The sequence below is a fragment of the Evtepia sp. genome, from assembly GCF_056797215.1.
Map to the genome: position 1 here is coordinate 56,347 of NZ_JBQILM010000001.1, position 48,118 is coordinate 104,464.

A 48,118-nucleotide genomic window follows, 5' to 3' on the forward strand; every position below is an offset into this window, starting at 1 on the left:
AACACCAGCGTGGATTACCTGTTAGGGATTACGGATGTAAAAACCCCGTACCCCCGGAAAAAGACATAGAAACAGCGCAGGCGGCATGGGAGGAGAATGCCGCCTGCGCTGAGGGACGTATTTAGGATGCTACGGTATCCTCCGCGTCCCAAAACCCCAAATCCCCCAAGGTGACGCCGCTTTCCCGGAAAAGCATCTCCACCGCCGCCGGCAGGGTCTGGATGGCCTGCATATCCCGAGGGCTATAGGCTTCGGAGAGCTGCCGCTGAGGGAACACGCATTGGCGGTCCTGCCACTGTGTCACAGGCAGATCCACGCTGCGGTTCTGGGCGTAGTTGCACAGGAACAGGGAGGCGTTGCCCTGGAAAAAGGTGGGGGCGCCCAGGCGTTGGAGCCCCAGGAAGCTGGTCTCGGCATAGCTGCTGTTCTCCTCTAGGGTGATGGAGTAGACCCAGCTCCCCAAGGCCTCCGAGGCCCTGCCGCAACCCAAGACTAACCGGCCCCCCTGGTCCAGGGCGGCATAGCGGGTGATGCTTCCGGCCTGGGTGAGGGCGCTGTTGTAGGTGATCACGGCGCCGCCGTCATCCATGGGGGTGTAGGGGGCGCCGTGGCTGGCGATGTAGGACCGCAGGGCGGCAAAGGCACAGTGGCGGCGCTGAAGGGCGGCGTCCCGGTAGTGCCCCAGGCTCCGGAACAGGGGCAGGGCAGAGGCGGGGAAGCCTGCCTCCAAACGGGCCACGGCCATTTGATAGCGCTGTTCTTGGCTGGCTTCCAGGCTGGGCTGTGCGCAGGCGGTGAGGATAAGGGCCAGGGCGGCGATGAGGCATAGGGATCGTTTCATAGTCAGTCCTCCTACTTCGTAAAGCTTTGGGGAAAACGCCGGGCCCACGGCCCCACCGTTGCTTTTCCCGCCAAACCTTGTTACAATAGAGCTCAGAAAAGAATGGGAACCATTCAGGATATGAAAGCAATGAGGAAGTGAGACTATGAAGCTGCTGGTGATTGATGGGAATTCCATTGTTAACCGGGCCTTTTTTGGCATCCGCCCCCTGAGCAACAAGGAGGGCTTCCCTACCCAGGCCATCTTTGGCTTCTTGAACATTTTGCGCCGCATGGTGGACGAGGTGGACCCCGACGGCTTGTGCATCACCTTTGACCGGAAGGAGCCCACCTTCCGCCACCTGGCCTATGAGGGGTACAAAGCCCAGCGGAAGAAGATGCCCGAGGAATTGGCGGTACAGATCCCCATGCTCAAGCAGGTGTTGGATGCAATGAACATCCCTTGTTATGAGATGGCGGGGTGGGAGGCCGACGACTTGATCGGCACCATCTCCCGCAAGTGCGAGGCAGCGGGCTGGGACTGCCGCATCGCCACCGGGGACAAGGATTCCCTTCAGCTCATCACCCCCCACACCTATGTGGAGCTGGTGACCACCCGCAGCGGCAAGACCACCACCCGGGAGATGGACCCGGATACCTTCCGGGAGGAATACGGCTTCGACCCCATACACATCATTGACCTGAAAGCTTTGATGGGGGACGCCTCCGACAACATTCCCGGGGTGAAGGGGGTGGGGGAAAAGACGGCCATGGGTCTGGTGCAGATGTACGGCTCCATCGACCACCTCTATGACCAGCTTCCCGACGTGGTCACTGCCCCAGATACCCCCGCTAAGCCTGCCATGGTAAAAAAGCTCACCGAGGGGCGGGAGAGTGCCTTCCAGTCCTATGAGTTATGTACCATCCGCTGCGACGCGCCCTTGGAGTTCGCGCCGGAGGATACCCTGCGCAAGCCGGTGAACGCTGGCCCTCTGCGGGCGCTGTTGGAGAAGTTGGAGCTGTTCAAGCTCATCACCCAACTGGGTTTGGATACCGTCCACGCCCCGGCGACCCAGGAGGCCGCCCCCGCCACCACAGCCCAGCTGTGCCCTCTGGCCACGGCAGAGGATTTGGCCCAGGCCTTGCTCCGCTGGGAGGCGGCGGAACATGTGACCGTGCTGGCCCAACCGGGCCTCACAGGGGTGGCGGTGTACCTGGGGCAAGAGGGGGAGATGCTCTGGACGGCGGAGGAGGCGAGTTACCAGGGGGACTACCCGGCGCTGCTCTCGGCGCTGTTCTCCGGGAAGGTCAAAAAGGTGGCCCACGGGGTCAAGGAGCTGTGCCGGGCCCTGGCGGAGCGGGACCAGCCCTATGAGGGCTTTGTTTTTGACACGGAGCTGGCGGCCTACCTCTTGGACCCCACGGCGGGGAGCTATGAACTGCGCAAGCTGGCGCAGTCCTACTTTACTGAGGATCTAGCAGAGCCTACCACCAGTGGAACTTGGTATGGGGATGCCGTCTGGGTGGAGGCCCTTTGGGGGGTTCTCCGACCCAAACTGGAGGAATTGGGCCTGATGGGGGTGTTGGAGCAGATCGAGCTGCCCTTGTGCCCTGTGCTGGCGGAGATGGAGAAGCAGGGGATGCTGGTGGACCGGGCGGCTTTGGAACAGTTTGGCGAAACATTGCGGGAGGAGATCGCCGCCTTGGAGAAGGAGATATTTGCCCAGGCCGGGGAGCAGTTCAACCTGAACTCCACCCAGCAGTTGGGAAAAATCCTCTTTGAAAAGCTGGGCCTGTCCCCCATCAAAAAGACCAAGACGGGCTACTCCACCAGCGCCGAAGTGTTGGAGAAGCTCCGTCCCGCCCACCCTATGATTGACAAGCTCTTAGAGTACCGGCAGCTTACCAAGCTGAACTCCACCTATGTGGAGGGCCTGGCCCGTGGGATCGGCCCAGACGGGCGCATCCACACATCCTTCCAGAATACCGTCACCGCCACCGGGCGCTTGTCCTCCACGGAGCCAAATTTGCAGAATATCCCTGTGCGCACCCCTCTGGGGGCTCAGCTGCGGACCATGTTCATCGCCCCCCAGGACTGGGTGCTGGTGGATGCGGACTACTCCCAGATCGAGCTGCGATTGCTGGCCTGCATCTCTGGGGATGAGCGGATGATCCAGAGCTTCCTCTCCGGGGAGGATGTCCACACCCATACCGCCGCCCAGGTGTTCGGCCTGCCGCCGGAGGAGGTGAGCCAGGAGCTGCGCCGCCGGGCTAAGGCGGTGAACTTCGGCATCGTCTACGGCATTTCTGGCTTTTCCTTGGCCCAGGATATCGGGGTCAGCCAGAAAGAGGCCAAGGAGTACATGAATAGGTATTTGGAGACCTTCGCGGGGGTCCGGGCCTATATGTATGAGATCAAGGAGCAGGCCAAGAAGGACGGCTACGTGGCCACCCTCATGGGCCGCCGCCGCTGGCTGCCGGAGCTGCGCTCTGCCAACTTTAACCTCCGCTCTTTCGGCGAGCGGGTGGCCTTGAACATGCCCATCCAGGGTACGGCAGCGGACGTAATGAAGCTGGCCATGATCCGGGTGGCCCAGGCTTTGAAGGAGCAGGGGTTGGAGGCCCGGCTGGTGCTGCAGGTCCACGACGAACTCATCGTGGAGTGTCCCCAGGGGGAGGCTGACAAGGTAAAAGCTTTACTGGAGGAAGAGATGGAGAAAGTAGTGGAACTGGCAGTGCCCCTCACTGCTGACGCCGGTGTGGGCCAGAGCTGGGGGGAGGCCAAGGCATGAACTATACGTTGGTACCCATGGATCGCTCCCACCTGGCTGGGGTGGCGGAGCTGGAACGCCTGTGCTTTGCCACCCCTTGGAGCGAGGCTATGCTGGCAGAGGAGTTGTACAACGATACCGCATCCTTCATTGTGGCTGAGGGGGAGGACGGGAGTGTGCTGGGTTACGCAGGCCTCCATGTGATTTTAGATGAGGGCTATATTGATAATGTGGCGGTCCGCCCGGACTGCCGCCGCCAGGGCATTGCGGACCGGCTGCTGGATGTGTTCTGCCGTTTCGGGGAAGAAAAGCTGGCGTTCCTAACCTTGGAAGTCCGTCCATCCAATGAGGCTGCGGTGGCCCTGTACCGGAAGCACGGCTTCCAGGAGGCCGGCCGGCGGCGGGACTATTATGAAGCCCCCAAAGAGGATGCCCTCCTGTTGACCCGGCAGTTTGGGAGAAAGGAAGAAAGCCTATGATAATACTTGCGGTAGAATCCTCCTGTGATGAGACGGCGGTAGCCTTGGTGAAAGACGGGCGGGAGGTGTTGGCGGACTGCATCGCCTCTTCTGTAGAAATGCACAAGCTTTACGGCGGTGTGGTGCCGGAGATCGCCTCCCGGAAGCACATTGAGGTGATTGCAGACCTGGCAGATGCGGCCTTGGAGAAAGCGGGGGTCACCCGGGGGGAGATCGACGCCGTGGCAGTGACCTACGCCCCTGGGCTCATCGGCGCGGTGCTGGTGGGGGTGAACTTTGCCAAGTCTGTGGCCTATGCCCTGGGGGTGCCGCTGATCCCGGTCCACCATGTCCGGGGGCACATCGCCGCCAACTATATCGCACATCGGGAGCTAGAGCCGCCCTTCGTTTGCCTGTGTGTCTCGGGGGGGACCTCCCTGATTGTGGACGTGCGGAGGTATACGGAGATGGAGATTTTAGGGGCCACCCGGGACGATGCGGCGGGGGAGTGCTTTGACAAGATTGCTCGCGTGATGGGCCTAGGTTATCCCGGCGGTGGGCCGTTGGATCGTGCCGCCCGGGGAGGGGATGACAAGGCTTTTTCCTTGCCAGCTGTTCACGTCCAGGATGCCCCCCTGGATATGTCCTTTTCCGGCCTGAAAACTGCCATGCTGAACCAGATCCACAAAATCCAACAGAAAGGGGAGGCGCTGCCGGTGGCAGACTTGGCGGCCTCTTTCTCCGCCGCTGTGAGCCGGGAGTTGGTGCCCCGGACCATGGAGACGGCTGAGATGTTGGGCTATGGGAAGGTGGCCGTAGTGGGGGGCGTGGCGGCCAATTCCCGGATTCGTAGAGAGCTGGAAGCTGCCTGCCAAGAGAGGGGGATTTCCCTTTACCTACCGCCGTTAAAGCTCTGTGGAGACAACGGTGCGATGATCGGCAGCCAGGGATATTATGAGTATTTGGCAGGGAATCGAGGGGGTACGGATTTGAACGCCTATGCCAACCGGGAGATTTCTTTGGGGTAACACTGTGGACAAAGTTGGGGAGAATGGGGAAAACTATAAACAGTTGTGCACAAGTTTTCCACAGGGGTGTGGAAAACCCGGTGGAAAGTGTGGATAACTTTTTGTAGAATCCAGAGGCAAAAAGTTGATGATTTTCTAGGGCAGCCCGGAAATGTAAGGCTTCCCTATACGAATTGTATTAGAAGAATTTTATCCTTGACGAATCCTGCCCCCCGTGGTATAATAGTCCCCGCTGATTCCCCCTTGCTACTGTGGCTCAGTTGGTAGAGCAGCTGATTCGTAATCAGCAGGTCGCCGGTTCAAGTCCGGCCAGTAGCTCCATGGAAGCCCTTGAACTGCAACGGTTTGAGGGCTTTTCGCTTTTTCGGAGGATGTACATTTTCGCGTTTTGGTGCCCGTTTGGTGCCCAAAGCCGTAAAAAGTACCGCAGAATACGAGAAGAAAAGCAGCGGGAGAGGTTCAATCTCCCGCTGCCTTTTTGCTTTTTTCTTTTGGTGGATCGGCCTCGCCTACCAGGTCAGAGAACCGGTCAAAGGTCTCCATGGCTTTCGCCTGGGCGGAGGCAATAGCGTGTGCATAAATGTTTGCGGTGGTGCTGGTCTGGGCGTGGCTCAGCTGCTTAGAGACTACCACCAAAGGTGCGCCGTCGGCAATCATCAAGGTGGCATAGGTGTGCCGGAGGGAATGGACGGTTACTTTCGGCAGCCCGGCCCGGGCAACGAATTTTCCGAACCACTGGGTTACGCTGTCGGGGAAAAGAGGGGCGCCAAGTTCTGTGGTAAATACCCGCCCGTCCTGATCGGCCCAGGCGTCGCCCAGCTTTTCCCGCTGCGCGTCCTGCCAGCGCTGGTACTCCAGCAACATCAAGACGGCTGGGGTCGAAAGGAGCAATGGGCGGATGGATGTTTCATTTTTCGGGGTGTCTGTATACACACCTCGTTCTGGGATGTAATTGGAGGTCTGGCGGATGGTGATGGTGTGGGCATCCAGATTGACGTCCTGCCATCGCAGCCCCAGCAGTTCCCCGCGGCGCAGCCCGGAGAACAGGTCAAAGGTGATGATGATCCGCCAGCGAATGGGCTCGTCTTGCAGCAGCTCCAGGAGCCGCCGAGCGTCGGCTTCTTCCAGGTAGGCAGCCTCTCTGCGGCCCAGCGCGGGCTTCTCTGCGTTGTCTGCGGGGTTGCTAGACAGATAGCCCCACTTGACTGCACGGGATAGAATCGTGGATACTGTGTGGTGATATGACAGCACGGTAGCCGGTGCCAAAGGCTCGACGTGAGAGGCCAGGGTAAAGAGTTTCCCGGGGGTGGTGTTCAGAGCCAGGGCAATGGCCGCTGCGGTCGATTGACTGACCGGCTTTCCTTCCACGGCCTGCTTCAGCGTGGACCGGCTTATACCGGCACGTTCCGCAAAGGCTGTCATGGCCCCGCGCTGGGTGCCGACCTGTGCTTTTAGGTTCACCTTGCAGATTGCGATGGACCGGTTGCGCACCCCCTCTTCCTGGAGATTCCGGTAAAGGCTGTTGATGTGGGCTGTGCGCAGGCTGGAAAGTTTGATGTGGCCGATGGCCTGGTTGATCCGCTTCAAGTTTTCCCGGTAACCGTGGACCGTTTTCGCCTTTAGATAGAGCTCCGCATACTCCTTCATAAACTTCTCTGCGAAGTCCGCAAAACGGATGCTGGAATCGACGGCGGCCCCGCTCAAAACTTTTTCCTCGAATAGTACCGCCTGCCGCTCCAGCTCCTTTTTGATCTGCCGCTCCGTCATGCCGGGATCGGGTGTCCACGTCAGGTGCTGGCGGAGACGGTTCCCTTTATGGTCGTATCCCTGGGAGACGGTGATCTTATAGCTTTTCCCTCGCTTAGCGATGGTCGCCATTTTTCCTCCTTCCACGCTTGCGCCCCTGCCCTCCGATGTGGTATACTAAAGGGCGCAATGGGGCCTTAGTTTATCGACTTCGTTTCATTGTGTTTTGCCGTAGTATGCTGGTAACATCTGCGGCGCTCCCGCCCTCGGTGCTGGTAACGCCGGGGGCGGTTTTTTGCTTTTAATAATCTCGGATGTTCCTTAGATGTTCTTTTCCCCTTTCAGTAATGGAAAAATACGGATCATTGCGCCAACGGATCAATTCACGGTTGTGTCCGTCCCTTGCGGTATTGGGGGGAACATTGTGTTGAATGATACAGCCTGTATGAATAAGGGTATCTAAAAAATCTTGCATTTCTGGTTCAGATATACAACCGTAGCTACGCCATTTTCGTTTTGAAAGTGTTCCTTGTTCTGCATCCTTTAAGATATTGATTAGGATAACGTTATCTCTGTCCATGAGTTTCCGATTCCTTTCTGTTTAGATTAAATAGTTGTTTAGAGTCTCACCCAATCACAGAATTCCATTCAAGGGCATAAGCGGAACGGGTCTGATGTGGTTGACAGCATTTCAGGGTGAAAGCACTGTCATAATTTTGAGTGGAAAAATCAAAAAAAGCACTAATGGTTTGCGTGGAATAGGGATTTAACTGTTCTGCTTTTGTAATATTCTCTAAGCCAAAAAGCTGGATCATCGTTTGGTAGTGATGGTCGGTTATGTGATAACGGTCTAACTCGCGTTTATCAAGAACAACCTCCGCTGCTGGAGGTGATACCGCATAGAGATTGCAGCAGTTATCAACATCTTGAAGATTAAAATGATCTGTAATTGGAACAGGGCAGAGGAGGTTTCTGGCAAAGCAATTCGCTTCTCTGTCACTGACGCTGGTTTCTGCCGTGTGGTCCAGCAAGTAGTGCCCCAGTTCATGGGCAAGCGTAAAGCGAATGATTTCAAAGCCGATGGTGTCATTATAGAAAATAATGGCGTTTTCTCCTTTTCGGCAAATGTATCCCCTTTCGCTGACATTCAGCGCCATGTATTCATCCCATTTTAGGCCAAAACGGGCGCACGCTTCTGTGTAGGGGATGACCCGCAAATGCGGGCAGTACCCGATGATGCTGAGGGTGCTGATCGGCAGCGAAGATATATGCAAAGAAGCGAGAACAGCGTAAGCCATATTGGTGGCTTTATGGTAGTCAGGCGTGTTCGTCATTAAAGTCAAATTCCTCCTCAAACATTAACTTTGCCATGTTTAACAGCCGCTGAAGTTGTTCTGGAGTCATGTTTTTTGCGGCACGATTCAAAATAACCATTTCTTCTGGGAGTGACTCTGGCAGCTCAGAGTTACTTTCTGGCCAGCCCATCAAGTAGGCGGGGGTCACTTGCAATACTTCGGCCAGCTTCGCGATTTTGTCACGCCGGATATTTTCGATATCGCCCTTTTCCCAGCGGGACACAGTTGCTCCGCTCACGCCGACATAACGCCCGATTTCATCAAGAGTAAGGTCGAGCTCTGCACGTCGATTTTTGAGTATGTCTTTGAAATCCATGAAATCCCCCCTTTCTCGTAAAAGAGTATAAACCAAAACTTGCAAAAATGCAATACTCAAACGCAAAAAAAATCAAATAATTTGCGTTTAGGTATTGACTTTGCGCGAATGTGCTGGTATAGTGTCCTTACGGAAACGTAAGAACGGAGGTGAGACGCGATGTTTGATGAAAAGCGATTCAAGGCAAAGGTGGTGCTATCTGGACTTACCCTTCGTCAGGTTGCAGCATCTCTAGGCATAGATGAAGCAACATTATACCGAAAAATGAACGGAAAAAGTGATTTCTATCGAAAGGAAATTCAGAAACTTTGTGAAATCCTCAGCATTGAAGACCCGACTGCGATTTTTTTTGCCAGGGATATTACGTAAACGCAAAAGCTGGGCTGGATAGGTTGAAACTAGAGTTACCAGATGCCAACCGCGAAGAAAGGAATCAAGTATGAACGACCTAGTAACGTACCAAAGCAGTGACCTCCCCGCTCAGCCCGATGATCTAGCAAAGTTCATGATTGTGGCGCAAGAGAAGGTAAAGGCAGTCAAGGCGGAGATTCGGGCCATTCAGAAGCTGAACCTGGCGCAGGAAGTCTATATGCAGAAGATGGAGGAACAGCGGCGCCTCCAAGAGGTCATCCTGCTGGCTTATCAGAGAATGGGGGAGATTACGCGGGAGATGCCGAAGGGAAGCGGGAATCAATATTCAAGTGCTTTTTCCCGTAAGAGGGAAGAAGCAAAACCTAAAGCTCAAGCAATAAAAGACCTGGGTTTTTCTACCTCACAAGTAGGCCGCATGGAGCAAATGGCGTCCCACCCGGACATTGTGGAGGAAGTTATAGCCGAGTCCCAGGCTGGGCAGACAGAAGCCACCCAGGGCGAAGTGCTTCGGCGTATCAAGGAGCGCAGGGACGGTGTAATCGACTTGGATGTTTACCGTGAGGGCAAATGCCAGTCTGACATGGCACAGATTGACGAGGACTACAAAATCATCAAGGAATTCCACACAGCAATTTACAGCCCACTGAAGCTCCCAGAATCCAATGAGGAGGTGGTTTCCGCGCTTACGCGGGCAACGCACGACTTGAAAGATCTGTTCTCTCACGACTTGGACACATTGGAAGAGGCGATTGAGAAGCTGCAGGGGCTTCAAAGGTTACTTAGAAAAGAGGCACACCGATATGGCAAGAAATGAAATCATCAGCAGAGAGGCTAGAGCGGCCATCAAACAGCAGCTCCATGACCAGGGTGAGTGGACTAAGTCTGAACTTCTTGACCTGATTCGCCCCCACTGTTCCTTTGACCCGCTGGCGTTGCAAGAGCAGGCTCTTAACCGGATTGCGGGAAGTATTATCCGCAGTATGCGGGACGAATCCGGGGTCAGGACGGCATTTCTGATCCAAAGCCGTGACATCATTGTGAACATCGAAACTTGCAAGTCTTATCCCAAGGTTGCTGCGGTGGAGAGCCAGCTTTCCAGGCAGATTGACGGACTGACCCGTTCTCAGCGCAAAGCCCTACACCGGAAGCAAGAACTGGCCGGTCAGCTCAGCGTGTTTGAGATGATGCAATAGCGAAAACCGCCCCAGGAGGGGCGGTAGGAAAGGAGGAATAAATTTGTTATTCAGTAAACCACAAAAGCCCAATACATATCCTGTTGAACTTGAGACTCAGGAAATTATGGACCTGCTGAAAGAGGTAAAACAGGAAATCAGGAAAATTCAGATAGAGCTTACAGATGTGAGCGCAAAAGCCTCCATCAGTCACAGTCTGCTTGTTGTCAGAAAGGTTGCAGAGGACAAGCTGGATAACTTGAATTCTTTGCTGGATTAACTTGGGATACGGACAAAATCGCCAACATGAATTTTTTTACTCATACCCTCAAAACCTCCAGAAATATCCTTTGCATCGACATTGAGAGGAAGGACCTTTTCAAATTGAAATGAAAACGCTTTAAGCGGGTTGACTACTTCAGTTTCCTGATTTGCACAGATGCACATTTTGGGAAATACATCTCGAACATATAGCTTTGCCTTGACGTAATCCAGAACTCCAAGACTTTCGTTTGTTTCGGGATCTATAATTTCCTTCCCAGGGGTATATACCTCTAGGGCTTGCCCCTCGCAAATGGAATCATTAGAACCGGCATTCACCACAACTTTATATTCGCTGATAATTTTCACAATCCTATAAGGCTTGCTCATAACTATATACCTCCATCATCATTTATTTGATTTTGTGCAGATTGAACGATTTCGAATATGGTCTTCACTTTAGCTGCTTCCGTATCTTGGCACGCAAGGAGTACACAGAGATTTATATTATAAAATGCACGTCTATATCGGAGAATTAAATCTTTCTTCGCATCGAATTGAGCAGCTAGTGCATTTCGATTTTGCTCTAATGCACCATGTTTTTTTCGCAAGCTTCTCAATTTCAATGCAAGACTTATACAGTATATTACACAGGAAACGAAAGCTACAGCTAATGTAAAGATGATTTTTTCGCTTAGCCCCCATGCGGGGAAAAGCCATGGAAAAACTGCCAATGCAAAGGTCAATACTGTTTGTAGGACCGCCATTACGCCATCCCCTTGTTCATGTATCTCTATAAATTATAAGAGATTTTATTCACCAAGTCAACCAAGTTTATTGTTTTGACATACCCAACAAACCAAAAGCGCCCCGCCAGGTGAGGGACAATCACCTGACGAGGCTAGCAGACCTATTGAAGCGACCAACAGGCCCGCATGAGGACAGTATACCATCCTCCTGCAGGCTGCGCAAGGAGGAAATCAACTATGACCGTAAAAGAACGCAAGCAGCTTTATCAAACTAAGCTGACTCCGGAGGCTAAACTGTGTACCAACTGCAAGCGCTACCACCAGCACTACAACGCGAAGGACGACAAGGTCCAGTGCGGCCACTGCACCTACCCCCGGCTCAAGACCCGGATGCCCTACGACACCTGCGAATATTTCAAAGGGAAAGAGGTGATGGACGATGACTGAACGCGCCAGCAGGCCCATACCCCGTATGCGTACCGCCGCCAAGATTGTGGCGGAGCTCCGGGCCCTGGACCCGGAAACCGACGTCTCGGAATACTGGGTACGGCAGCGCATCAAATCTGGAGATTTCCCCGTGGTCTGGGCCGGGAACAAAGCCCTGGTCAACCTGGATGATGTGTTGGAGCTGCTGCACATGGGGACCCGTAAGCAAGAGCCGGAACCCTGCACTGTAGGTGGTATCCGGCGTATCGACCCATAAGGAGACACTCAATGAAAAAAGTATTCACGTTTGAGGATTACCGCGAGGCGCTGGAGGGCGTCGGCCCCAAAACCCGCGAACACATCCTCTCGCGCGCAGAGCAGGACGAGAACATTGACTTCCCGGAGTTTGTCCAGCTGTGTAAGCTGGCTTACCCGGAGCTGCCGTAGTCCATGGCACGCGCAGTACGCTTTCTCAAAGAAAGCCAGACTGAATTTTCTAAGCTGTTCTCCAAGCTATGCAACACGCACAGCAGTTGGCAAGTCTGGGCCGACTTTGTACTGATGTCCGCGACCGTCATTTCCAACGCCTTAGACCAAGATAGTTCCACCCATGAGGCACGGGAGCGCCAATACCTTCAGACCATCAAGCAATACAAAGAGACAGAGCAAAAGGTATTCCCGGAACTGTTCGCATTGATGATAGAGGCCCTGGAAGCAAACCCGGAGCAAGACTTTTTGGGGGAAATATTTATGGGCCTGAATCTCGGCAACCACTGGAAAGGGCAATTCTTCACCCCTTACAACGTCTGCAAAATGATGGCTGAAATCACGGTCACAGACTTGGAGGCCCGCATCGAGAAAAAGGGGTGGGTTGGTATCCATGACCCGTGTTGCGGTGCGGGAGCGTTGCTGATTGCTGCCCGGAACACGATGGTCCGCCAGAAACTTGGCCCCCGGACCGCGCTCTATGTGGCCCAGGACGTTGACCGAACGGCAGCCCTGATGTGCTACATACAGCTGTCACTTTTGGGATGTGCTGGGTACGTGGTTGTAGGCGATTCTCTTTTGAATCCAGTGGCAGGGCCGGTGGGATCGCCCCTACTAATCTCTCCTATGTCAGGGCAGGAAGTATGGCCTATGCCAGCACTTTACGATGAAGTGTGGGCTGGACGTATCCAATGGGAGCGAATGCGGTTGGCGTTGGGGCGCTTAGGAATTATGGAATCCCCGCCGGAACCGGAGCAACCCGAGCCGGAGGTCACCCCCACACCGTTAAAATCCGCGCAAGTTCCCAAGCCGGACCCCCTACCGTTGAATGAAGGGGTCGGGGGACAACTAACGCTATTTTGAAAGGAGTTGCCCAAATGAACCCCATCGAGAAACGCAAGCAAGACCTAGATCAGGAACTCTATGTCAACCTGGTCCACCAGTGGAAGACCCAGCGTCCCCGCCGCATCCAGAACAACGTGGTATCATTCCCCGTCCCCACCCAGCCGCCGGAAGGGGCACCCACGCCCGACGGCCTTACCACTGGCAGCGCCTGTGTCATACTGCTGGCCTTTCTGGCCTTGACCGCGGTGCTGATTGCCCTGGGGATAGCAAGATGAGCGGCCCGGTTTACCGCATCTGCCGCAAGTGCCGTCTGACCTGGAATGTCAGTGTTCTGGACCCCAACGGAAAAATCTACATTTGCCCCCAGTGCGAGACAAAAGAAAAGGCCCCATCCGCAGCCAACCGACCAAAGCGCCTGCGGATGAAGCCAAAACCAATCCCAAAGGGACAAGCCTATTGTAACACGTCCCCGCCGGGAGCACAAGAGAAAGGATGACACACCATGTCCGTCAAAATCACCCAATTTGAGGCCGAGAACGTCAAGCGCATCAAGGCCCTCCACCTCACCCCCGCCCAAAACGGCCTCACCATCATCGGCGGGAACAACAACCAGGGCAAGACCTCTGGCCTGGATGCCATCATGTGGGCCCTAGGCGGGGAACACTATCGACCTGCCGCTGCCCAGCGGGACGGTTCCGTCCTGCCGCCCCGGATGCGCTTGGAATTGTCCAACGGTATCATCGTGGAGCGCACCGGGAAAAACAGCACCCTAAAAGTAACCGATGCCTCCGGGAAAAAGGCGGGACAGGCCCTGCTGGACTCCTTCGTGGAACAGCTGGCCCTGGATATGCCAAAGTTCATGCAGGCGTCTAGTAAGGAAAAAGCCTCCACCCTCCTGCGCGTCATCGGCCTGGAGGCGGACGTGACAACCCTGGAACGCACAGAGAAGGACCTATATAACCAGCGTCGAGCCATCGGCCAGATCGCGGACCAGAAGGAAAAATACGCCAAGGAGCTGCCAGACTATCCCGGCCTCCCTTCGGAGCTGATCTCCGCCTATGACCTCATCCAGGCGCAGCAGGACATCCTGGCCCGGAACGGGGAGAACCAGCGCAAGCGAGAGAAGGCGGCCCTGCTGAATGCCCAGCGGGACCGTCTTGGGAAAGAGCTGGCCTTGCTGGAGGAGCAGTATAAGACCGTCTGCCAGGATTGCGACATCGCCCAAAAATCCGCCTTGGACCTGGTGGACGAGTCCACGGAAGAGCTGGAAGCCAGTATCCGGGAGATCGACGAGCAAAACGCCAAAATCCGCGTCAATCTGGATAAGGCCCGAGCGGAGCAGGAAGCCAAAGACTACCGGGACCAATACGACGGTCTCACCGCCCTGCTGGAAGCGGCACGCAAGGAAAAGTCGGATCTGCTGGGCGCCGCCCAGCTTCCCCTTCCCGGCCTCTCAGTGGAGGAGGGAGAGCTGACCTACCAGGGCAAGCCCTGGGACTGTATGAGCGGCAGTGACCAACTAAAAGTTTCCACGGCCATCGTCCGGGCGCTGAAGCCAGAGTGCGGCTTTGTCCTCTTGGATAAGTTGGAGCAGATGGACCTGGACACCCTCCGGGACTTCGGGGCCTGGATGGAGGCGGAGGGTCTGCAAGGCATCGCCACCCGCGTCTCTACCGGCGGGGAATGCTCCATCATCATTGAGGACGGCCACATCAAGGGGGAGGCGGCTCCGCCAGCGGACCCCGCCCCCACAACATGGAAAGCAGGTGAATTTTAATGAAGATTACGCGCGGGAAAATCCCGGGGGCGAAAAAGTGTGTCCTCTATGGGCCGGAAGGGATTGGAAAGAGCACCCTTGCCGCCCAATTCCCCGCCCCGCTGTTTATCGACACGGAGAACGGCACAAAGGAATTGGATGTCGCCCGTTTCGATAAGCCTACCTCCTGGGAAATGCTTTTGCAGGAAGTGCGATATGTGCTTAACAGCCCGGATATCTGCAAAACGCTGGTGGTCGATACTGCCGACTGGGCAGAAAAGCTCTGTATCAAGGCGATTTGCGACCAACACCAGAAAAGGGGCATCGAGTCATTCGATTACGGGAAAGGGTATACGTTCGTTTATGAGGGCTTTGGGGAGCTGCTGAATCTATTGGCAGATGTTACGGAGCGCGGCATTCATGTGGTACTTACCGCCCATGCCGCAACCAAGCGGCGGGAGCAGCCGGATGAGTTTGGCACCTATGACTGTTGGGGGCTGAAGCTGATCGACAGCCCGAAGTGCAGCATTGCCAACATGGTGAAGGAATGGGCGGACGTTCTGCTCTTTGCCAACTACAAGACGCTGGTGGTAGCGGTAGACGACAAAGGGAAAAAGCATAAGGCCCAGGGCGGAAGCCGAGTGATGTATACCTCCCATCACCCCTGCTGGGACGCCAAGAACCGCCTGGGGATGCCGGAGGAGCTGCCTTTGGAATGGGAAGCCCTGGCAAGGTACATCGAAGCCCCAAACGCCCCCAACCCGCCGCCTCCCGCACCGACACCTCCTGCCCCGCCTACGCCCCCGCCTGCCTCTGTGCCGACAGATGTACCTACTGCGGCTCCCAGCTCTACGGCAGCGGCTGATCCGCAGCCGTCTGCACCGCAGCCTCCGGCCCAGGAATCTCCCGCCCCGTCTCCGGCTCAGCCCCCGGAGCGGCCGGACAATCAAGCTGCCTTGGCAGCACTCCGGGACCTGATGAAGGCCAACGGTGTTGAGGACTTCCAGGTCCAAGCCGCCTTCGCTGCCCGTGGCTACTTTCCCGAAGAGACCCCGCTGGAAAACCTGCCGGCCGACTTTATCAATGGGGTCCTGGTCGGCGCGTGGAAGCAGGTCTACGGTTGGATTCAGGCCAATCAGCCCTTACCGTTTTAAGCTAGAAAGGAGCGTGCATCTATGAGTGAATATACCACCGAACGTGAATTTGGTTGGGACGACGAGATACAAAATGACGGCAATCCGTTTCAAGTCCTCCCGGAGGGTGACTATACCTTCTATGTGGAAAAGTTCGAGCGGGCGCGGCAGAACGCTACGGATAAAATGCCCGCCTGCAACAAGGCAGTGCTGACCCTCAGTCTGTCCAACGCCGAGGCCAAAGGGACCCTCAAAACGAACCTGTTCCTTCACAGCAGATATGAGTGGAAGCTGTGCCAATTCTTCAAGGCCATCGGCCAGCGTCAGCATGGCGAAGCCATGCGGATGAATTGGAATGCCGTCCCCGGCGCCAGCGGCACCTGCCGGGTGGAAACGCGCCCGTGGAAGGATCGCAGTGGCAAAGAGCGGGAAGGCAACGAGATCGCAGAATTTTACGACCCCCAGGAGCGTCCGGTGCAGCCGCCGGAGCCCCCCACGCCTGGGGCATCCAGCGCACCGGGGGGCTACACCCCCGGCCAGTTCTGAATGGAGCTGCGGCCCTATCAGCAGGAGGCCCGCGCCGCCGTGAAAAGCGACTGGGCCTCCGGTTTTCTCAAAACATTGTTGGTTTTGCCTACCGGCTGCGGCAAAACCATCGTGTTCAGCAAAATTATAGAGGACATGGTTCGCACAGGCAGCCGCTGCCTGATCCTGGCCCACCGGGGGGAGCTGTTGGACCAGGCGGCGGACAAGCTCCTGCAAGCTACCGGCCTGCGCTGTGCCACGGAAAAGGCAGAGCAGACTTGTCTGGGGAGCTGGTATCGAGTGACAGTAGGCTCCGTCCAGACCCTGATGCGGGAGAAGCGGCTGTCCCAATTCGCCCCGGACTACTTTGACGTGATCGTGGTGGACGAGGCCCATCATGTCCTTTCCGACGGGTACCAGCGGGTCCTAGACCACTTCGGAGGCGCCCAGGTCCTGGGGGTCACGGCCACCCCGGACCGGGGAGATATGCGCAACCTGGGCCAATACTTCGACCATCTAGCCTACGAGTATACCCTGCCCAGGGCCATCAAGGACGGCTACCTCTGCCCCATCAAGGCCGTTACCATCCCCTTGAAACTGGACCTTTCCGGCGTGGGGGTTCAGGCGGGGGATTTCAAAAATTCGGACATCGACACCGCCCTGGACCCCTACCTCCACCAGATCGCGGCGGAGATGCAGGGCTATTGCCAGGATCGCAAGACGGTGGTGTTCCTGCCTTTGGTGCGGACCTCGCAAAAGTTCCGGGACATCCTCAACGCCCAGGGCTTTCAGGCGGCGGAGGTCAACGGTGGCAGCCAGGACCGGGCCGAAGTGCTCCGGGACTTCGACCAGGGCAGATACAACGTCCTGTGCAACTCCATGCTGCTCACGGAAGGCTGGGACTGCCCATCAGTGGACTGCGTGGTGGTCCTTCGGCCAACCAAAGTGCGCAGTCTCTACAGCCAGATGGTGGGGCGGGGGACCCGCCTCTCCCCGGAGACAGGCAAGGAGGATCTGTTGCTGCTGGACTTCCTCTGGCACACAGAGCGCCATGAGCTTTGCCATCCCGCCAACCTGATCTGCGAGAGCGACGAGGTGGCCCGGAAAATGACCGCGAATATCGAAGAGGCAGGCTGCCCCGTGGACATTCAAGAGGCGGAGCAGAAGGCCAGCGAGGAAGTGGTGGCCCAGCGGGAGGAATCCCTGGCGAAGCAGTTGGCGGAAATGCGTTCCCGGAGGCGAAAGCTGGTGGACCCCCTGCAATTCGAGATGAGCATCCAGGCCCAGGACCTGTCCGGCTATGTTCCCTCCTTCGGCTGGGAGATGGGGCCGCCCAGCGAGAAGCAGCGGCAGAGTTTGGAGCGCTTCGGCATCCTGCCGGATGAGATCGAGAACGCCGGAAAGGCGACCCTGCTGCTGGATCGCCTGGCGAAGCGGCGGGTAGAGGGCCTAACTACCCCGAAGCAGATTCGTTTCCTGGAGAATAAAGGCTTCCTCCATGTGGGCCAGTGGTCCTTCCAGGAGGCCAAACACATGATTGACCGCATCGCCGCCAACAAGTGGCGCATCCCCCAGGGTGTGGTCCCCACCGAGTATAGGGGAGAGGTGCGATGAAAGAAAACGGTCTGGACCTGCTGGAAGCGATAGAACACATCGACCCGGCGGCTCTTACATATCAGGAATGGCTCAGCGTCGGTATGGGTCTGAAGGAGGCGGGGTATCCCGCCTCCGCCTGGGAGCGTTGGAGCCGCCGGGACGGACGAAGGTATCACGAGGGCGAGTGCCTGCGCAAGTGGGAATCCTTCTCCGGGCTCACCCAGGACCTGATCACCGGCGGCACGGTGGTCAAACTGGCCATGGACATGGGCTGGCGGCCTGCCCCCTCCCAGGGCCATGAACTGGGCTGGGATGACGAGATCAAGCCCAGAGAGGATGAGGTGGTGGTGGACAAGGCATGGCTGGAAGCCAAGGAAATCCAAGAGCCCCCGGATGATGCCTGGCACCCCGCCCAAGAGCTGGTCCAATACCTGAATACCCTCTTTTCCCCGGAGGATTATGTGGGCTATGTGACGGAGACTTTCGAGGCAGAGGACGGGGAGCGCAAGCCCACCAAGGGGAACTATGACCGCACAGCGGGCCAACTGATTGAAGCGCTGCAAAGGTGCGGGGACGACCTGGGGGCGGTGCTGGGGGACTATGATCCCGGCACAGGGGCCTGGATACGCTTCAATCCCCTGGACGGCAAGGGCGTGAAAAATGACAACGTTACCGCCTTCCACTTTGCGCTGATCGAATCCGACAGTATGGACCTGGGAGAACAGAATGCCATCATCCGGGAGTTGGAGCTGCCGGTGGCCTGTCTGGTCTACTCCGGGGGGAAGAGCTTGCACGCTATCGTCCGCATCGACGCCGCCTCTTATGAGGAGTACCGTACACGGGTGGACTATCTCTACAACGTCTGCGAGAAGAACGGCTTGGCGGTGGATAAACAGAACCGCAATCCCTCCCGGCTCTCCCGCCTGCCAGGGGCCAAGCGGAAGGGGCGCAAGCAATTTTTAGTGGATACCAACCTGGGAAAGGAATCCTGGGCGGCGTGGCGGGAGTGGATCGAGAGCGTCAGTGATGATCTGCCGGACCCGGAGAACATGGCCGACGCCTGGGACAACCTGCCCCAGCTGGCCCCGCCGCTGATCGAGGGCGTCCTGCGCCAGGGACACAAGATGCTCCTGGCAGGGCCGTCGAAGGCGGGCAAATCCTTTTCCCTCATTGAGCTATGCTGTTCCATCGCCGAGGGACGCCCCTGGTTAGGATTTTCCTGCGCCCAGGGGCGGGTGCTGTACGTCAACTTGGAGCTGGACCGGGCCTCCTGCCTGCACCGCTTCCGGGACGTATACGAGGCCCTGGGGTGGGAAGCACAGCGTCTGGGGAACATAGACATCTGGAACCTCCGGGGCCGTTCCATCCCCATGGACAAGCTGGCGCCCAAGCTGATTCGCCGGGCGGCGAAGAAGAACTACATCGCTATTGTGATTGACCCCATCTATAAAGTTATCACCGGCGACGAGAACAGCGCCGACCAGATGGCAAAGTTCTGCAACCAATTTGATAAAGTCTGTACGGAGCTGGGCTGTGCGGTGATCTACTGTCACCATCATTCCAAGGGCAGCCAGGGGGGCAAGCGGTCCATGGACCGGGCCTCCGGTTCCGGGGTGTTCGCCCGGGACCCGGACGCGCTGCTGGACCTCATCGAACTGCCAGTCAGCGAGGATTTGCGCCGCCAGGAGGTCAACAATGCTATAGGCCGCGCCTGCGCCGCTGTGCTGGAAAAGGCCGGGAAGCTGGCCGAGGTCAGCCAGGACGACCTATGCAGCGAGAACGCCGCCCTGGCGGCCTGTGAGGCGGTGCTGGGAGCGCAGGGGTATCAGGCCCTGCTCCCTGCCGCAGAGGAGGCCAGGCGGGCGGCAGAGGGCCGGACCGCGTGGCGCATCGACGGCACCCTGCGAGAGTTCCCCAAATTCCCGCCGGTGAATCTCTGGTTTGACTTCCCGGTCCACCGGGGGGATGAGAGCGGCGTACTGGCGGATATCGACCCGGAGGGGGAGGCCTCCCCCTGGCAGAAGGCGATGAAGAGCCGGAAGCCCAAGGAAGTCAAGGCGAAGGAACGGAAGGCGTCTATTGAGACGGCCTTTGAGGCGTGCAGCTTTGGCGAGAAGGTGACGGTGGCCGCGATGGCAGAGTACATGGGCGTGACGGACAAGACTGTTCGCAACCGCTTGAAAGAGCACGGCGGCTTCTGGATCGACGGCGGAGATGTGGGGCGGAAGTGAGGGAAAATAACGAGAAATTTCCCTTGCCCTCCCGGGGAAAAATACAGGGTTTTCCTTCTCTTCCGCAGGGAAAATAACGCAATTTTCCTTCCCTCCCCAAGGGAGAAAAAAACATAAAAACACGTTATTTTCCCGAGGGAAGAAAAAGTACCCCCTAAAGGGGGTAAAAGATTCCTTTCCCTGCGGTCAACGGGGGGAAGTAGTCGTGCGAAAGCTACGCACGACGACTCCTTCCCCCTGACCGTTGACAAAAATGATTTCGAGCATGAAAGACTTTAGTGAGGTGAAGAACATGAAGACGATGAAAATGGCACCCAAAGATATGGCGAAGAAAATGCCGCCCTTGAAACTTGAAAAAGCCAGGCGTTGGCTGGCAAGAAGGGAAGTGATTGAGAAAATGGTTTTCAATTCAGCAGTGGACAACGGCCTTATCGTTTACGACGAAAAGACCCGTACATGGAGAGGCGTCGATTATGAAGATTGAATTTTTCCTTCCGATGATCCCGCCCACAGCCACCCACCAGGAGAAGAAGGCGGCGGTGGTGAAAGGGAAGCCGGTGCTCTATGATCCGGCAGAGGTGAAGGCGGCCCGGGCCAAGCTGACCGCCCACTTGGGCCAGCATCAGCCCAGCCGCCGTCTACGGGGACCGGTGCAGCTGATTGTGAAATGGTGCTTCCCCATCCAGGGGGACCACCAGGACGGTGAATACAAGACCTCCAAGCCCGACACGGACAACCTCATCAAGCTCCTGAAGGACTGCATGACGAAGGTGGGCTTCTGGAAGGACGACGCCCAGGTGGCGTCAGAGATCAACGAGAAGTTTTGGGCGGCGGTTCCTGGCATCTATATCCGGGTCGTGGAGCTGGAAGCCAAGGATTGCGGGAACTGCGGCTGGTATGAATCGTTTCAAGGGCTATGCTTCAACGGGGACAGTGAGCACAGGGCAGATTTTGTGGACCCAGAGGGCAGCTGTCCGCACTGGGGAAGGGGGCCGGGATGCTGATCCTGATATTTCGCGTGGAGGCCCCAGAAGGCGCGCTGCCGGGCGTGAAGGAGGCTCTGGCAATGCTGCTGGAGCAGTGGGGCGATGTGCGCTTGGTGGAGGCTCGGGAGAGCGCGCCGGAGCAGATGCGGATTGGAGGCTGCTCATGACGGAATTTGAGAAATCTGTCTACACCGACATGAAGTCCGGGGATCGGGTGCTCCTGTGGGCGGTTAAGGCCATTGAGCTGATGGAGCTTTCCGATCTGCTGACAAAGGAGGATATACTACTCGTTCGTGATTTGGTGAGGATGGAGAAGAAGAAAAAGAAGAAGGGAGGCAAGCGAAATGAAAACATACCCCAAAATGAATGAAACGGTCAAAGACCTGCTGCGGCGCAGTAACGAGCCCATGAGCCTATACATTCTGACCTGGTTGGAGGAATTGGAAAATCGGGTGCAGGAGCTTACATCGCCCAATGACCCGCTGACCTTAGACGAGCTGCGGGAGATGGAAGGGGAACCGGTATACGTCACGAATGGTGAAGGACCGGCAGGGTATGACGGCTGGCAAGCATACCGCCGCAAGCCGGAGGAGGGGGAGACATGAGCCTGAAAATTTGCCCAATGACCTTGAAGGAGGCGAACGCCTTTGTTGAGCAAAACCACCGGCACCACGGGCCAACGGTGGGGCACAAGTTTTCGATCGGACTTTCGGACGGGGAGAAGATTGTGGGCGTCGCCATTGTTGGGCGTCCGGTTTCCAGACACTTGGACGACGGGTGGACGCTAGAGGTCAACAGACTTTGCACAGACGGAAGCCAAAACGCTTGTTCAATGTTGTATGCTGCTGCGTGGAGGGCGGCTCGCGCTATGGGCTATAAGCGACTTGTAACCTACATATTGGACACGGAACCGGGAACAAGCCTAAAAGCGGCGGGCTGGAAGTGCGTAGGGAAAGCTGGTGGACTGAGGTGGACGGGAAAGCGCCGCCCAGAGGTTGATCTGTATCCAGCGCAGTTTAAAATCCGATTTGAGAAGTTGGAGGAGGGGGAGACGTAAATGAACTGGAAACGTGAAGCAGCGGACAAGCTGCGCAACTACACCGCCCACCGGGAAGCCCTGAACAGCATCCCCCAGGAGATCAAGCGCCTGGAATCGGCATACGCCGGTATCCGCAGCGCCACCAGCGACAGCACCCCGGTCAGCGGAGGCGGCAGTACAAGGGAGGATGCGCTGCTGTCCAACATCGTCCATCGGGAAGAGCTGTCCCGGAGGCTGGAGGAATCCCGGCTATGGGTGGAGATGGTCAATCGGGCTTTCGGGGTGCTGACCGATGAGGAGCGGCTAGTCTTGGATCGCTTGTACATCCATCGGACCCAGAGTGGTGTTGCTGGCTTATGCGAAGAGCTGCACCTAGAGAGAAGCACAGTCTATGATCGCCGCGACAAAGCGCTTCGTCATTTTACCCTGGCTTTATACGGGGCTACAGAGACGGAGTAAGGAGTAAAAAGTCCGGAAAAAAACCGGACACTTTTTCCGAAAATCTGTGATATAATACTATCATCTAAAATTCTAACGAGCCAGGCGGCCCTCATGCCAGAGGGTCGCCATTTTCATGGGAAGGAGGCTTCGGCCCTGCGTTTCTCCTTTGCGCGGGGCATGGTCCGGGCTGGCGGCGGTCGCCAACGACGCTGGCTGCGGATACACCACAAAAGGAGCAGTGTGCAATGGAATTGCAGTTAGTGACGAGGAAGCTGTCGGACATCCACCCCTATGAGCGGAACCCAAGGCGCAACGACCCGGCGGTAGATGCTGTGGTGGAGAGTATCCGGCAGTGCAGCTATATCGCGCCCATCGTCGTGGACGAGGACGGCGTGATCCTGGCCGGGCATACCCGGTATAAGGCCCTGAAGAAGCTGAAGCGGAAAGAGGCCGAGGTCATCATAAAGACCGGCCTTTCCGAGGAGCAGCGGCGGAAATACCGGCTGCTGGATAACAAAACAGGGGAGCTTTCCGGCTGGGACCTGGACCTTCTGGCGGACGAGCTGGAGGGCCTGGACTTTGGGGATTTGTCCCTGGATTGGGGGATCGGCGGTGACGAGGAGCCGCAGGATGGCGGAGAACCGGCCGGAAACTTCTCGCAATCTGAGTTCAACTATACCCAGCAGTACGGCGTGACAGTCATCCTGGAAAGCGAGGCCGAGCAGGAGGCTTGCTACAACAAGCTGAAAGGCATGGGCTACGATTGCCGGGTGGTGACGGTATGACGAGGCTGGAAGTACACAACCGCGTCAGTGATTTTGACAGCTACCGGGCCGCACGGGTCAAGAGCCTGTTCAATGCGGAAAACGGCTGCAACTTTGATTTGGAGCTGGATGTGGATCTGTCAGGAGACTGGAGCATCGGGGTTGTGGTGGGGCCATCCGGGTCGGGCAAGACTTCCATCGGCCGGACCATTTTCGGAACGGACCGGATTTATGACTACACCCAGGATTGGGAAGCAGACCGCCCGGTGATCGACTGCATCGCCCCCGACGGAGACTTCAACGAGGTCACAGGCGCATTAGCCAGTGTGGGCCTGGGTACGGTCCCGGCCTGGCTGCGGCCGTTTCGGGTGCTGTCCAACGGCGAACAGTTCCGGGCAGGGCTGGCCCGTATCATCTGCGAAAAGCCCAAGGAAATCGTCGTGGACGAGTTCACGTCGGTGGTAGACCGGCAAATCGCGCGGATCGGTTCGCAGGCGTTCCAAAAAGCATGGCGGCGGGGAAACCCAGGCGGAAAGGTGGTGTTGCTTACGCCCCACTATGACATTCTGGACTGGCTTCAGCCGGACTGGATCATCGACACGAAAACCAGGACCTTTGAACGTGGGGTTCCCCGGCAGCGGCCAGAAATCCAGCTTGAACTATGGAAGGTCGACCAGAGTTACTGGAACTATTTTAAGCCGCATTACTATTTAGACCTCCCCATGCCGGTGGCTGGGGAGTATTTTGTTGGGACCGTAGACGGGGAGCTGGCCTGTCACATGGCCGTGGCCCCACGGTTTGAGGTGCGCGGTTATCGCGGCACCCGGCTTGTGACTATGCCGGAGTGGCAGGGGGCGGGGGTCGGATTGCGTTTCTTGAATTGGGTGGCGGAGTACCACAAGCAAGGCCAGGGCCGGGGAGGACGGAGGTATCCTCTGTATTTTCACACCAGTCACCCTCAGATGTGTGCGGCCCTGCGCCGCAGTCCGAAGTGGACCCAATGTTCCGCAGTACTTTACGGCGGGAATAAGGCCAAATCAATAAAGTCAATCAAAACAGCGGGGGTGCGGAAAAGAGGAAAGACCTTGGGTACCGGATACGGCGGCCACTTCCGGGCGGTGCAGGGATTCAAGTACATCGGGGAGGTATCGGCATGAAGATATTCCTATGCGGTCAAAAGTCCTTTGGGAAAGCGGTTTGCAAAGCCTTCCTGGAAGCCGGACACGAGATCGTGGGTGTGGCCCCGGCACCGCCAGGGAAGCACCGGGACAAACTCTACGGCTACGCAGCTGTAAAAGGGCTGCCGCTGGTGTCGGACTGCGAGCAGTTGACCTCCGACCGTATTCCAGAGGGAACGGAGTTGATCGTGTCGGCGCACTCCCACTGGCTGATCTCGGAGCGGTGCCTGGCAAAAGTGAAGTATGGCGGCATTGGCTTCCATCCGTCCCTGCTGCCCCGACACCGGGGCCGAGATGCTGTTCGGTGGACGATTCACATGAAGGACTATGTTTCCGGCGGTACCGTTTACCGGCTCACGGACCAGACAGACGGCGGGGCGATCCTGCGTCAGGCGTTGGTGTGGGTCCGGCCGGAATGGGACTATCACGACCTATGGCGGGCTATTTTCCCGGTAGGCGTTCAGCTTCTGCTGGGGGCTGTGGGAGATATCCAGCGCGGTATTTTCTGTGAGACGGAGCAGGACGAAAGCGGTGCCACCTGGGAACCGTCCTGGGACAGGGCCAGATTAGCGCGTCGGGAACTGCCTGCCCTTGGCGGTCCCGCCGCGGCAGAGAGGCGGCCCTCTGTTTGTTTCGGCTGTGTCCAGGACTGTACCTGGTGTACCTACAACATAGCGGACCCGGAGCTTTATCACAGGAGGTGAGCGCATGGCAAGGCCGCGGAAAGAAATCGACCAGAAGCAGTTTGAAAACCTCTGCGGCCTGCAATGCACCAAGGAGGAAATCTGCGGCTTTTTAGAGGTCAGCGAAAAGACCCTGAACGCTTGGTGCAGGCGTACCTACAAGCAGAGTTTTTCCCTAGTTTTTCAACAAAAGCGGGGGAAGGGGAAAATATCGCTGCGCCGGTCGCAGTTCCGTCTGGCGGAAGAGAACGCCGCCATGGCGATCTGGCTGGGAAAGCAGTATCTGAACCAACGGGAGCCGGGGAACAAGACGGATGACGGCGAGGTGAAAACGGAAAATACCCTGTTGAAGGCTATTATGGATATCGGGGAGGTGGACACCGATGATTTACCAGAGGTTGAGTAAGCGCCAGGAGCTGGCCATGCTGTGGTGGCAGCAGCCGAGATTCAAAGACCGGGACGCCCTGATCTGCGACGGCTCCATCCGCAGCGGAAAAACCGTGTGCATGACCGTGGGCTTCATCCTCTGGAGCATGGTCGCCTTCCAGGGCCAGAAATTCGCCCTGTGCGGCAAGACCATTGAGAGTTTACGGCGGAATGTGGTCCTCAATCTACGGGACTGGGTGCCGCCGGAGCTGGAGATCGTGGAGCGGAGGTCAGAGAATAAACTGATTATCTCCGACGGCACCGGGCGGGAGAACACATACTTCCTCTTCGGTGGCCGGGATGAATCCAGTTACACGCTGATCCAGGGCATCACCTTGGCGGGGGTGCTGCTGGATGAGGTGGCCTTGCAGCCCCAGTCCTTCGTGGAGCAGGCCCTGGCCAGATGCTCCATTGATGGCAGCAAGTTTTGGTTTAACTGCAACCCGGAGGGGCCAGAACACTGGTTCTACAAGAACTGGATAGAAAACGAGAAGCCAAAGGAAAAGAACGCTCTACACATCCACTTCACCATGGACGACAACCCGGCTCTTCCCCCGAAAATCCGGGCGCGATATGAAGGGATGTATTCGGGGGTGTTCTATGACCGTTATATCCGGGGTCTGTGGGTGGTGGCCGAGGGCCTGATCTACACCATGTTCAACAAGGACTTTCACGTTGTCCCTGCGGAGCCCCGGCCTTACGACCAGTATTACATCAGCGTGGACTACGGCACCGCCAACCCCACCAGCATGGGCCTCTGGGGCCGCGCAAACGGCAAGTGGTACCGGATGCGGGAGTATTACTACGACAGCCGCAAGGAAGGCGCTCAGCGCACCGACGAGGAGTATTACACGGAGCTGGAGAAGCTGGCCGGGGATCTGCCCATCCGGGGTGTGATCGTGGACCCGTCGGCGGCTTCGTTCTTAGAAACCATCCGGCGGCATGGACGATTCTTTGACATCAAGGCGTCCAACGCTGTGCTGGACGGGATTCGAGACGTGGCAACACAGCTCCAGCTGGGGCGGCTGTTTATCTGCGAGGGCTGCACGGACTGTATTCGGGAGTTCGGCCTGTACCGCTGGGACGAGAAGGCCGCCGGAGACAGGCCCATCAAGGAGAACGATCACGCCATGGACGATGTGCGTTACTTCGTTCACAAGGTATTCGCGCCGGAGCTGTACAGTTTTTGAGGAGGGATGTTATGCAGATTTCTATTCTGGGCGTACCGTACACGCTGCGCTATCTGACCGAAGCGGAGGATGCCTATTTGAAAGACCGGGACGGTTATTGTGATTTCAGCGTCCGGTGCTGCGTGGTTCGGGACTACACCCCGGAGGAACGCAATGAGGCCGGAGCACTGCGGGACTTGGACGTTTACCGCCGAAAGGTCATGCGCCATGAGATCGTCCATGCGTTCCTCCACGAAAGCGGGCTGAGTGTCAACGCGGAGAAATCCGATTCCTGGGCGGACAATGAGGAAATGGTGGACTGGTTCGCCATCCAGGGGCCGAAGATATTCGCCGTCTGGCAGCAGGCGGGCTGTCTGTGAGGTGGTGGTATCCGTGGTAACTCTAAATTTGCGCGACGACTGCGCCGCCCGCACCGCCACCAACTACCGCCATGGCATGACGGACAAGCGCTTCCTGGAGCTGGAGATCACTGCCTGGCTCCACTCCCCCGCCCGGCGGCGGCAGATCGAGGCGGAGCGGTACTACGACGGAGAGCAGGCCATAGACCGCCGCCGCAGGCTGGCGTTGGACGACGACGGGAAACTGACGGAGCTGAAGCATCTGCCCAACAACCGCCTGTGCAACAACCTATACGCCAAGATGGTGGACCAAAAGACCAACTACTCTTTCGGCCGGCCGTTTTCCTTCGATGCGGAGAACAAAGTCTATGCAGAAGCGCTGAACGGTGTTTTGGGGGCCGGGTTCCGTCGGCTCCTGCGGGCCGTGGGCGAGGGGGCCTGGATCGGCGGGGTGTGCTGGCTGTACCCGTACTATGAGGCGGGGGAGCTGGCCTTCAAGCGGTTCCCGGCGGATGAGGTCTTGCCGTTCTGGGCCGACGCGGATCATACGATTCTGGACGCTGCTATCCACGTCTATGTGGTCCAGGAGTACAGCGAGACGGAGCAGGTCAAAGAGGTGGTCAAGGTGGAGGTTTTACACGGCAGCGGGGTGGACTGCTTCGTGCGCCGGGACGACGGGACCTTGGAGCCGGATGACTACGCCCGGTCGGGACCGTACATCACCGAGACGGACCCGGTGACCGGGGAGACGAACGGCTACAACTGGGCGCGGATTCCCCTGGTGTGCTTCAAGTCCTCCCACCACGAGCTGACGCTGCTGTCCCGTGTGAAGTGCCTCCAGGACGCTTACAATGAGGTGCTGTCCAACTTCGCCAATCAGATGGAGGAGGACGTGCATACCACCGTCCTGGTTATCAAGAACTACGACAGGGAGGACCTGGGCCGTTTCCGGCGGAACCTGGCGGAGTACGGCGTGATTAAGGTCCGGTCCTACGAGGGATGCGAGGGCGGGGTGGAGGCCCTGACCCTGGAAGTCAATGCTGAGAACTACAAGGTGCTGCTGGCCATGTTGAAGGACGCCATCATTGAGAACGCCCGCGGCTTCGACGCCAAGGACGAGCGTATGAGCGGCAATCCGAACCAGATGAACATCCAGTCCATGTATTCCGACATCGACCTGGACGCCAACGGTATTGAGATGGAGTTTCAAGCCAGTATGGAGGAACTTCTGTGGTTTGTGAACCAGCACCTGGCGAACACCGGCAAGGGCAGCTTTGACAGGGCCGAGGTCAGGATCATCTTCGACCGGGACGTCCTCATCAACGAGACCGAGGCCATTAACAACTGCAATACGTCGGTGGGCATTCTCTCCGATGAGACCATCATCAAGATGCACCCGTGGGTCAGTGACCCGGAGGAAGAAATGGCTCGGCTGAACGCCCAGCGGGAAGAGGAGGCTGCCGCCGACCCTTACCGGCAGGCGTTTGAGAAAACCAAAGGGCAGGATGCACCGGTGAAGGACGGTGAGGGGGATGAAGAATAGCGTCTACTGGGCGCAGCGGATGAAGCGCATGGAGGACGCGCTCAAAGATCAGTCCTACGCCTACGTGGAGAACCTGGAGCGTCAATTCCAGTCCGCCCAGGCGGAGGTCCAGCGGCAGCTTGCGGCCTGGTATCAGCGTTTCGCGGACAACAACGGCCTGACCCTGGCCGACGCCCGACGGCTCTTGAATACCGCCGAGCTGGAGGAATTTCGCTGGACTGTTGGGGAATACATCGCCTACGGCCAGCAGAACGCCCTGGACGGTGCCTGGATGAAGCAGCTGGAGAACGCCAGCGCCAGGGTACATATCTCCCGGCTGGAAGCGATTCAGCTCCAGCTTCAGCAGCAGGCCGAGCGGCTATGCGGGAATCAGCTTGACGTGGTGGATACGGTGATCCGGGGGATCTATCTGGGCAGCTACTACGGCACTGCCTTCGAGCTCCAGCGGGGCCTTGGGGTGGGCTGGACCATGCAGGCCATTGACGAGCGGACTATTGAGAAAGTCCTCTCCCGGCCCTGGACAGCGGACGGCCTGACCTTCCGGGACCGCTGCTGGACCAACAAGCAGGCCCTGGTGAACAGCGTCAACACGAACCTGACGCAGATGATTATTCGGGGGGAAGCGCCGGATCGGGCTATCAGCACCATCGCCCATCAGTTCGGCGTAGCAAAGGACAAGGCGGGGCGGCTGATTATGACAGAAGCCGCAGCCTTTTCCTCTGCCGCTCAGAAGGACTGCTACAAGGACCTGGAGGTCGAGCAGTACAAGGTGGTGGCTACCTTCGATGGGGAGACTTGTCCCCTCTGCGGCGATCTGGACGGGAAGGCGTTCAAGCAGTCCGACTATCAGGTGGGGCTGACGGCCCCGCCCTTCCATCCCTGGTGCCGCTGCTGCACCTGTCCGTACTTTGCGGATATGGAGGGGATCGGGGAGCGGTGGGCCAGGAATGTGGACGGGACGACTCCCAAAGTTCCCGCAGATATGACCTTCGACGAGTGGCGGAAGAAGTTCGCTCAAGACACCGGCTTGACGGAGAACACGCCAGATGATACACTAGGCAGGAATCGACCGAAAAGTGAGGCCGCTGCCGTGCATTATATTGGAAAGCTGGACAAGGACCTATACCGCTGTGTGACACAGGACATCACTACGGATGAGGTCATTATCACCGATGAGCGGATTCAGCATATCAAGGACCATCATCCAGGGCATTTTGAAGCCATTGCGCCGTATCTGAAGGAAGCCATCCGTTCACCGGACTACATCTTGGAGGACGCAGCCAGTACAGGATTGGTTTTGAAGCATATTGATGAGCAAGGGCTGCGGCTTCGGATTGTTTTGCGGCTGCATACGAGCACTGACCCGGCAGGATTCAAAAATTCGGTTCTCTCCGCATGGAAGATTCGAGAAAAAGAATATGATCGTTTGGTGCGGAACAAAACAGTGCTTTACAAGCGGGAATAATTCTGGTAAAATAAAAGTACAATAGCAAGAGGAACACTTGAGGTGGTAGATTTCGTCCCGACCACACGCCGCTGGTATGACAAGGGGTGACCCTGAGAGATGCAGGAGGAATGGGACGCCTGCCAAGTGTTCCTTTTGTTTTTTTAAATTAGGGCTTTGAGGTGGTAAATTTCGTTGCGACCACACGCCGATGGCATGACAAGGGAAACCTGAGAGATGCGGGAGAGGCGACGCCCACTAAAGTCCGCTGAAAAGGGGAATAGGGTTGACCTGCTTCCCTTCCTAAATGGTGTTGTTGACAGCACTGACTTATAACAACCCTGACAGAATGCAATAATCGCCCCCCTATGAGCTGTGGGGAGTGTCAACGGCGCACCTTGCAGAGGTATAGCTTCAATTCGTTTGTCATGCGTAGAAAGAGTTTCTGTGGGTGTTTCGCCTTACAGTTCATCTTTTGTGGGTTTACCCTAATATTTTGACACTCCTCTTGCTTTTAGCTGCGGGAAGTTTGATATGTAGCATAAAAGAGAGGGATAAATATGCTAGGGTTAAGAAAACTTACTAAAGATGTGGAACCTGGTTCCTTCCATTGTGGAAATAAAGGAATTGAAAGTCAAATCTATGACTCATATTATGCAACATTACTCAGAGAAGGATATGGATACGAAATTACTGTCCAGGAAAACGACGAGTCTCCTGTCCCGGTTGGATATTGCATGATAAAACTGGTTACACTCAACAAAGAGCATATTCCAGAAGAAGATCAGGACTGTTACAGTCGGGTTTACGCTAATCGAAGTCTCCAGTATTCCGCTATAGAAATCACATATTTGGCGGTAGATGTAAATATTCAGAGGAAGCGAATTGGCACTTCTGCGCTTGAGCTAATAGTCAGTAAAATACGATTGGCTAGTAGAGATGTACCCATCAAGTATATTGTGATTAACTCGCTTGTTGGGAAAATATCATTTTACGAAGAGAGAGGTTTTCAGTCTTTGGGCAATCGTAGTGAAGATGGCGAAACTCAGTTCATGTACCTGTGTATTGAAGACCATCAGGAGTTAGATGACTATATTGATACTATGAATGCGTAAATCAGGAGGGAAAATTTATGCGGATTGATGGGAAAAATTATTATCTCACTCGTGAAGAAAGCCGTGCCCTTGTAGCAAGTGAAATTCACCCAAACAAGGAAGTCCTCCAGCGTCGCGATGATTTCTTTGAAAAAATTGATCGCACACTTTCGGATGTTCATATTGATTCAAATGGCGATATTTTTGCTCAAGTTGATGGACTTGATGAGTCCAGCATTATCCGTGTATTAAACTGCAAGGACACTCAAAATCCTAAGTATACGAGTGAACATTGTACAATAAAGTATTCCAGTTCGCTTTGTAGCAGCGATATAGAACGAAATATCCTCTATAGACATAGAACATCAATTTCTGACCAGAGACGAACGGTACTTCCGAGAGACTGGCATAGCACAGATGAGGATACAAACAGTTCTGTGCCTGTTGCTGCATAACATTAAGGTTGAGGTGACACGATGGAACAATTGCGCAAAGACGGTCAAAGTGAAAAGGTAGAAAGTGTTCTACATATGAGCCACTTGGTTTGTGATGAATTGACGTTTGAGAGATTTGGCTTTAGAGGTAGCGTTGAAACAAGGTATAATTTCTCTCGCGGCATTGAAAAAGATGGCGAGGGGGCATATCGTGTTATGCTTGCCATTGAAGCGGATCGAGATGATGAGTTTAAAGCAAAAGTGCAAATGACAGGCTATTTTTCAATATCAGAAGACAACCCACAAAAGGATATCCTATTAGAGAAAAATGCAATAGCTATCATATTTCCCTATGCTCGTTCGCAGATGACTTTGCTAACATCTCAGCCTGAAACAGTGCCCGTTATTGTGCCAGTAGTTAATATCAATAACCTTTTTGAGGAAAATGAGGACTGAGCGATTTTGATACTCTCTGCTGTTTTTACAAGCAGAAAGGTTGGGGAAATAAGCTGTTGTGCTACTGAAAACTATATTGTTGATGAAACCACCACTGGATAACCAGAGGTGGTTTTTTCATACCCAAAACCAGAAAAGGAGGCAAGGATCATGCTGGAATGGCTGAAAACCATCCTGGGAGACGCCTACACCGACGAGATCGACAAGGCGGTGACCCAGGAGATCAAGAAGGGGTATGCACCCCAGGCGGACCTTGACGCCAAGGACCGCAAGGTCAAGGAGCTGGAGACTCAGGTGGGCCAGCTGGAAGAGAGTGCCAAGACCCATGCCGCATCCCTGGCTGACCTGAAAAAGCTCGTTGGGGACAAGGAAACCCTGGAGAAGAAGATCGGGGAGCTGGAGGAGCAGGCCAAGACCGACAAGGCGGCATACGAAAAGGAGCTGGCCCAGGTGAAGCTGCTCTCTGCCGTGGACGCAGAGCTGACCGCTGCTGGGTCCCGCAACAACACCGCCGTCCGGGCGGTGCTGGCGGATTTCCTGACGTCGGCCAAGCTGGTGGATGGGAAAGTCACCGGCAAGATCGACGGCGAAGCCGCCACCCTGGCAGGCCGGATCGAAGCCCTGAAAAAGGACGCCTCCACGGACTTCCTCTTCGGCAAGGTAGAGCGGGAGGGCTGGAAGGCCGGGGAGAGCGGCGGCGGGGGCAAGCCTGACGGAAACAAAAAGCCGTCGGAAATGTCCTATGCAGAGCTGTCGGCGTACCTGGCCGAGCACCCTGACACAAAACTGGATTGAGAGGTGAGACTATGATGCGCGTGGTAAAACCCGCATCGGTGTCCATAGAGGACGCGCTGCGGAATCTGGCGGGCCGCCTGACCGGATGCCCACCCGGTGATCTGCCCCGAACCCAGGAGGGCCTTGTGCAGTTCCTGGCCGAAAACCTCCCCACTGTGGAAGAGCTGGCGGAGGTAGTCACCCAGGAAGTCCTGGCCCGCCTGGAGGCACCTGCCAGTCCCGACCAAGGCGTCGAGGAACCCAAGGCAAAGAAAAAGGCCGTCAAGGCCGCAGAGTAAGAAAGGAAGGTAACTATGCCCAAGTTTGACGCAAAAAGTTTCAACCCCCAGGCATTCAAATACCGCGCCGACCGCGTCCCCCGCACCCGCCTGAACGAGCTGCGCAAGTCCCGTGTCCTGGCGGGCAACCCGGACATCCGCTCTGTGTTCACCACCCAGGACGGCACCGCCTATGCCCGGATCGCCATGCGGGGCCTGCTGGACGGTGACGCCGTGAACTACGACGGTCAGACCGACATCACCGCCACCTCCACCAAGACCTTTGAGCAAGGTGTTGTGGTGGTAGGCCGGGCCAAGGCGTGGGTGGAGAAGGACTTCTCCTACGACATCACCGGCGGCGTTGACTTCATGGACAACGTGGCCCAGCAGGTAGCGGAATACTGGCAGGACGTAGACCAGGATACCCTTCTGGCGATTCTCAAAGGGGTGTTCTCCATGACCTCCACCAAGGGTGCGGCTTTCGTGGCGAAGCACACCTATGAAGTGGCGGGCCCCATGGAGGCAACTACCCTCAACACCGCCACCGCCAAAGCCTGCGGCGACCGCAAGAAGAAGTTCTCCATGATCTTCCTGCACTCCGCCGTTGCCACGAACCTGGAAAACCTGAACCTGATTAGCCACTTGAAGTATACGGACAAGGACGGCATCACCCGTGACCTGGACCTGTACGCCTGGAACGGCAAGTTAGTGATCGCCGACGACGGAATGCCCGTGGAAGAGGTGGCAGAGAGCGCCAGCGGCAAGGGCGACGGCTATACCCGCTACACCAGCTACGTCCTGGGAGAGGGCGCCATTGAGTATGAGGACATCGGCGTCAAGGAGCCCTACGAAATGGCCCGTGACCCCAAGACCAACGGCGGCCAGGATACCCTCTACACCCGTCAGCGGAAGGTGTTCGCGCCCAAGGGGATCAGCTACGAGAAGACGTCCCAGGCGTCCCTGTCTCCCACAGATGCCGAGCTGTCCAACGGGGCCAACTGGGATATCGTACACTCCGGGGAGACGACCGCGGCCAACCGGTCCTATATTGACGACAAGGCTATCGCTCTGTGCCGCATCCTCTCCAGGGGGTGATGGGGATGGACCTGCGGGAAGCCGTGACGCTCCGGCTGTCTATGCTGGGCTATACACTCACGGAGGAGGACGCCCCCGCCCTGGACTACCTGGAGGCCAAGTGCCGCCAGGACCTTCTGACCAGCATCCACCACAAGGAGCTGCCGGAGGGTCTTTTTTATACCCTGGCGGACTTGGTGACAGGGGCCTTCCTGGAGGGCAGACTGGCGGCTGGCACCCTGGAGATCGCGGGTTTAGACTTCTCCTCTGCCCCCAAGAGCATCACCGAAGGGGACGTGTCCGTCACCTTTGCCGGAGCCAGTGACGGCGTAGACACCCCGGAGAACCGCTTTCTGGCCCGTCTGGCCGCCATGGCCCACCCAGCGGAAGATGTGCTTGGGGCGTACAGGAGGCTGGCATGGTGAGACGTAAGAAGGCCATACAGAGCCTGTGGTCTGGGATGGCTTCCGTGTCGGTGTTGGAGGGTGTTTTGGACCCCGCCACGGGCCGTACCGAGCCGGTGGAGCGGGTGACGGTGGAAGAGGCACCCTGCCGGGTGTCTTACCGCACCGTCAGCCCTGCCGTCCCGGAGGAGGAAGCCGCCCAGGCAGGCCAGGGGGTCACGCTCTATATCGACCCGGCGGTGGATATCCCGGAAGGGTCCAAGGTCACCGTCACCCAGAATGGCGTCACCCGTGATTATGCCCGCAGCGGCAAGGCAGCGGTGTACTCCTGTCACCAGGAAATCCCGCTGGAAGTGTTCAGGGGGTGGACCTGATGGCAAGCTGGGGAAACTGCGATTTCCGGCAATTACAAAACCTGCGGGACCAACTGGGACGCCTCCAGGGCGCAGAGCTGGACCGTTTCTGTACCTCCGTATCCAAAGAGCTGGCGGCCCGCCTGCTGGCCCTGGTGATCCCCAAAACCCCGGTGGGGAAGTACAAGCGCGGCAGCGGGAAGAAGGGCGGCACCCTCCGCCGGGGCTGGACGGCCCGCACAGAGGCTGAGGCCAAAGGTGGCCGGGGGACAGGGACCAGAGGGGCCAAGGCATACGCTGACGCATTGCCTGTCACCAAACAGGGCGGGATTTACACGGTAGAAGTTATCAACCCGGTCCACTATGCCAGCTATGTGGAGTTCGGCCACCGCAAGCGAGGCGGAAACGGCTGGGTGCCGGGGCAGTATTTCCTGACCATCTCGGAGCGGGAACTTCAGCAGATGGCCCCACGAGTGATCGAACAGAAGCTGCGGCGGTATTTGCGGGAGGCGATGGGCGGTAATGGCTGAGATCAGTTTCAACAGCGTCTTTGACGGCGTGACCCTGGCCCTTCATGCTGCCTTCCCGCCTCCGGTGAAAATTCACGGCGGAGACGTGCAGCAGGGCCTGACGCCGGGAGACTTTACGGTGGTGATCCCTACGGCCGCCCAAGTTCCCCAGCTAGGGGCGCGATACCGCAGAGAGATCACGGTGGATGTGATCTACTATCCCCGCAAAGGGGACGCCGAGTGCCTTGCCATAGCGGACCGCCTGACCCAGGCCCTGGAGATCATCACCACCCCCGCCGGGGACCAGCTCCGGGGCCGGGACCTCCGCTTTGAGCGGGTGGACGGGGTGCTTCACGCCCTGGTGGAGTACCCCCATTATGTCTATAAAGAGCGTCAGGAAATCCCCATGGAGGACTTGACGCTCCGGCAGGAAGGAGGCTCACATGAGCGAGAAGAGCAACGATAAGAAAGCCGCTCCGGCGGTGTTCAGCAAGCGGCAGGTCCTGACTTTCCGGCGCTACGTCGGACGGCAGGACCTGTTGTCTGTCCTGCTGAAGGACGGCGAGACTTACACCATAGAACAGGTGGACGGCCTGCTCCAGCGATTTATGAAAGGCAAGGTGAGATAATGGCACTCGGCGGAGGAACCTTCCTGGTTCAGAACAAGGTGCTGCCCGGCGCTTATATGAACTTCGTGTCGGTGGCCCGTGCCAGCGCGTCCCTCTCGGACCGGGGGACGGCTACTCTCCCTCTGCCCTTGGACTGGGGGCCGGAGGGGGCTGTCTTTACCGTAGAGCGAGAGGCGTTCCAGAAGGATAGCCTGAAGATTTTCGGCTACGCTTACACCGCCCCGAAGCTGCGCCCCCTGCGGGAGATTTTCGCCCATGCGAAAACGGTCCATTGCTTCCGTCTCAACACAGAGGGAAAGAAAGCGGCCAACGCCTTTGCCGAGGCCAGGTATCCCGGCGTCCGGGGGAATGCTCTGCGCCTGGTGGTGGAGGCCGGAGAGGACAGCACCGAGGAAGCCCCCCTCTTCGACGTGTACACCTACCTGGATACCACCCAAGTGGACGCCCAGGCAGGGGTCAGCGGCGTGTCGGAATTGCAGGACAACGACTTTGTATGCTGGAAAAAGGACGCCGCCCTGGCCCTGGCTGCCGGGACGCCCCTCACCGGCGGCGAGAACGGACAGGTGCAGGACGCAGCCTATCAGACCTACCTGGACCGGGTGGAGGTCTACAACTTCAACGCCATGGGCTGTCCCTCCAAGGACCCCATCATCAAGGGCCTGTTTTCTGCCTTCTGTGCGCGAATGCGGGACGAGGTGGGCAAGAAGTTCCAGCTGGTGGTCCACACCCATCTGGCGGACTATGAGGGCGTGGTCAGCGTCAAGAACGGCCTGGCGGAGGACAAGGAAAGCACCGCCCTGATCCCCTGGGTGACGGGCGTGGTAGCCGGTACGGCGGTGAACGCCTCCGCCACCAATATGGCCTACGACGGAGAGTATACTCCCGATACTGACTACACCCAGACCCAGCTGGAGGCCGGCATTCAGGAGGGAGCCTTCCTCTTCCATCAGGTGGACGAGAAGCCGGTGGTGCTGTCGGATATCAACACCTTCGTCTCCGTCACCGACACCAAGAGCGCCGACTTCTCCAGCAATCAGACCATCCGGGTCCTGGACCAGATCGCCAATGACATTGCGGTCCTCTTTGCCAGGAAGTACCTGGGCAAGGTCCCCAACGACAACGCCGGGCGGATCAGCCTCTGGGCGGATATCGTCAAGCATCACGAGCAGCTCCAGACCATCCGGGCCATTGAGGACTTCTCCGGGGAGTCCGTGACCGTGGAGAAGGGGGACAACAAGAAGTCCGTGGTGGTGACCGATGCCGTGACTCCGGTGAACGCCATGGAGCAGCTTTATATGACGGTCTATGTTTCCTGAGCGAAGGGAGGGATGAACGATGGCAGCAACCATGCACGCAAAGGATACCATTTCCGCTTCTCAGGCGGAGTGCTATGTCACCATTGAAGGCAACCGCTACAACCTGATGCAGGCCATCAGCCTGGAAGCGAAGATTGAGAAAACCAAGAAGGAAGTCCCCATCCTGGGCAAGACCGGCAAGGGCAACAAGGCCACCGGCTGGAAGGGGACGGGCTCGGCCAAGTTCCACTTCAACACCAGCCTCTTCCGGGAGCTTCTGGCCCGCTACAAGGATACCGGGGAGGACGTTTACTTCGACATCCAGGTCACCAACGAGGATGAGACCGCTGCGGTGGGGAGACAGACCATCATCCTGAAGGACTGCAACGTCAACGGCGGCATCCTCACCAAGTTCGACGCCGATGCGGACTACCTGGACGAGGAGCTGGACTTCACCTTTGAGGACTTCGATATGCCGGAGACCTTCAACCTGCTGGACGGAATGATTTGATTTTAGGAGGGATTTCACATGAGCTTATCCGCATTTTTCGCAGAAAACGCGCTCTCGGTGGAGCACGTCAAGTACGCCGCGTCTCAGCGCTTCCTGTCTGACGAGACAGACCCCAAGACCGGGAAACAAAAGCCCGTAGAGTGGGAGATCAAGACCATCACCGGCACCGAGGACGAAGCCTTGCGTCAGAGCTGCGCCAAACGGGTTCCCGTTCCCGGCCGGAAGAACCTCACCCAGCGGGAAACAGACTATGACGCCTACCTGGGCAAGCTGGCGGTGGCCTGTACCGTGTTCCCCAACCTCCACGACAAGGCCCTCCAGGACAGCTACCACGTCCTGGGCGCGGAGGCCGTCTTGAAGACCATGCTGACGCCTGGGGAGTATGTCGACTACCTCCAAAAGGTCCAGGAGGTCTGCGGCTTTGAGAATACCTTGGAGGACGAGGTGGATGTGGCAAAAAACTAATCGAGGAGGGCGACGGGGAGGCGAATCTGTGCTACTACTGCCTGCATGAGCTTCACCTGCTGCCCTCCCAGGTATTCCAACTGCCCCGCCGGGAGCGGGCCTTTTTGATCGCCGCCGTCAACCAGCGGGTGAAGGCAGAGGCCAAGCAGCGGCGGGAGCTGGAAAAGAAACCATAAGAAGGGAGGCACACGCCTATGGCCACCATCCGCACGGCCCTGGCCCTCTATGACGGGATGTCCCGCCCCCTGCGAAGCATCACTACGGCCCTGGGGACCGTCCTAGACAGCTTTGAAAATCTGCAAGACGCCTCCCGCAGCGCCGTCGACACCGCCGCCCTGGCACGGGCACGGGAAGAACTGGCCCGCGCCCGCGCGGCCTTTGACGACCTGGAAGGCCCCATCCGGGACGCGGACCGGGAGCAGCAGCGCCTGAATGGACACATCCGCGACGGGACCGACGGCGCCGGGGGTCTTTTGGGCAAATTCAAGGGCATCGCCCTGACTTTGGGCGGGCTGGCAGGGATGAAAAAGGTGATCGGCCTGTCCGACACCCTGGCCAGCACCACTGCCCGCCTGGACCTCATCGTGGACGATGGGGGCAGTGTGGCGGAGCTGGAGGCCAAGGTCATGGCCTCCGCCCAAAACTCCAGGGCGGCATACTTTGACACCGCCTCCGCCATTGCCAGCATGGGGGCCAACGCCAAGTCGGCCTTCTCTGGCAACGATGAGCTGATCGCCTTTATGGAGCAGATCAACAAGCAATTCGTCATCGGCGGGGCCTCGGCGGAGGGGCAGTCCGCCGCCATGCTCCAGCTCACCCAGGCCATGGGGGCGGGGGCGCTGCGGGGCGAAGAGCTAAACAGTATCCTGGAGAACGCCCCCGGCATTGCAAGGGCCATCGAACAGTACATGGGGGCGGCAGAAGGCTCCATCAAAAGCTATGCCGAGGAAGGACTTATCACGGCGGAAGTCGTGAAAAACGCCATGTTCGCCGCCGCCGAGGAGACCAACGCCAAGTTTGACTCCATGCCCAAGACCTGGGCTCAGGTGGCGACGAGTATGCAGAACACCGCCCTGACGCTGTTCTCCCCAGTCCTCCAAAGGCTGAATGAGATCGCCAACAGTGAGCAGTTCCAGAGGGTGGCAAGCGGCACCCTGGGCGGTCTCGCTCTGGTGGCCCAGGTGGCGGCGGAGGTATTGGACCTGATGCTCTCTGCCGCGAACCTCATCGCGGAAAACTGGAGCTGGATCGAGCCTATTATCCTGGGTGTGGCTGCGGCGATGCTGTTTTATCTGGCGGTGACCAAGGGGGCGCTGGTGGTGGAAGCGGTCAGCGGAGCGCTGAAAGCGGCTCATGCCGCGGTGGTCAATTTCCTGTCCATCGGCTACGGCGTCCTGACCGGGAGCACAGCGGCGGCTTCGGCAGCGACACTGGTGTTCAACTCCGCCCTGATGGCCTCCCCCATCACCTGGATCGTGCTGGCGGTGATCGCTCTGATCGCGGTGCTTTACGCGGCGGTGGGCGCGATGAACCACTTCGCCGGGACGTCGGTTTCCGCCACGGGGATCGTCTGCGGGGCCTTTATGGCCGCCCTGGCCTTCGTGGGGAATCTGTTCATCGTCTTTTATAACCTGGTGGTGGATGTGTTCGTGCTGATCTACAACCTGATCGCCGCTGTTGCCAACTTTATCGCCACGGTATTTGACGACCCGGTGGCGGCGGTGTGCCGTCTGTTCTTTGATCTGGCGGACACGGTGCTGTCGGTCCTGCAATCCCTGGCGTCGGCCATTGATACCGTGTTCGGCTCCAACCTGGCCGGGGCGGTGCAGAACTGGCGGAATTCCCTGGGAGGCTGGGTAGACAAGACCTTCGGCAAAGGTGTTGAGGTCATGGAGAAGATGGACGCCCAGCAGATGCACTTGCAGCGGTTTGAGTATTCCGCCGCCTGGGACAAGGGCTATTCCTTCGGCAAGGGTTTAGGCGAGAAGGTATCCAACCTCTTCAAGGCGCCGGACCTGGGCAAGGGGGAGGGCTACGACCTGGGCAATGTCCTGGACCAAATCCAGAACGCCGCCGGGGATACTGCCGGAAACACGGCAGACATGGCCGACGCCCTGGACTTGACCAAGGAAGAGCTAAAACTCCTGCGGGAGATCGCAGAGCGGGAGGCCATCAACCGCTTCACCACCGCCGAGATCAAGGTGGAAATGACCAACCACAACAACGTCTCTGGCACCCAGGACCTGGACGGTATCGTCTCGGACCTGGAAAAGAAGCTGGAGGAAGCCATGATCGAGGTCAGCGAGGGGGTGCATATCTGATGTACCAGTTTTATCTGGACGGAGAACTGCTGCCGGTGGCGCCGGAAAAGCTGACGGTGAAGATCAACAACCAGAACAAGACCCTCACCCTCATCAACGGGGAGGAGGTGGGCATCCTCAAGCGGCCGGGGCTGTCGAAGATCACCTTCTCGGCCCTGCTGCCTGCCTCTCCCTATCCTTTCGCCCAGTATTTGAGCGGCTTTCAAGGCCCGGTCCACTTCCTGGATAAGCTGGAGGCATTGAAGAACGGATTAAAACCCTTCCTGTTCCAGGTGGTACGTCCCCAGGGCTGGGCGCAGAGCAGCTTCACCGTCTCCCTGGAGGATTACAGCCTCACCGAGGACGCGGAACGCTACGGGCGGGACGTGTATGTGGAGATCACCCTGCTCCAGCACCGGGGGTACACGACGAAAACCATCACCTTCAAGCAGGAGCAGAACCAGACCACCGCCGCGGTGAAGCAGGAGGACCGTCCCACCACCGGCAAGACCACGGAGGAAACCTATACCGTAAAATCCGGGGACTGCCTCTGGAACATCGCCAAGAAATACCTGGGCAGCGGCACCCGGTATCCGGAGATCATTAAGCTGAATCTGGAAACCCTGGACGCCGACGCCAGGAAGCACGGCAAAGCCAGCAGCTCCAACGGCTACTGGCTCTTCGCCGGAACGATCTTAAAACTGCCCGCGAAATGAGAGGAGGGACGCCATGAGCGCTTATGTCTGGCCCTGTGCGGGGGGCTATGTGTCCAGTAAGTTCGGGCCGAGAAAGCCGCCCAAGAAAGGGGCATCTTCCTACCACTACGGCATCGACATCGCCGCCGGAGCCGGAACGTCCATCCTGGCGGCCAAGCCGGGGAAGTGCATCTATCGGGGGTATTCCAGCATCCGGGGGAATTTTCTCAAGCTGGACCACGGGGGCGGCATCGTGACCCTGTACCAGCATTGCAGCAAGATCATCGTTTCCGTGGGGGCCCAGGTCAAGGCAGGGCAGAAGATCGCCCTGGTGGGGTCTACGGGCTGCTCCACGGGGCCGCACCTGCACTTTGAGGTCCAGATCGGGGGCGTGTGCAAGAACCCCCTGAACTATGTGTCGCGGGGCAATACCAGCTATACCGGCCCGGCCTACGGCGGAGGTGGGTCTGCGTCCTCGGCGTCCGGGAAGAAGAGCGGCACGTCTGGGGGAAGCTCTGGTTCCAGCGAAAACGCCGCCCCGGCCAGCAAGGAGATCACCACCGTAGTGGCGAAATCCACCACCGGGACCGGCACCGCCCAGAAGATCACCCTGACCGGGCTTCCGGCGCATCTGTCCTACGGGGTGGAAATCCTCATTCAGAACGACCAGATCTATCTGCCGGCGGTGGAGGGCAGTGTCAAGCTGGAGCATAGCCGCAAGGGGGCGCCCTCCAAGCTGACCTTTACAGTTTTGAAGGACGGTGTGCTCAACTTCCAGGAGGGGAACCCCGTTACCCTTCGCTTCAACGGCAAGCCGGTATTCGCGGGCTTCGTGTTCAAGAAGAGCCGCAGCGATAACCTCCAGATCAATGTGACCGCCTACGACCAGCTGCGCTATCTCAAGAACAAGGACACCCTCTCCTACACCAACAAGACCTACGCCGAACTGCTGTCCATGATCGCCACGGACTACCACCTCCAGGTGGGGGCCGTGGCCGACACCAAGTATAAAATCCCCAGCCGCATCGAGGAGGGGACCCTTTTGGATATGCTGCAAAACGCTTCGGACCTGACGGTGGTGAATACAGGGGTGCTGTATGTCCTCTATGACGACTTCGGCGAGCTGACCCTGAAGCCTCTGAAAGACATGATCCTGGACGTGGTGGTGGACGAGGATACCGCCAAGGGCTACGACTATGAATCCAGCATCGACAAGGACACCTACAACAAGATCAAGCTGGCGGTGGACAACGACCAGACCGGGGAGCGGGAGACCCACGTCACCAACGAGCCGGTGAACCAGGGCAAGTGGGGGCAGCTGCAATACTATGAGAAAATCGACGGCAGCCCCACGGCGGCGCTGCTGGCGGAGCGGGCGAAAATCCTGCTGAACTATTACAACAAGAAACACCGCACCCTGACCATCAAGGGGGCCTTTGGGGACCTCCGGGTCCGGGGCGGGAGCCTGGTGGTGGTGAAGATGGGCCTGGGGGATATCGCGGTCAACAACTATATGTGCGTGGAGAAAGTGACCCACACCTGGGAACACGGCCTGCACACCATGGACCTGTCCCTGTCGGGCATTCGGGGGGAGTTTGCGGCATGACGGGATTTATTGAGATTATCAAGCAGGTGGCGGTGAACGCCGTGGAGGCCCGCAAGCCTGCGGCCCTGCTCTTTGGCACCGTTTCCTCCCTGGCTCCGCTGAAAATCCGGCTGTCCCAGCAGGAGGAATACCCGAAGGAATTTTTTCTCGCCCTGACCCCGGTTCCAACCTTTGAGGAAGGGGACCGCCTGGTCCTGCTCCGCTTCCAGGGCGGACAGCAGTTTTTGATTCTCGGAAAGGAGGGGAGTTTATAGGTGCTGCCTACGGTATATGAGGACGACTTGACCCAGGATTTCACCGTGGAGGCCAACCCGCCCAGCCGGACCTTTCGGCTGGACCACCAGGAGCTGGCGGTCCGAGGCATGACGGACCAGTTGGAGGCGGTGGAGCAGGCCGTCTTTCTGATCCTGAATACTGAGCGCTACGACTGGCTCATCCACTCCTGGAACTACGGCGTGGAACTGCGGGGCCTCATCGGAAAACCTTTGGCCTACTGCGTGGTGGAAATCCAGCGGCGGGTGACGGAGGCCCTGCTCCAGGACGACCGGATCACCGCCGTGGAGGACTTCTCTTTTGAATCCGGGAAGAAGCGGGTGCTGACGACCTTTCGGGTGGTCAGCATTTTTGGTGCATTCCGTACTGGAATGGAGGTGGATATCTGATGTATGAAGAGATCACGTATGAACTGCTGCTGGAGCGGATGCTGGAGAAAGCCCGGTCGGTCAATGCCAACCTGGACACCCGGGAAGGGTCCCTGGTCTGGCTGAGCCATGCCCCGGCGGCGGTGGAACTGCAGAACCTGTACTTGCAGCTGGACAACATCCTGCGGGAGACTTTTGCGGATACGGCCAGCCGGGAATACCTGCTGCTCCGGGCGGCGGAACGTGGCATCGTGCCCTACTCCGCCACCCCTGCCACCCTGCGCTTACAGATCACCCCGCCTACCCTGGAGCTGGATGCCAACACCCGCTTTTCCATCGGTGCCTGCAACTACGGCGTCACGGACAGCTTCGGGAACGGAGCGTATGAGCTGACCTGTGAGACGGCGGGGGAGATCGGCAACGCCTGGAGCGGCCCGGTCTTGCCCATCGACTATGTGGAGGGCTTGGAAAGCTGTACCATCACGGGCCTGCTGGTGCCTGGCGAGGACGAGGAGGACACCGAGGCGTTCCGCAAGCGGTACTTTGACAGCCTCAATGCCCAGGCCTTCGGCGGCAACCGGGCCGACTATCTGGAGAAGATCAACGCCATTCCCGGCGTGGGCGGGGCGAAGGTCTACCGGGCCTGGAACGGGAACATCAAACCGGCGGCGCTCCTGCCGCCGGAGGGGACAGCGGAGTGGATTGCCGGAGCATCTGCCTCAGGGGGGGTAAGGGCGTGGCTAGAGGCCGTCTATGCCGCTGCTGCGGAGCGCCATTTGACCGTGGGCGGTACGGTGAAAGTGACGGTGATTGACAGCGCTTATGCCGCACCCTCTGCTGCCCTGGTGGAGTTGGTGCAGAACATAGTGGACCCGTTACAAAATGCTGGGGAGGGGGAAGGCATTGCGCCCATCGGTCATGTGGTGATGGTAGAGGGGGTCCAGGACGCGGTGGTAAACCTGTCCTTCTGCCTGTTCTATCAAACAGACTGGAACTGGGAGGCGGTGGCTCCCTACATCACCGAGGCCATCACCGATTATTTCCACGAGCTGGCGGAGAGCTGGGCAGACCAGGAGGACGCCTTGGTGGTGCGCCTGAGCCAGTTGGAGAGCCGCATCTTGGGGGTATCCGGGGTGCTGGATATTGCCGGGACGCAGATCAACGGCGAAGCGGCCAACTGTCCCCTGCCCCCAGACCGTATCCCGGTGTTAGGCGAAATTACGGTGGAGGGGGTGACAGCTTGGAGCGGCGGCTGATTGACTATCTGCCCTATGTGGTTCGGGCTTATGCGGAATACCAGGCCATGATGGACGGGGAGCAGCCGGAATTTGAACGGGCCTGGCAGGCCGCGGATGGGCTGTTGGAGGATCAATTTCTCATGACGGCAGGCAACGCAGGGCTGTCCCGCTGGGAAAAGATACTGCATATCGTCCCCAAGGCCACCGACGGCCTGGAGGACCGCCGCTTTCGTATTTTGACCCGGCTCAATGAGGAATTGCCCTATAGCCTCTCTCAGCTGCGGAACATCCTGGGAACGCTGTGCGGCCCTGGGAATTTCTCGGCGCAGGTGGTGGAGGGCTACACCCTGGACGTGAAGCTGGGCCTGGCGGCCAAGAACAACTACAACGACGTGGCGGCACTGTTGGAGCGGGTCAGTCCCCAGAATCTGATCTTGCAGATATCCCGGCCCTACAACAGTTATCATGAGCTTGGAAGGTTTACGCACGCTCAGCTTGCAGTTTTTTCGCATTACGATTTAAGAAACGAGGTATTTGAAGGTGGCGGATAAAACCCAAAACTATAACCTGATCAAGCCGCTTGCATCTGAATTTTATGATGTAGGGGTTCAAAATAGCAACATGGATAAAATTGATCAGGAGTTAAAAAGGCAGGATGACGAATTGAAGGAGTTTCAGAGCGGGCAAGGAGGAAAGGCCGATCTGGACGCTAACGGGAAGATACCAGTCGATCAGCTTCCAGATATGGGCTACATCCCGATAGACCAGAAGGGCGCAGCCCACGGGGTAGCAACATTGGATAAAAATGCAAAAATTCCAAAGGGCCAACTGCCTGATGCGGAGGCGAAGCGGGTTGCTCGCTTCACTGTTGGTACCACTACCGCAGGCTGGACGGCAGATAAAGTGGACTATCTCTGCGATGGTACCGCCGACCAAGTAGAAATCAATGCCGCAATTACAGCACTTCCCGATGATGGCGGGGAGGTGGTCGTCCTTGATGGGACATACAATCTAACCAATTCCGTATTGGTAAAAAAGAATAATGTCACACTTTCCGGGAACGGCGGAAGCACCATACTAAAAAGATTTTTTCTTGGTGATTCTAAAAATTACGCATTAGTATTTGTTAGTTCCAGTAATAACACAATCCAGTTTTTTTCGTTGGATGGGGCGAAAGGCGGCACATATGATTCTTCATATGGCTTTGGCATTTGCGTATCTAACGGTTCAAACAACAAAATAATCGGTAATGAGGTCAACAATAACAACAAAAGCGCCATATATATATTTTCTAGTTCAAACAATATAATAATTGGGAATACGGGAGCCAATATGGGCTCATCTGGAATCGCCTTGGTTTCGCAGTCGGGGAAAAACAAAATATGCAATAATGCGTTTGAAAATTGCAAATATCAAGGGGTATCCTTGGATTCTAGCGAAAACAACACAATAACTGGGAATATTTTTGAAAAATGCAATGCAGGAATACAACTGTGGAGCAACTCAAACGGAAATACGCTAATAGGGAATGTTTGCAGAAACAGCAATAGTAGTGGGCAAGGCATAAACATAAATTCTAGCTCAAACAACACAATAATTGGGAATACGTGCAACGACAACTTCAACGGCATATCCTTGGGGTCTAGCTCGAACAATAATACAGTAAGCGGGAATATGTGTAAAGAAAATAATAATGGGATAAGCCTAGATTCTAATTCAAACAACAATGCAGTAAGCGGCAATGTGTGTAAAGAAAACAGCAATGGAATAAACATAAGTTCTAGCAAAAACAACACAGTAACCGGGAATACGTGTATTAGAGGAAACGGAACCACGGGAGATTATACGGTTTATGATTATAGTATCAGTCTTACCAACGATGCCCAAAACAATCTTATTTCAAGCAACAATATAATGGGCAAGAACTATACGAACAACGGAACCGGAAACACATTCGCCAACAACAAATATAACTAAGGATGGATAAAGATGTTCCGAATGTATGGAAGAATCATACAGGTTTTGCGTTATCAGTCTACCAATACCGAGTTTCACCTCAACGAAAACGGGGAGTTTGTGGAGAAAACCGTCACCCATTACTCCCCCACCGCCGAGGAAGCCATCGCCCTGGGCAAGAACGTCCAGCCCCTCCACCTGGAAGCCGACGAGTGGATGGACGGCCTGGAGGTGGCCGACGTGCCTGACACCATGGGGGAGGCGGTCAAAATCCGCGACATGGGACAAGCTGCCTACCTGGCCCTGTGCAGACAGCAGGCGCAGCAGACCCCGGAAGCCCTCCACGCCGCCAGCGCGGACCTTATGGAGATGGCGGTGGACCAGGAAGTCCGGCTGACCATGCTGGAACTTGGCGTGGCAGAATAATACATTTTCTGCAAACTTGCGGCCAACTTGCGGAAAACTTAAGACCAACTTGGAACCAACGGAAAGGAGGTGACCCCATGCTGTACCGCACGTTAAAGCGGCTCATTGAGCTGGGCAGAACGGACGGGATGAAGGAAAAGCTGGATATCTTTCTGGCAACCGGCAGCCTGACCGTGGAGCAGCACAACGAGCTGACGGGGATGCTACCGTAGTAAGTATGCCGACATATCCTACACCACGAATGAAAAAGAGAAAGGTTGGTACATCATGAAAACTGGATTTTTAACGGGGGTCGGCGTAGCAGGCAGCGCTGTTGCCTCCCTCTTCGGCGGCTGGGACGCGGCCATCGTAACGCTGCTGATCTTTATGGCGATTGACTATGGCACGGGGATGCTGGTGGCCGGAGTGTTCCGTGCCAGCCCCAAGACAGCCTCCGGAGCACTGGAGAGCAGGGCCGGCTGGAAGGGCTTGTGTCGCAAGGGTGTAACCCTGCTGATCGTTATCATCGCCCACCGGCTGGATTTGATGCTGGGGACGACGGTGATCCGGGACGCGGTGGTGATCGCTTTCGTGGCCAATGAGACCATTTCCATTGTGGAAAATGCGGGGCTGATGGGGGTGCCCATCCCAGCGGCCATTACCAAGGCCATTGACGTTTTGAACGCCAAAGCGAACAACGAAGAGAAGGAACACGAATAACGTGTTTCAAAATGGCACGAAATGAAACAGGAAAGGAGCAGGCCAATGAGTGACAGCAAACTGGTGAGTTATACCAAACTCTCACCACATTGCACTGTCCCAAGACAGGGAAAGATCATGGGAATCAGTATCCACACCATGGCTGGACCCGGCAGTGTGGAGGGGTGCGGGCAGGTGTTCCAGGACACCCGGACAAGCTCCCA

Annotated in this window: 65 protein-coding genes and 1 tRNA gene (1 of these 66 cut by a window edge); 59 read left to right on the plus strand and 7 right to left on the minus strand. The window is 57.3% G+C overall.

Annotated features, from left to right (window positions below; all coding sequences use genetic code 11):
* Window positions 1-69, plus strand: the 3' end of a protein-coding gene (locus tag ACTOZL_RS00280; protein ID WP_482476034.1) for a helix-turn-helix domain-containing protein. Its footprint begins 156 nt before the window's first position; only the last 69 of its 225 coding nucleotides appear in the window; its start codon lies beyond the left edge, outside the window; it ends in the stop codon at window positions 67-69.
* Between the two features lie 52 nt (window positions 70-121).
* On the opposite strand, the gene ACTOZL_RS00285 is transcribed toward ACTOZL_RS00280, so the two are convergent.
* A complete protein-coding gene (locus tag ACTOZL_RS00285; protein ID WP_482476035.1) occupies window positions 122-841 on the minus strand; it encodes a hypothetical protein in 720 nt (239 codons plus the stop codon).
* A 145-nt stretch (window positions 842-986) separates the two neighbouring features.
* Between ACTOZL_RS00285 and polA the strand changes: the two genes are divergently transcribed.
* The 4 genes from polA (at window position 987) to ACTOZL_RS00305 (ending at window position 5,397) form a co-directional block, all read left to right on the plus strand.
* Window positions 987-3,611, plus strand: a complete 2,625-nt coding sequence (gene polA / locus ACTOZL_RS00290) for a DNA polymerase I (protein ID WP_482476036.1) — start codon at window positions 987-989, stop codon at window positions 3,609-3,611.
* On the plus strand, window positions 3,608-4,069 hold the full coding sequence (gene rimI / locus ACTOZL_RS00295) for a ribosomal protein S18-alanine N-acetyltransferase (protein WP_482476037.1): 462 nt from the start codon (window positions 3,608-3,610) through the stop codon (window positions 4,067-4,069). Before polA ends, rimI begins: the two co-directional genes overlap by 4 nt.
* Entirely contained in the window at window positions 4,066-5,076 is a 1,011-nt protein-coding gene (tsaD, locus tag ACTOZL_RS00300) for a tRNA (adenosine(37)-N6)-threonylcarbamoyltransferase complex transferase subunit TsaD (protein WP_482476038.1), read from the plus strand. Before rimI ends, tsaD begins: the two co-directional genes overlap by 4 nt.
* Before the next feature lie 245 nt (window positions 5,077-5,321).
* Window positions 5,322-5,397 (plus strand) — tRNA-Thr (locus tag ACTOZL_RS00305).
* 138 nt (window positions 5,398-5,535) lie between these two features.
* On the opposite strand, the gene ACTOZL_RS00310 is transcribed toward ACTOZL_RS00305, so the two are convergent.
* From ACTOZL_RS00310 to ACTOZL_RS00325, 4 genes are all read right to left on the minus strand, one after another.
* Window positions 5,536-6,954 (minus strand): tyrosine-type recombinase/integrase, encoded by a 1,419-nt coding sequence (locus tag ACTOZL_RS00310; RefSeq protein ID WP_482476039.1) that lies wholly within the window; start codon window positions 6,952-6,954, stop codon window positions 5,536-5,538.
* A 169-nt stretch (window positions 6,955-7,123) separates the two neighbouring features.
* Window positions 7,124-7,402 carry a hypothetical protein gene (locus tag ACTOZL_RS00315; RefSeq protein ID WP_482476040.1) on the minus strand — a complete coding sequence of 93 codons (279 nt, stop codon included), beginning with the start codon at window positions 7,400-7,402 and terminating at the stop codon, window positions 7,124-7,126.
* A 46-nt stretch (window positions 7,403-7,448) separates the two neighbouring features.
* Window positions 7,449-8,156, minus strand: a complete 708-nt coding sequence (locus ACTOZL_RS00320; protein WP_482476041.1) for an ImmA/IrrE family metallo-endopeptidase — start codon at window positions 8,154-8,156, stop codon at window positions 7,449-7,451.
* Window positions 8,140-8,493, minus strand: coding sequence for a helix-turn-helix domain-containing protein (locus ACTOZL_RS00325; protein ID WP_482476042.1), 354 nt, complete (start codon window positions 8,491-8,493; stop codon window positions 8,140-8,142). Before ACTOZL_RS00325 ends, ACTOZL_RS00320 begins: the two co-directional genes overlap by 17 nt.
* Before the next feature lie 159 nt (window positions 8,494-8,652).
* Between ACTOZL_RS00325 and ACTOZL_RS00330 the strand changes: the two genes are divergently transcribed.
* From ACTOZL_RS00330 to ACTOZL_RS00345, 4 genes are all read left to right on the plus strand, one after another.
* Complete coding sequence (locus ACTOZL_RS00330) at window positions 8,653-8,862, plus strand: helix-turn-helix domain-containing protein (RefSeq protein WP_482476043.1); 210 nt, start codon at window positions 8,653-8,655, stop codon at window positions 8,860-8,862.
* A gap of 70 nt (window positions 8,863-8,932) precedes the next feature.
* On the plus strand, window positions 8,933-9,679 hold the full coding sequence (locus ACTOZL_RS00335; RefSeq protein ID WP_482476044.1) for a hypothetical protein: 747 nt from the start codon (window positions 8,933-8,935) through the stop codon (window positions 9,677-9,679).
* Window positions 9,666-10,058 carry a hypothetical protein gene (locus ACTOZL_RS00340; RefSeq protein ID WP_482476045.1) on the plus strand — a complete coding sequence of 131 codons (393 nt, stop codon included), beginning with the start codon at window positions 9,666-9,668 and terminating at the stop codon, window positions 10,056-10,058. The genes ACTOZL_RS00335 and ACTOZL_RS00340 overlap by 14 nt, the downstream gene beginning before the upstream one ends.
* 43 nt (window positions 10,059-10,101) lie before the next feature.
* Entirely contained in the window at window positions 10,102-10,317 is a 216-nt protein-coding gene (locus ACTOZL_RS00345; protein ID WP_482476046.1) for a hypothetical protein, read from the plus strand.
* On the opposite strand, the gene ACTOZL_RS00350 is transcribed toward ACTOZL_RS00345, so the two are convergent.
* Both ACTOZL_RS00350 and ACTOZL_RS00355 read right to left on the minus strand, forming a co-directional pair.
* On the minus strand, window positions 10,314-10,688 hold the full coding sequence (locus ACTOZL_RS00350) for a hypothetical protein (protein ID WP_482476047.1): 375 nt from the start codon (window positions 10,686-10,688) through the stop codon (window positions 10,314-10,316). The genes ACTOZL_RS00345 and ACTOZL_RS00350 overlap by 4 nt on opposite strands.
* Before the next feature lie 2 nt (window positions 10,689-10,690).
* On the minus strand, window positions 10,691-11,065 hold the full coding sequence (locus ACTOZL_RS00355; RefSeq protein ID WP_482476048.1) for a hypothetical protein: 375 nt from the start codon (window positions 11,063-11,065) through the stop codon (window positions 10,691-10,693).
* A 219-nt stretch (window positions 11,066-11,284) separates the two neighbouring features.
* On the opposite strand from ACTOZL_RS00355, the gene ACTOZL_RS00360 reads away from it, so the two are divergent.
* From ACTOZL_RS00360 to ACTOZL_RS00605, 50 genes are all read left to right on the plus strand, one after another.
* Window positions 11,285-11,494, plus strand: a complete 210-nt coding sequence (locus ACTOZL_RS00360) for a hypothetical protein (RefSeq protein WP_482476049.1) — start codon at window positions 11,285-11,287, stop codon at window positions 11,492-11,494.
* On the plus strand, window positions 11,487-11,750 hold the full coding sequence (locus tag ACTOZL_RS00365) for a hypothetical protein (protein ID WP_482476050.1): 264 nt from the start codon (window positions 11,487-11,489) through the stop codon (window positions 11,748-11,750). The genes ACTOZL_RS00360 and ACTOZL_RS00365 overlap by 8 nt, the downstream gene beginning before the upstream one ends.
* Window positions 11,751-11,761: 11 nt before the next feature.
* Window positions 11,762-11,920, plus strand: a complete 159-nt coding sequence (locus ACTOZL_RS00370; RefSeq protein ID WP_482476051.1) for a hypothetical protein — start codon at window positions 11,762-11,764, stop codon at window positions 11,918-11,920.
* Between the two features lie 3 nt (window positions 11,921-11,923).
* A complete protein-coding gene (locus ACTOZL_RS00375; protein WP_482476052.1) occupies window positions 11,924-12,823 on the plus strand; it encodes an N-6 DNA methylase in 900 nt (299 codons plus the stop codon).
* 14 nt (window positions 12,824-12,837) lie between these two features.
* A complete protein-coding gene (locus tag ACTOZL_RS00380; protein WP_482476053.1) occupies window positions 12,838-13,080 on the plus strand; it encodes a hypothetical protein in 243 nt (80 codons plus the stop codon).
* Between the two features lie 227 nt (window positions 13,081-13,307).
* Window positions 13,308-14,582, plus strand: a complete 1,275-nt coding sequence (locus ACTOZL_RS00385; protein ID WP_482476054.1) for an AAA family ATPase — start codon at window positions 13,308-13,310, stop codon at window positions 14,580-14,582.
* On the plus strand, window positions 14,582-15,715 hold the full coding sequence (locus ACTOZL_RS00390; RefSeq protein WP_482476055.1) for an ATP-binding protein: 1,134 nt from the start codon (window positions 14,582-14,584) through the stop codon (window positions 15,713-15,715). The genes ACTOZL_RS00385 and ACTOZL_RS00390 overlap by 1 nt, the downstream gene beginning before the upstream one ends.
* A gap of 21 nt (window positions 15,716-15,736) precedes the next feature.
* Entirely contained in the window at window positions 15,737-16,240 is a 504-nt protein-coding gene (locus ACTOZL_RS00395; protein ID WP_482476056.1) for a DUF669 domain-containing protein, read from the plus strand.
* A complete protein-coding gene (locus ACTOZL_RS00400; RefSeq protein ID WP_482476057.1) occupies window positions 16,241-17,833 on the plus strand; it encodes a DEAD/DEAH box helicase in 1,593 nt (530 codons plus the stop codon). It begins immediately after the preceding gene.
* Complete coding sequence (locus tag ACTOZL_RS00405) at window positions 17,830-20,046, plus strand: AAA family ATPase (RefSeq protein ID WP_482476058.1); 2,217 nt, start codon at window positions 17,830-17,832, stop codon at window positions 20,044-20,046. The genes ACTOZL_RS00400 and ACTOZL_RS00405 overlap by 4 nt, the downstream gene beginning before the upstream one ends.
* A gap of 292 nt (window positions 20,047-20,338) precedes the next feature.
* Complete coding sequence (locus ACTOZL_RS00410) at window positions 20,339-20,530, plus strand: hypothetical protein (RefSeq protein ID WP_482476059.1); 192 nt, start codon at window positions 20,339-20,341, stop codon at window positions 20,528-20,530.
* Entirely contained in the window at window positions 20,520-21,050 is a 531-nt protein-coding gene (locus tag ACTOZL_RS00415; protein ID WP_482476060.1) for a RusA family crossover junction endodeoxyribonuclease, read from the plus strand. The genes ACTOZL_RS00410 and ACTOZL_RS00415 overlap by 11 nt, the downstream gene beginning before the upstream one ends.
* Entirely contained in the window at window positions 21,044-21,199 is a 156-nt protein-coding gene (locus ACTOZL_RS00420) for a hypothetical protein (RefSeq protein ID WP_482476061.1), read from the plus strand. The genes ACTOZL_RS00415 and ACTOZL_RS00420 overlap by 7 nt, the downstream gene beginning before the upstream one ends.
* Window positions 21,196-21,402: a hypothetical protein gene (locus ACTOZL_RS00425; protein WP_482476062.1), complete on the plus strand. Its 207-nt coding sequence runs from the start codon at window positions 21,196-21,198 to the stop codon at window positions 21,400-21,402. The genes ACTOZL_RS00420 and ACTOZL_RS00425 overlap by 4 nt, the downstream gene beginning before the upstream one ends.
* Window positions 21,395-21,637, plus strand: coding sequence for a hypothetical protein (locus ACTOZL_RS00430; protein WP_482476063.1), 243 nt, complete (start codon window positions 21,395-21,397; stop codon window positions 21,635-21,637). Before ACTOZL_RS00425 ends, ACTOZL_RS00430 begins: the two co-directional genes overlap by 8 nt.
* The gene (locus ACTOZL_RS00435; protein ID WP_482476065.1) at window positions 21,634-22,089 is read left to right on the plus strand and encodes an XF1762 family protein; all 456 of its coding nucleotides are present in this window, start codon (window positions 21,634-21,636) and stop codon (window positions 22,087-22,089) included. The genes ACTOZL_RS00430 and ACTOZL_RS00435 overlap by 4 nt, the downstream gene beginning before the upstream one ends.
* On the plus strand, window positions 22,090-22,530 hold the full coding sequence (locus ACTOZL_RS00440) for a hypothetical protein (RefSeq protein ID WP_482476066.1): 441 nt from the start codon (window positions 22,090-22,092) through the stop codon (window positions 22,528-22,530). It abuts the gene before it with no gap.
* A 227-nt stretch (window positions 22,531-22,757) separates the two neighbouring features.
* Window positions 22,758-23,297, plus strand: a complete 540-nt coding sequence (locus ACTOZL_RS00445; RefSeq protein WP_482476067.1) for a ParB N-terminal domain-containing protein — start codon at window positions 22,758-22,760, stop codon at window positions 23,295-23,297.
* Entirely contained in the window at window positions 23,294-24,433 is a 1,140-nt protein-coding gene (locus ACTOZL_RS00450; RefSeq protein WP_482476068.1) for a hypothetical protein, read from the plus strand. Before ACTOZL_RS00445 ends, ACTOZL_RS00450 begins: the two co-directional genes overlap by 4 nt.
* Window positions 24,430-25,158 carry a formyltransferase family protein gene (locus ACTOZL_RS00455; protein WP_482476069.1) on the plus strand — a complete coding sequence of 243 codons (729 nt, stop codon included), beginning with the start codon at window positions 24,430-24,432 and terminating at the stop codon, window positions 25,156-25,158. Before ACTOZL_RS00450 ends, ACTOZL_RS00455 begins: the two co-directional genes overlap by 4 nt.
* A 4-nt stretch (window positions 25,159-25,162) precedes the next feature.
* On the plus strand, window positions 25,163-25,543 hold the full coding sequence (locus ACTOZL_RS00460; RefSeq protein ID WP_482476070.1) for a hypothetical protein: 381 nt from the start codon (window positions 25,163-25,165) through the stop codon (window positions 25,541-25,543).
* On the plus strand, window positions 25,521-26,753 hold the full coding sequence (locus ACTOZL_RS00465) for a PBSX family phage terminase large subunit (RefSeq protein ID WP_482476071.1): 1,233 nt from the start codon (window positions 25,521-25,523) through the stop codon (window positions 26,751-26,753). Before ACTOZL_RS00460 ends, ACTOZL_RS00465 begins: the two co-directional genes overlap by 23 nt.
* A gap of 11 nt (window positions 26,754-26,764) precedes the next feature.
* Window positions 26,765-27,112, plus strand: coding sequence for a hypothetical protein (locus ACTOZL_RS00470; protein WP_482476072.1), 348 nt, complete (start codon window positions 26,765-26,767; stop codon window positions 27,110-27,112).
* A gap of 13 nt (window positions 27,113-27,125) precedes the next feature.
* Complete coding sequence (locus ACTOZL_RS00475; RefSeq protein WP_482476073.1) at window positions 27,126-28,634, plus strand: phage portal protein; 1,509 nt, start codon at window positions 27,126-27,128, stop codon at window positions 28,632-28,634.
* Window positions 28,624-30,099 carry a minor capsid protein gene (locus ACTOZL_RS00480; protein ID WP_482476074.1) on the plus strand — a complete coding sequence of 492 codons (1,476 nt, stop codon included), beginning with the start codon at window positions 28,624-28,626 and terminating at the stop codon, window positions 30,097-30,099. The genes ACTOZL_RS00475 and ACTOZL_RS00480 overlap by 11 nt, the downstream gene beginning before the upstream one ends.
* 539 nt (window positions 30,100-30,638) lie before the next feature.
* A complete protein-coding gene (locus tag ACTOZL_RS00485) occupies window positions 30,639-31,193 on the plus strand; it encodes a hypothetical protein (protein ID WP_482476075.1) in 555 nt (184 codons plus the stop codon).
* A gap of 17 nt (window positions 31,194-31,210) precedes the next feature.
* The gene (locus ACTOZL_RS00490) at window positions 31,211-31,627 is read left to right on the plus strand and encodes a hypothetical protein (RefSeq protein ID WP_482476076.1); all 417 of its coding nucleotides are present in this window, start codon (window positions 31,211-31,213) and stop codon (window positions 31,625-31,627) included.
* A gap of 21 nt (window positions 31,628-31,648) precedes the next feature.
* Complete coding sequence (locus ACTOZL_RS00495) at window positions 31,649-32,062, plus strand: protein-export chaperone SecB (RefSeq protein WP_482476077.1); 414 nt, start codon at window positions 31,649-31,651, stop codon at window positions 32,060-32,062.
* A gap of 150 nt (window positions 32,063-32,212) precedes the next feature.
* A complete protein-coding gene (locus ACTOZL_RS00500) occupies window positions 32,213-32,857 on the plus strand; it encodes a phage scaffolding protein (protein WP_482476078.1) in 645 nt (214 codons plus the stop codon).
* Between the two features lie 11 nt (window positions 32,858-32,868).
* Window positions 32,869-33,135, plus strand: a complete 267-nt coding sequence (locus ACTOZL_RS00505) for a hypothetical protein (protein WP_482476079.1) — start codon at window positions 32,869-32,871, stop codon at window positions 33,133-33,135.
* Between the two features lie 15 nt (window positions 33,136-33,150).
* Window positions 33,151-34,209: a major capsid protein gene (locus ACTOZL_RS00510; protein ID WP_482476080.1), complete on the plus strand. Its 1,059-nt coding sequence runs from the start codon at window positions 33,151-33,153 to the stop codon at window positions 34,207-34,209.
* A gap of 5 nt (window positions 34,210-34,214) precedes the next feature.
* Window positions 34,215-34,613 carry a hypothetical protein gene (locus ACTOZL_RS00515; protein WP_482476081.1) on the plus strand — a complete coding sequence of 133 codons (399 nt, stop codon included), beginning with the start codon at window positions 34,215-34,217 and terminating at the stop codon, window positions 34,611-34,613.
* Complete coding sequence (locus ACTOZL_RS00520; RefSeq protein WP_482476082.1) at window positions 34,610-34,966, plus strand: hypothetical protein; 357 nt, start codon at window positions 34,610-34,612, stop codon at window positions 34,964-34,966. The genes ACTOZL_RS00515 and ACTOZL_RS00520 overlap by 4 nt, the downstream gene beginning before the upstream one ends.
* A complete protein-coding gene (locus ACTOZL_RS00525; protein ID WP_482476083.1) occupies window positions 34,966-35,475 on the plus strand; it encodes an HK97 gp10 family phage protein in 510 nt (169 codons plus the stop codon). Before ACTOZL_RS00520 ends, ACTOZL_RS00525 begins: the two co-directional genes overlap by 1 nt.
* A complete protein-coding gene (locus ACTOZL_RS00530) occupies window positions 35,468-35,920 on the plus strand; it encodes a phage tail terminator family protein (RefSeq protein ID WP_482476084.1) in 453 nt (150 codons plus the stop codon). The genes ACTOZL_RS00525 and ACTOZL_RS00530 overlap by 8 nt, the downstream gene beginning before the upstream one ends.
* Window positions 35,898-36,083: a hypothetical protein gene (locus tag ACTOZL_RS00535; RefSeq protein ID WP_482476085.1), complete on the plus strand. Its 186-nt coding sequence runs from the start codon at window positions 35,898-35,900 to the stop codon at window positions 36,081-36,083. Before ACTOZL_RS00530 ends, ACTOZL_RS00535 begins: the two co-directional genes overlap by 23 nt.
* The gene (locus ACTOZL_RS00540) at window positions 36,083-37,399 is read left to right on the plus strand and encodes a phage tail sheath C-terminal domain-containing protein (protein ID WP_482476086.1); all 1,317 of its coding nucleotides are present in this window, start codon (window positions 36,083-36,085) and stop codon (window positions 37,397-37,399) included. Before ACTOZL_RS00535 ends, ACTOZL_RS00540 begins: the two co-directional genes overlap by 1 nt.
* 19 nt (window positions 37,400-37,418) lie before the next feature.
* Entirely contained in the window at window positions 37,419-37,889 is a 471-nt protein-coding gene (locus ACTOZL_RS00545) for a phage tail tube protein (RefSeq protein ID WP_482476087.1), read from the plus strand.
* Window positions 37,890-37,907: 18 nt separating this feature from the next.
* The gene (locus ACTOZL_RS00550) at window positions 37,908-38,354 is read left to right on the plus strand and encodes a phage tail assembly chaperone (protein ID WP_482476088.1); all 447 of its coding nucleotides are present in this window, start codon (window positions 37,908-37,910) and stop codon (window positions 38,352-38,354) included.
* A gap of 194 nt (window positions 38,355-38,548) precedes the next feature.
* On the plus strand, window positions 38,549-40,675 hold the full coding sequence (locus tag ACTOZL_RS00555; protein WP_482476089.1) for a tape measure protein: 2,127 nt from the start codon (window positions 38,549-38,551) through the stop codon (window positions 40,673-40,675).
* Complete coding sequence (locus tag ACTOZL_RS00560) at window positions 40,675-41,370, plus strand: LysM peptidoglycan-binding domain-containing protein (protein ID WP_482476090.1); 696 nt, start codon at window positions 40,675-40,677, stop codon at window positions 41,368-41,370. Before ACTOZL_RS00555 ends, ACTOZL_RS00560 begins: the two co-directional genes overlap by 1 nt.
* Before the next feature lie 13 nt (window positions 41,371-41,383).
* The gene (locus ACTOZL_RS00565; RefSeq protein WP_482476091.1) at window positions 41,384-42,955 is read left to right on the plus strand and encodes an XkdQ/YqbQ family protein; all 1,572 of its coding nucleotides are present in this window, start codon (window positions 41,384-41,386) and stop codon (window positions 42,953-42,955) included.
* Complete coding sequence (locus ACTOZL_RS00570) at window positions 42,952-43,209, plus strand: DUF2577 family protein (RefSeq protein ID WP_482476092.1); 258 nt, start codon at window positions 42,952-42,954, stop codon at window positions 43,207-43,209. The genes ACTOZL_RS00565 and ACTOZL_RS00570 overlap by 4 nt, the downstream gene beginning before the upstream one ends.
* The gene (locus tag ACTOZL_RS00575; RefSeq protein WP_482476093.1) at window positions 43,210-43,617 is read left to right on the plus strand and encodes a DUF2634 domain-containing protein; all 408 of its coding nucleotides are present in this window, start codon (window positions 43,210-43,212) and stop codon (window positions 43,615-43,617) included.
* Window positions 43,617-44,852 (plus strand): baseplate J/gp47 family protein, encoded by a 1,236-nt coding sequence (locus ACTOZL_RS00580; protein ID WP_482476094.1) that lies wholly within the window; start codon window positions 43,617-43,619, stop codon window positions 44,850-44,852. The genes ACTOZL_RS00575 and ACTOZL_RS00580 overlap by 1 nt, the downstream gene beginning before the upstream one ends.
* Window positions 44,837-45,385 carry a putative phage tail protein gene (locus ACTOZL_RS00585; protein WP_482476095.1) on the plus strand — a complete coding sequence of 183 codons (549 nt, stop codon included), beginning with the start codon at window positions 44,837-44,839 and terminating at the stop codon, window positions 45,383-45,385. The genes ACTOZL_RS00580 and ACTOZL_RS00585 overlap by 16 nt, the downstream gene beginning before the upstream one ends.
* Window positions 45,375-46,811 (plus strand): right-handed parallel beta-helix repeat-containing protein, encoded by a 1,437-nt coding sequence (locus ACTOZL_RS00590; protein ID WP_482476096.1) that lies wholly within the window; start codon window positions 45,375-45,377, stop codon window positions 46,809-46,811. Before ACTOZL_RS00585 ends, ACTOZL_RS00590 begins: the two co-directional genes overlap by 11 nt.
* Before the next feature lie 21 nt (window positions 46,812-46,832).
* Window positions 46,833-47,216, plus strand: a complete 384-nt coding sequence (locus ACTOZL_RS00595; protein WP_482476097.1) for a hypothetical protein — start codon at window positions 46,833-46,835, stop codon at window positions 47,214-47,216.
* Between the two features lie 77 nt (window positions 47,217-47,293).
* Window positions 47,294-47,428 (plus strand): hypothetical protein, encoded by a 135-nt coding sequence (locus tag ACTOZL_RS00600; protein ID WP_482476098.1) that lies wholly within the window; start codon window positions 47,294-47,296, stop codon window positions 47,426-47,428.
* Window positions 47,429-47,483: 55 nt separating this feature from the next.
* Window positions 47,484-47,915, plus strand: a complete 432-nt coding sequence (locus ACTOZL_RS00605) for a phage holin family protein (protein ID WP_482476099.1) — start codon at window positions 47,484-47,486, stop codon at window positions 47,913-47,915.
* The last annotated feature ends 203 nt before the right edge of the window (window positions 47,916-48,118 follow it).

Coding starts and splice junctions, on each gene's coding strand:
- ACTOZL_RS00285 (WP_482476035.1), bottom strand. CDS start 841: ATGAAACGATCCCTATGCCTCATCGCCGCCCTGGCCCTTATCCTCACC.
- polA (WP_482476036.1), top strand. CDS start 987: ATGAAGCTGCTGGTGATTGATGGGAATTCCATTGTTAACCGGGCCTTT.
- rimI (WP_482476037.1), top strand. CDS start 3,608: ATGAACTATACGTTGGTACCCATGGATCGCTCCCACCTGGCTGGGGTG.
- tsaD (WP_482476038.1), top strand. CDS start 4,066: ATGATAATACTTGCGGTAGAATCCTCCTGTGATGAGACGGCGGTAGCC.
- ACTOZL_RS00310 (WP_482476039.1), bottom strand. CDS start 6,954: ATGGCGACCATCGCTAAGCGAGGGAAAAGCTATAAGATCACCGTCTCC.
- ACTOZL_RS00315 (WP_482476040.1), bottom strand. CDS start 7,402: ATGGACAGAGATAACGTTATCCTAATCAATATCTTAAAGGATGCAGAA.
- ACTOZL_RS00320 (WP_482476041.1), bottom strand. CDS start 8,156: ATGACGAACACGCCTGACTACCATAAAGCCACCAATATGGCTTACGCT.
- ACTOZL_RS00325 (WP_482476042.1), bottom strand. CDS start 8,493: ATGGATTTCAAAGACATACTCAAAAATCGACGTGCAGAGCTCGACCTT.
- ACTOZL_RS00330 (WP_482476043.1), top strand. CDS start 8,653: ATGTTTGATGAAAAGCGATTCAAGGCAAAGGTGGTGCTATCTGGACTT.
- ACTOZL_RS00335 (WP_482476044.1), top strand. CDS start 8,933: ATGAACGACCTAGTAACGTACCAAAGCAGTGACCTCCCCGCTCAGCCC.
- ACTOZL_RS00340 (WP_482476045.1), top strand. CDS start 9,666: ATGGCAAGAAATGAAATCATCAGCAGAGAGGCTAGAGCGGCCATCAAA.
- ACTOZL_RS00350 (WP_482476047.1), bottom strand. CDS start 10,688: ATGAGCAAGCCTTATAGGATTGTGAAAATTATCAGCGAATATAAAGTT.
- ACTOZL_RS00355 (WP_482476048.1), bottom strand. CDS start 11,065: ATGGCGGTCCTACAAACAGTATTGACCTTTGCATTGGCAGTTTTTCCA.
- ACTOZL_RS00360 (WP_482476049.1), top strand. CDS start 11,285: ATGACCGTAAAAGAACGCAAGCAGCTTTATCAAACTAAGCTGACTCCG.
- ACTOZL_RS00365 (WP_482476050.1), top strand. CDS start 11,487: ATGACTGAACGCGCCAGCAGGCCCATACCCCGTATGCGTACCGCCGCC.
- ACTOZL_RS00370 (WP_482476051.1), top strand. CDS start 11,762: ATGAAAAAAGTATTCACGTTTGAGGATTACCGCGAGGCGCTGGAGGGC.
- ACTOZL_RS00375 (WP_482476052.1), top strand. CDS start 11,924: ATGGCACGCGCAGTACGCTTTCTCAAAGAAAGCCAGACTGAATTTTCT.
- ACTOZL_RS00380 (WP_482476053.1), top strand. CDS start 12,838: ATGAACCCCATCGAGAAACGCAAGCAAGACCTAGATCAGGAACTCTAT.
- ACTOZL_RS00385 (WP_482476054.1), top strand. CDS start 13,308: ATGTCCGTCAAAATCACCCAATTTGAGGCCGAGAACGTCAAGCGCATC.
- ACTOZL_RS00390 (WP_482476055.1), top strand. CDS start 14,582: ATGAAGATTACGCGCGGGAAAATCCCGGGGGCGAAAAAGTGTGTCCTC.
- ACTOZL_RS00395 (WP_482476056.1), top strand. CDS start 15,737: ATGAGTGAATATACCACCGAACGTGAATTTGGTTGGGACGACGAGATA.
- ACTOZL_RS00400 (WP_482476057.1), top strand. CDS start 16,241: ATGGAGCTGCGGCCCTATCAGCAGGAGGCCCGCGCCGCCGTGAAAAGC.
- ACTOZL_RS00405 (WP_482476058.1), top strand. CDS start 17,830: ATGAAAGAAAACGGTCTGGACCTGCTGGAAGCGATAGAACACATCGAC.
- ACTOZL_RS00410 (WP_482476059.1), top strand. CDS start 20,339: ATGAAGACGATGAAAATGGCACCCAAAGATATGGCGAAGAAAATGCCG.
- ACTOZL_RS00415 (WP_482476060.1), top strand. CDS start 20,520: ATGAAGATTGAATTTTTCCTTCCGATGATCCCGCCCACAGCCACCCAC.
- ACTOZL_RS00420 (WP_482476061.1), top strand. CDS start 21,044: ATGCTGATCCTGATATTTCGCGTGGAGGCCCCAGAAGGCGCGCTGCCG.
- ACTOZL_RS00425 (WP_482476062.1), top strand. CDS start 21,196: ATGACGGAATTTGAGAAATCTGTCTACACCGACATGAAGTCCGGGGAT.
- ACTOZL_RS00430 (WP_482476063.1), top strand. CDS start 21,395: ATGAATGAAACGGTCAAAGACCTGCTGCGGCGCAGTAACGAGCCCATG.
- ACTOZL_RS00435 (WP_482476065.1), top strand. CDS start 21,634: ATGAGCCTGAAAATTTGCCCAATGACCTTGAAGGAGGCGAACGCCTTT.
- ACTOZL_RS00440 (WP_482476066.1), top strand. CDS start 22,090: ATGAACTGGAAACGTGAAGCAGCGGACAAGCTGCGCAACTACACCGCC.
- ACTOZL_RS00445 (WP_482476067.1), top strand. CDS start 22,758: ATGGAATTGCAGTTAGTGACGAGGAAGCTGTCGGACATCCACCCCTAT.
- ACTOZL_RS00450 (WP_482476068.1), top strand. CDS start 23,294: ATGACGAGGCTGGAAGTACACAACCGCGTCAGTGATTTTGACAGCTAC.
- ACTOZL_RS00455 (WP_482476069.1), top strand. CDS start 24,430: ATGAAGATATTCCTATGCGGTCAAAAGTCCTTTGGGAAAGCGGTTTGC.
- ACTOZL_RS00460 (WP_482476070.1), top strand. CDS start 25,163: ATGGCAAGGCCGCGGAAAGAAATCGACCAGAAGCAGTTTGAAAACCTC.
- ACTOZL_RS00465 (WP_482476071.1), top strand. CDS start 25,521: ATGATTTACCAGAGGTTGAGTAAGCGCCAGGAGCTGGCCATGCTGTGG.
- ACTOZL_RS00470 (WP_482476072.1), top strand. CDS start 26,765: ATGCAGATTTCTATTCTGGGCGTACCGTACACGCTGCGCTATCTGACC.
- ACTOZL_RS00480 (WP_482476074.1), top strand. CDS start 28,624: ATGAAGAATAGCGTCTACTGGGCGCAGCGGATGAAGCGCATGGAGGAC.
- ACTOZL_RS00485 (WP_482476075.1), top strand. CDS start 30,639: ATGCTAGGGTTAAGAAAACTTACTAAAGATGTGGAACCTGGTTCCTTC.
- ACTOZL_RS00490 (WP_482476076.1), top strand. CDS start 31,211: ATGCGGATTGATGGGAAAAATTATTATCTCACTCGTGAAGAAAGCCGT.
- ACTOZL_RS00495 (WP_482476077.1), top strand. CDS start 31,649: ATGGAACAATTGCGCAAAGACGGTCAAAGTGAAAAGGTAGAAAGTGTT.
- ACTOZL_RS00500 (WP_482476078.1), top strand. CDS start 32,213: ATGCTGGAATGGCTGAAAACCATCCTGGGAGACGCCTACACCGACGAG.
- ACTOZL_RS00505 (WP_482476079.1), top strand. CDS start 32,869: ATGATGCGCGTGGTAAAACCCGCATCGGTGTCCATAGAGGACGCGCTG.
- ACTOZL_RS00510 (WP_482476080.1), top strand. CDS start 33,151: ATGCCCAAGTTTGACGCAAAAAGTTTCAACCCCCAGGCATTCAAATAC.
- ACTOZL_RS00515 (WP_482476081.1), top strand. CDS start 34,215: ATGGACCTGCGGGAAGCCGTGACGCTCCGGCTGTCTATGCTGGGCTAT.
- ACTOZL_RS00525 (WP_482476083.1), top strand. CDS start 34,966: ATGGCAAGCTGGGGAAACTGCGATTTCCGGCAATTACAAAACCTGCGG.
- ACTOZL_RS00530 (WP_482476084.1), top strand. CDS start 35,468: ATGGCTGAGATCAGTTTCAACAGCGTCTTTGACGGCGTGACCCTGGCC.
- ACTOZL_RS00535 (WP_482476085.1), top strand. CDS start 35,898: ATGAGCGAGAAGAGCAACGATAAGAAAGCCGCTCCGGCGGTGTTCAGC.
- ACTOZL_RS00540 (WP_482476086.1), top strand. CDS start 36,083: ATGGCACTCGGCGGAGGAACCTTCCTGGTTCAGAACAAGGTGCTGCCC.
- ACTOZL_RS00545 (WP_482476087.1), top strand. CDS start 37,419: ATGGCAGCAACCATGCACGCAAAGGATACCATTTCCGCTTCTCAGGCG.
- ACTOZL_RS00550 (WP_482476088.1), top strand. CDS start 37,908: ATGAGCTTATCCGCATTTTTCGCAGAAAACGCGCTCTCGGTGGAGCAC.
- ACTOZL_RS00555 (WP_482476089.1), top strand. CDS start 38,549: ATGGCCACCATCCGCACGGCCCTGGCCCTCTATGACGGGATGTCCCGC.
- ACTOZL_RS00560 (WP_482476090.1), top strand. CDS start 40,675: ATGTACCAGTTTTATCTGGACGGAGAACTGCTGCCGGTGGCGCCGGAA.
- ACTOZL_RS00565 (WP_482476091.1), top strand. CDS start 41,384: ATGAGCGCTTATGTCTGGCCCTGTGCGGGGGGCTATGTGTCCAGTAAG.
- ACTOZL_RS00570 (WP_482476092.1), top strand. CDS start 42,952: ATGACGGGATTTATTGAGATTATCAAGCAGGTGGCGGTGAACGCCGTG.
- ACTOZL_RS00580 (WP_482476094.1), top strand. CDS start 43,617: ATGTATGAAGAGATCACGTATGAACTGCTGCTGGAGCGGATGCTGGAG.
- ACTOZL_RS00595 (WP_482476097.1), top strand. CDS start 46,833: ATGTATGGAAGAATCATACAGGTTTTGCGTTATCAGTCTACCAATACC.
- ACTOZL_RS00600 (WP_482476098.1), top strand. CDS start 47,294: ATGCTGTACCGCACGTTAAAGCGGCTCATTGAGCTGGGCAGAACGGAC.
- ACTOZL_RS00605 (WP_482476099.1), top strand. CDS start 47,484: ATGAAAACTGGATTTTTAACGGGGGTCGGCGTAGCAGGCAGCGCTGTT.